This window comes from Natrinema halophilum (assembly GCF_013402815.2).
GTDB classification, from domain to species: domain Archaea; phylum Halobacteriota; class Halobacteria; order Halobacteriales; family Natrialbaceae; genus Natrinema; species Natrinema halophilum.
The window spans coordinates 4280807-4336727 of record NZ_CP058601.1 but is presented as its reverse complement, the minus strand read 5'-3'; the positions used below and the strand labels follow the sequence as shown (position 1 = coordinate 4336727).

Below are 55921 nucleotides of genomic sequence, written 5' to 3'. Positions count from 1 at the left end.
GCGTCGTTCCGCCGAGACTGAGAAGTATGAGTTGAGGGAGGGGACGATGTCGCGCTCGATGCCGAGGTAGTCTGCGTACTGGTGCAGTTGCTCACCGCGGTACTCGAGGGTGGAGACATCGCTCACCTCGGCCCGGTAGAAGGCTTCTTCTAGTACGTCGGCCTCATCGGCTAAGATCATACTTCTCGGTGGCGTACTCGATGACGTCGGCCGGACTGTCCCAGTCCTGAATGAGGAGATGGTGGAGGTGGTTGGAAAGGGCGTCGAAGTCGATGTCGGGTCTATCGAGTCTGTGGCTAGCGTAGTCGTTGAAGAACGCCTCTATCTTGCCGTCGTACTCGTAGAAGTCGTCAACCTCGGTCACACCGTCCACGTCCTCAACAGCCGGGACTCCATCGTCGCAGAGCTTGATTCCGATGTTGGCGATCATGGACTTGTAGAGCCGGAGTTCCTCCGTCTGCGTGTCCTGCTCGCCGAAGTAGGTCTCGATGAGGGTATCGAGAGCGCGGTTGGTGTCGCTGACGTGGCTGTTGAGCATGGTAGACGACCGCCCCCGAAACTTCACGCCGGCGTAGGAGCGGATGAGTTCGACGAATGGGGTGAGGAACTCCTTGTACCCCCGGATGGTGTGGATTTCCTCTACGATAGCGTCGAGGAGGTCTGCCGGGACGGGCTTTGAGGTGGTCAGGTGACCGTCGTCGAAGATGCGGAGCATCACGTCCTCCTCGTCGCCGGCGTCGGCATGGGGATGATCGACGTAGAACTTGACCTTCCTGATTTGTCCCGCGTCGTCGGCGGCGCGGACGAGTTCGGTGTCGAAGATGTCCTCGTCGTGCTGACCGGTATAGTCGGCGGTGTCTACGCCGGCGATCTCGATGGTGTACCCCAGACCGGAGATTTCTCCCTCCATCTCCTGTAGGAGGAAGAGCAGTTCCGTCTCGTTCAGGTCAAGGAGGCTTGTCTCGCCGACGCCCGTCGACGGCCCCGACCGTCCCATCTCGGTGACGGTCTTCGCAATATCAGTCTTCAGTCCGTCGGCGATTTTCGAGTAGTTGGAGACAGCGACGAGGCCGGTCTCCGTGTACACCCTCGCCTCGACTCGGTACCGAGCCGGAGCCTTAATCTTGTAGTTTTCGCCGTACTGCTCGACTGTCTGGCCGGACTCCTTGTTGATGATCTGAATCGGGATCTTCTCGTCCGGGTTGATGTCCTCTAGCCTCGCAGTCGTTCGGTACTGCATGTCCACGGAGTCTGAGTCGCTGTCGCTATCGGTCAGGACGATGGGTTCGACGAGCGAGTCGAAGTCGGAGTCGATTCGATCTCCGCGGTAGTGTTCGGCCCGCCGTGAAAGTTCGTCGTGGGAAATCGACTCCTCCGCGACGAACAGCTGCATATTGAACTTGTCGCCCTCGGTGCCGTAGCTGTCGAAAAGCGTGGAGACGAATCGGTGGTATTCGGACGTATCGAGCTTCTCCTCGGCTTCCTCAAAGAAGTCCCTCTTCCCGATACGTTTCAGGTCTTGCTCGGAGAGATCTAGTTCGCTGAGACGTCTGTTGATCTCGGGAGTCTCGGGAGAGATGTTCGGGGTGGGGATGCGTCTGATCTTCTCGTCGATGGAGTATCCATCCCTGAACAGGAAGCGATCAGTCGTCATACCGGTTCTCCGCGTAGAGCGGGGACTTCTCCACCTGTCCGTCGATCATGTTCTGCATGTAGCTGAGGTGGCGGGAGGTCTCCTTGATGAGATCGTGGGGCTGGGTCACGGAGTCGATTGCCTCCTGCACGTCGCGTTGCTTGACGGTCTTCCTATCGTCGTCCTCGGCCTCTTTGGCCGCCTCCAGCCAGATGCGTTCGGCGATGAAATCGAGGTGGTGGTGGAGTTCGTCCACGGCGTCCGATCCCGCCCGCATGTCGGACTGTTCCTTCACGAAATTCTTGAGAGAGTGGGGTTTGACCGGGGACGCTGGGCTATTAGAGTCCTCCTCATCACCTGTCATGAGTGCATCCATACAGTCATATCAATTAGTCTTTTTCACCGATTCGTGGTGGCCAGCAGTCAACCGTCCAGTTGACCGTTAGACGGGGATACTCCACTGCCCCGGAAACGCCGATATATTCAGAATATTATAACTCCTGAGGAGTAAGATAATCCCACCAAGATTGGTGGGAAAGTAACCCTGCCAGATTCAAATCTTCTGTGAATAGATAGGCCGTATTCACACCAACTGTTATCTAATCACTGCTAATTATCAGGATTGAGAATTAGTCATGATCGGTATGAGAAAGATCATCTACACTGAGTTTACCTTCAAGAAATTGCTCTCCACGGTCGGACAAACTATAGAATGGGTGAGATCCCGATTCCTCATCCACATTAACGAGTCCATGCTCGACGAGAGCACTAAGTCGCTTACTGGTATATCCACGGCTGAGGCCAGTATTGCGGGCAATATTATTTGGTGTTAATTCGAGAGACTTTGGTGGACCCAGTAGCTGAAGGATCGCTTGATCTGCTGCTTTCATCCAGTCCACCCGCCGGTACATTCGTTTCTATAATTGCACATATCCCGTATTACCTGTTCGGTCGGGGATAAAATAACACGTTTCCATGCTCTATAGATGACGAAGTCGTGAGGTAGTATTAAGTAGCCCCTGTGTCTGTGTGAGCGCAACGGAAGCCAGACGAACCCGCTGCTGCTCAGTTGGGTTCTCAAGAGAAAGCGGAGCCGGTGTAGATGGCACCGGCCGCCTGGCTTCCGTATCAATGGTACGGAAGCATGCAATCGCACGAAGCTACGGGGGATAAAGTCCCCGATAGAACGGATAGCATAGTTCACGGCCCAAAGCCCATGGTCCCTTCGGATACCGATTTTGGAAGTATCGGAAGGACGCTGAAACCCGGCGCAACATTCACGAGAGCGTGTCAGTCACCGGAATACACCCTTTTTGGAAGTATCGGAATTCGGCTTCCAACCACTAAGAAGGGAGAGAACAGCCGTTACAATCGACTGACGGACAGCGACCGCACGCGCTCCTTGTTCCACCAGGCAGCGCGCGCGGTGAGTCCGCGGTCCCACAACAGTGAGACCATGATCAAAAAGAGACGCTACAACGGTAAATGTGCCGAATATTGTAACTGGAATTATGCTCTCGAGGTGGGACGATGAGCCTCGAGCTTGCTCGAATCGGTGAATGCGACACTCCGCTGTGTGAGGATGACGCCGAGACGATCACACCAGAGGGGTACGTCTGCTCGAGTTGCGCGTCGGAGATCGCGGCCGAATACGATCAGGCGAGCGAGCGTAATCACACAGAACAGAGGGCAAGCCGATGAAATGCCCAGATTGCGGCAGCGGCCGTGTCCACCCGTCCGGCGGGTGTCCGTTCTGCCCGGAATGTGGTTGGTCGAAATGCGGAGGGGGTCGGGCATGAGCGACGATCTCCAGGCGATCGCACCATCAGACGCTGTCGAATTGCACCTCGACGCGATGAAGGACGGCTCCGCTGAATGGACGCAGACGAGCCACAAGAGCGATCTTCGGGCGTTCGTCGAGTGGTGCCGGCAAGAGGGTGGCATCGACAACATGAACGAACTGAATGGACGTCATCTCTACCAGTTCCGCGTCTGGAGACGCGAGGGCGGCTACTCGAACGGGCAAGACGAAGAGATCGCCAAAAAGACACTGCACTCGAATCTCACCACCGTTCGCGCATTCCTTCAATTCTGTAGCGACATCGAAGCCGTGCCGGAGGATCTGTACCTCAAAGTACCGTTGCCGGATCTATCGCTCGGTGACGAAGTGAGCGATAGCAAGATCGTGCCTGAACGAGTTCCACCGATTCTCGAGTATTTGTCGCGCTATGAGTACGCAAGTCGGGATCACGTCATCTGGACGTTGATCTGGGAATCCGGAGCTCGCCTCGGTGGAATCCGTGCCATCGATCTACAGGATTGCGAACTCGAGGGGCGAACGCCGGGAATCGACTTCGTTCACCGGCCAGAGAGCAAGACACCACTGAAGAACAACGAGCAGGGTGAGCGCTACAACCGGATCACCGAAGAAACCGCGCGGATGGTCCAAGATTTTATCGATGGACCGCGATCGGACGTGAGGGATGGGCATGGGCGGGACCCCCTCATTACAACGAAGCAAGGGCGGGTGAGCCGCAGCTGCGTTCGAGATACGGTCTACAGGTGGACGCGACCGTGCCATCGTGGCGAGGAGTGTCCTCACGATCGTGATACCGACACCTGTGAAGCGATCGACCATACGCACATGAGCAAGTGCCCCTCGAGCCGGTCACCCCACGACGTCCGAAAGGCGAGGGTGACGAAGTACAGAAATGACGGGGTACCACGAGGTGTCGTTTCCGATCGCCTCGACGCCTCGGAAGAGATTCTCGACAAGCATTACGACCGTGCTAGCCGGCGCGAGCGAGCAGCGCGACGCTGGAAAATAATCAATAAGTGATTCCTATGAAAACTGGAAGCAAGCAGACAGATACGACTCGTACACTCAACCCCTGCAGCGCCCATGTTTTGAGGTGTGTCATCGCCCGACAGCGACGGTGCAATCCATTTATCGAGCGCAGCGCCGTTGCTTTCGTTCGATGGTTGAAATCGGGAGTGGCTTCCACCGGGATTTGCGTACAGTCAAACTGGCCAGAACGAAGAAAATCAATCGCTGATTGACGTAGAATTCGTGTGGAACCGGATGGGAATGCTGACTATCGCGGATATATCCAACAGAGAATTGACTTCGTTGATGCAGGAACTCGGTGCACAGGAGAAATTCAGGAATTCAGTCACGTAACCAGGACTGTCCCCACCATGCCCTGGCCAACGTGAGGAATGCAGACGTAGACGTACTCACCCGGCACCTCGAAGGTGTGCTCGTAGGTCTCTCCCAGCGGGACGACCGTCCCTTGTGGTGACTCGCCTGGGTCGTAGCTGGCGAACGGTTCTGCGTCATCCGGTAGCCTCACCTTGTCACTATCGTCCGATCGGCAGCAGACGTTGTGCCCGCTCGTCGGAAAGCCCCACGTTACGGTTTCACCAACCGATACGGTCAGGTCCTCGGGCTCAAAGACGAGCTGTCCATCTGGCCCTGCAACCACGTCGGCGTTTGGGAACGAGGACTGCCACGAGCAACCGGCGATGCCTCCAACGAGACTGGTTGCTCCGACTGCGAGCGCTTCACGGCGGCCGAGAGTTCCATGGCCCAATTGGGTCACGATTCGGACCCCCCTGCCCATTCTGAAAGCCGAAGATAGGGATTTGAAGGCTTGTATTCGAGCCCTTGCTCCCACCGAATCTGAAGATGAATCGTCTTGATCCGGCCTGGATTAGCGGGTTGAGACACGTTTACGGAGTCGGGTCGACCGCCGTTTCTGTGCTATCGGTAGGGATGCCCGTACTCTGGAGAGTAAACCCGACCCCGAGGTAGCCGACGGCGTGCCCGATGTCGATAACGAAGTGGGGTGCGGCGTTCGTTATCAGGAGGAGGAATCCCGTGGCCGGTATCAACAGGAGAACGCCGGTGATCCGCGAGTGGATGCCTGCCTGAAGGCTAGCGATGCCGAACGAAGCGAACGCCAGGAGCATCGACGCGATGACCACCATTGGAAGCGCTGCAAGTACCTCGGGCAGGGTTATCCCTATAACTTGAGTAGCGATGCCTCGTAGAATAATCACGGGCCACCCCACGACAGGAATCACAGCCACGACCACAGCGGCTCGTGCTAATTGAGATGTCCGGTTGGCGAGGGCGGGATACAACCCGAGCAGACCAACCCCGCCGAAGAAGAATCCGGCGGGACCGATGAGACCTTGCACCGGCGGGAATGATGTCCCGACGAACGTCCTGAGGGCCGTGTTCGCTGCGAAGACGACTAGTAGACCACCGCCAAGGAGGAACAACGTCGAACTCTTTCCATCGAGCGATTTAAATGCTCCCTCGGGTTCGGTCATTGCGCGTCACCTCTGAGACTCGCTTCAGTTTCGAGGAGGAGTTCTCTGGACGATACGGTCCGCCGTTCGGCGACATCGTGTGTCATGAACGCAGGACGACCGAGGAAACGGGGGACGATAAATATAATTTGTATGACATTATAATTGGATGGCTGACATGAACTGGTTCTCGGCCGGCGCTGTTTACCTGGACCAGACGCGAAACCTAGAACTATCGGGCTACATCGACGACGTTGGCCGTCTCGTCGAACGTCAGTTGGACCTCGTCGTCTTCGAGAGAAGCGGTGATGATCACCTCAGCCGGGTCCGTCGAAACGAGTTCCATCTCGTGGGCATGTACGAGATCAAACCCTTGTCTCAGGCTCTCAGGATCGTTCGTATGGAACCTCGTCGAAATGTCGTGATTGTCGTAGAAGGCGATCACCGCCGGATGGAACAACGCGAGTTCTTTGGGTGACGCATTGCCGTGGTCCTTGCAGACCCGACACCGGAATCGAGCCCAGGCAGCGAATTTCGATCCGCAGTTCTCACAGACTTCTGCTCGATCGTGGTCCGGACAGCACTCGAGCCAACTCTCGACCGGTCCAGAGCAAGTCGGGCAGACCCCGTCGAACATGGACTGTAACGTCCGTAACGACGTGATGAGACTTGCAGCGCGTATCTCCTCGGCGGTTCGGTCGGCCAGACCCGCCGGCTCGAATTTCACCGCGTTCAGAAATCCATCGACGTTCGTGCGGCCGGGCGTCGGACCGTCACATTCGGTGCAGGACTGGAAGAGAAGCCCCTCCTCGTAGTGGATCGCCGTCGGCGCGCCACAGAGCGGACACGACTTGTCGATCTCTGTCGCCTCGTACGTCGAGTCCTGTATGCCCGCGCCGGAGACAATGGCCTGGACGAGCTTCAGGCCCGGCACCCGAAGTTCGTAGCCCCCGCGCTTTGCTCGCTGCTGAATGAACTGGCCCGTGAGTTGATCGAGATGATAGTTGAAGTTCCCCGGGTTGTCGTATTCGACTCGCTCGAACAGCGTGGAGAACGGCACCGCGTTGTCGTTGGCGTGTGGATCGTACTCCTCCCAGAGTGCGAGCAGGATTGCCAATCGTGTGTTGTCGCCGAGGAGGGCGAAGGCCTCGGTGGTTTGAGCGTTCGCTACCTCAACGGCTGCGTCTAGCGGGAACGCCTCGGACTCGGTGTCCGTCATTGATCGTTAACTCACGATCACGTCGTTAGACGGGATTTCACGTTCGGTACGGGTTCGCCCTGTTCGGAGGATGTACCCGATGGCCAGGTAAGCCAGGGCCTGTCCGGAGCTGATGGCGAAGGCCAGCTCCTGAGGGAAGAATCCCACCCTCGACGTGGTAAGCATGGTGGCGAATATGGCGAGTGGGACAAGTAACAGCAGGCCGAGCATCCGCGAATGGACGTCGGACCGCACGACCGCCACTGCGAACGTGAGGTATCCCGAAATCATCCCGATGGCAGCCATTGCGAGGAAGACAACGGCCCATGCGGGCGGGTCGGGCGAGATCAGCCCCGCAATCTCACCCAGGTTTGCAACGACGAATACGGAAAACGCCACTGCCCCGAGGACAGCACAGATCGCACCCACACGCGCTAGTTTCGGACTTCGATCACGGAGTGCTGGATACAAGCCGAGCAGTCCGAGGAATCCGAGGGCGAACCCACCCGGGCCGAACACGTTTTCGGCGCTCTCGTACTCGATTCCGGTAAACGCGTGAATTCCATTGAACGTGGCGTACCCAACTAACAGTGTGCCGGCGAAGAGGAACACCATCGGGCACCACCGTTCGAGCACTTTCCACTGTCGTCTAATATCTCGACCCATACGACCTGCACAAAGACAATCAAATTAGTTGTTTTGGCGATAGGCCATAGCCTCGAATTGCGAGACACAGGCATTGTATCCTACACAGCAGATACGGCAAGTACAGACTGGCTCGCTAGTTATCAGGAACGGAGAACGTGAGATGGCCGCCTCGCGTCTCAAAGGCCGATTCGTTCGTCAGGTGAACGCAAGCCTGCATCGCCATCGCTGTCTTGCGGTTTTCGTGTCTTCACATCAACGACCTGACCATGGGCACGTCTACCGCAACTCGCCTAATCCGAGCATCGCCACGCAGCCATGCGATTCCCTGGAGATATCGGGCTTCTTATGACTGATGGACCAATCGACGACCTCCCAATCATACCTGGCCCGACACGAGATCAACTATCCGACCGGCAGTTGGTTGACTACGAGGACCATCGCACACGGCTGGTGAAGTGGATGCTGCACCTGGAAAAGAACCCAGACGCTGGCGAGGGCTACACATTCCAGACCGTCCGTCGTCGGTGCTACAACACGGACATCTTCTACCGGAGGGTCTTATTTCAGTTAAACTGGCCGATTTGTACTACGAGGAGCGGGAAAGTGGACCAACGTCCCCTGTTTTTCCATGGCGCCGTTGCTGGCCTCAAATATTTCGAACCTCAATTAGACGGCCTTAGCAAAAATGTTCACACGGTGGGACTCAATTTTCGAGGACACGGGAGGGATTGCTGGACTGATCGGCGGCTACGACAGCGGCTCGATCGCGGAGCCAGGCGTCATCGAGCGCCCGTACAACCCGACGAGAATGGCGGCGATCAGCCACCATGCCCCAGCGCCGATGACGAGTGCGACCGGCAGTATTCCCTCCAGCACACCACCGGAGCCCTCTAGAACGCTCCCGACGTTGATCGCGGCGTGCATAACCACTGCCGGGATCACTGCGCCGTCCGTGACATTGGCGAGCGAACCGAGGACGGTAGACACGCCGAGGACAAACGTCGTATAATACACGAGGAACAGCGGGTCGAGGGTGAAATTCGGATGCCCGAGAAACAGGGGAAGGTGCCAGGTCCACCACAGAACCCCGACCGCAAGGCTCGCTGTCAGGACCGACATCCGCTCTTGGAACTGCGGTTGGAGGAATCCACGCCACCCGAACTCCTCGACGCCACCAAAGAGAAAGATATTGAGCAGGAAGAATCCGAATAGCAGGTGAAGCGGGGCCGGCGGCGAGTAGCGCACCGATCCGCCGCTGAGAGCGGCGATCGCCGGCTGGATTTCCCCGATGAGTACTGGAAGGAACACCGCACCGAAGTACAACCACAGAGGGAACCGCCACTGGAACACCCGGCCGAGCCACTCCCGAAGCGGGACATCGCTCGCCCAGACGACGAGTACCGCACCGATCGGGAGGCCCCACTGTCGGGGGAACGAGTTGATGTAGACCGGCAATGAGTCCCACCAGCCGAACGCATAGTACACCACGTCCCATACCCACGTCCAACCGAACACGACGAGGAGGAAGGCCGGAATCCGGTGTCGTTCAATGTGTGTTCGGAACATGGCGAGATCTGGAACGCGCTACCCTCACCGGAGAATTTTATTGGTCTGATACATAATTCCTGGCAGATTCTACACGGTGATGATCACTCGGGAGCGTTCGGAAGCTTTCATTCATTTCCCTCAGAAACGTTTACAGTCATTCTAGAGAGACGTCTAAGGGCCAGTGGTCTTTCTCCGATAGTCTAAACAATCGTATATAGCTACTACAGTCAAACCCTGTTCTAGACTCTCTCTCGTCGACCATAACTCCGATTTAGCCCTCTAGAAGCTTTACTGTCTGTTCAGTCAGTTGTTTTGCAAAACGTGATCGACAACAATATCTGGCCGTAATGGCGGGGTTAGCTGGGACTTCACTCGCTAATTGCACGGCTTTTGCGGATGAGACGGTTCTCGAAGCACCAATTGAACAGCAAAACGGTCAATCAGAGTATTATCGGTACGAGTACGAAAACGACGAAGTTCTGCGGGTGTCATTCAACACACAATCGGACACGCTGCATAGCAGAAGTATCCGAGCGTACATCGAACAGCCGAGCGACACCATTCTTGACAGCTATCGTTTCCGGTTCAAGCCAGACTCAACTAGTAATGCGTCTACCCCTATCTATCTTCAGCCTCCGCCAGTCATCGTGTTCAGATACGCTGATTCCATGCGAAGGCGAATGATTTGAGCCACTGATCAGCAGTTTCTGCATGAGCGTTGCTAAAGCAGTTTGAGAAAGAGGAGGTTCTACGCTTTATCTCACGAAAGACACGTTCGACACTGTTCCGATTTCCATGTCGTTCGCATCTGAAATCGAGGCCATGCCGTTGACAAGCATAGTTCAGCGCCTTATCGCCATCGACGAGAAACACGGCGTCATTGACGTCGTGTTTCTCGCACAATTCCGTGAAGAAGGAACGGACGATGACTTTGGTTCTAGTCGGTTCAAGCTTAGTATGGAGTAATTCGGTTGACTCCGGATCGACAGCAGCGTACAGCCAATACAGGTCATCGCCGAGTCGGATCACCGTCTCGTCAACCGCGACGTGATCCGGACTGCGACAGGAAGTGGGCTGTAAGTCAGCCTTGTGAACCCAGTCATGAACAGTCGATCGGGCCCAAGGACACTCGAAGAATACCTATATTTCCGAGCAGATTGAGAGTCGATGTACTCTGAGCGGCTATGGGGTCGACAAACGAATCAGAGACTCGAAGAAAGAGTCTGTCGATGCGCGAATCTCAGGCACTCTCGCGACGTGCGAGCGAGGGACCGATATAATTCCGTCCTCACGGTCGTCAAGAGAGGATCACTATTTTGAGCACGGCGAAAGTGGCCCACCGATCAGTCGCTTCGCCCGATATCGAGACTGAGGAACCGTTGGGAGGTGTCGGGCACGAGCCAACTCGGGACGACCCGAGTGAGAACGACCATCCCCGATAGTTCGACGAGCGTTTGGGTCACGACGACCGCCGGTGCGAGCGCGTACTCCGACGGCAACGCGAGTGCCAAGGGAAGGATTACCAGCGAGTTTCGCGTGACGGACGTGAACACGAGCGCACGGCTCTCTCCGACCTCCATGCCGAGCAAGCCAGCCGTGAGCCGCCCGAGCAGTGGCATGATCAGCAGAAAGGCAACGTAGATCGGGACGACAGCAGCAATTTGATCGATCGAATCCTGAACGCGAGGCAACTGGGAAGCGACGACGACGAACAGCGTCACACCCATCATCGGCACCGGTAACCATCCCATCGTGTTCTGCCACTCCTTACCGCGATTGGAGTGTTCAGCCCAATATTCGGTGACCCACGCGAGCGTCAGCGGCAGTGCGATAATCACGACGAATGCCTCGATGAACGGTCCAGCCTCGATGAACCCGGCTACCTGCTGACCCAGAAATAACCACAGGTACAGCGGAAGTACCAGCAACTGGATGAGCATCAGCGCCGGCGTCACGGCAGTAATTTGCTCTGAGTCACCGCCGGCAAGTTCCGTGAACGTGATGACGTAGTCGACACACGGCGTCAACAACACCATAAACACCCCAACGAGAATCACTGGCTCCTGCGGTAGAAACCGCGTGAGGCCGAACACGACGACCGGGACGACGACGAAATTCATTCCGAGGGCAGCCAGTATAAACCGGCCGTTCCGGAACGCACGCCGAATCCGAACGAACGGAATTTCCAGGAACGTGACGTACAATAGTACCGCCAGAACGGGATTGATGAGTGTTTCGAGAATCGTACTCGCGCTCGGTCGTCCGAGGCCAGTACCGATTGCGAGAAGCACGGCGAGGGCGTACAACGCGACCTGGTTGTGCTGAACCCGCTGTTTTGAGAGTCGTGTCATAAAGTAAGGGGTCGTCAGTGCGGTGACGTCAATCCTCCTTGGAAGCGGACCTTGGTGCGGGTGTAGAACGGCTCTTCGTAGTTGTCCCTCCCCAATCCAATTGGCGCTGGAAGTACAGCGCAACGTTGACCAACGCAAGCAACACCGGCACCTCGATCAGCGGGCCAACTACGGTCGTGAAGGCAATACCCGACCCGACACCGAAGACTGCGACCGCGACGGCGATTGCCAACTCGAAGTTGTTCGAAGCGGCAGTGAAGCCGATGGCGGTCGTTGTCGAGTAGTCTGCGCCGATCCCCCTCCCCATACCGAAGCTCACCAGGAACATCACTACGAAGTAGATCGTCAACGGTACGGCAATCAGGAGCACGTCTCCAGGTGACGCGACGATGTTCTCACCCTGTGTGGCGAACATTACGATCACAGTGAACAACAGTGCGACGAGTGTCAACGGATCGATTTTCGGAACGAGCACGTCATCGTACCAATCCTCACTCTTCACCCGGGTTCCGACGTAGCGAGTCAGGAACCCCCCGGCGAACGGAATTCCGAGGAAGATCACAATCGCCTGGAAAACCTGCATCGACGTGATGTTGAACGTCTCGATTCCGGCGACGAGGCTCTCCATCCCGAGCAGCGGTGGGAGGAATAGCCCGAAGAACCAGACGTACACACCGTAGGTCAGAATCTGGAAGAGGCTGTTGAACGCGACCAGCCCGGTGACGTACTCGGTCGAGCCCTCTGCGAGTTCGTTCCAGACGAGCACCATCGCAATGCACCGGGCCATCCCGATGAACACGAGGCCGAGGAAGTACTCGGGACGAGCGGGCAATCCGGGAACGAGCCCGCTGAAAAAGACCACTGCCAGTCCAAACATTAGGGTCGGCCCGATGAGCCAGTTCTGGACGAGACTCAATCCGAGGACGCGCCAGTTGCGAAACACGGTCGGGAGCTGGGAGTAGTCTGCCTTCGCAAGCGGCGGGTACATCATCAGAATCAGTCCGACCTCGACGAGGTGAAGATCCTGAATCGGCTGTGTCACCGACGGGGCGACGAACCCAAGTCCAACACCGACGGCCATCGCACCGAAGATCCAGACGGTGAGATACTTGTCGAGAAAATTCATCGACCGAGGGTCACCACAGCTTTTGCAATCACAGTTCGGTCCGTGTTCGTGGGCGACACTGTTACTCATCAGTGGTCATTCCGGTTTCCGACCAGTGATGCTCGCAGAAACGAGGAATTCGCTCACGTCGTATTCGTCGTCCCACTCGCGGATGAACTGGTCGCTATCATCTTTCGGAGAGATGTCGATTTGCTCGAACCCGGCGTCAGTAAGCATCTCATTCAGTCGGTCGATAGTTGATGCGCCTGCGACACAGGAGGCAACAGAGTCCGGATCGGCACGGATGTCCCGTGATACGTCGGCGGTCATGACGACATCCGAGATAGCGAGTCGTCCGCCCGGTCGAAGGATGCGGAAGGCCTCTCGGAAAACCTGTGGTTTGTTCGGGGAGAGGTTCACCACGCAATTCGAGATGATGACGTCGATACTGTCGTCGGCGACTGGCAGGTGCTCGATCTCCCCCAGCCGAAATTCGACGTTCTCACTTTCGTTCTTAGTAGCGTTCGCGCGGGCTTTCTCGACCATTTCCGGCGTCATATCGACCCCGATTACCTGACCTGCTTCACCGACTTCCTGCGCTGTGAGAAAGCAGTCGAAGCCAGCCCCAGATCCGAGATCCACGACAGTCTCACCCTCGGTGAGCGACGCGAGCGCTTGTGGGTTACCACAGCCGAGCCCGAGATTCGCCTCGCCGTCGATGCTCTCGACGTCAGCTGTCGAGTAGCCGAGTTGCGTTGCCGTCTCGGCAGTATCTCCCGTACCAGAAGCATCCTCGGTGCAACACCCGTCCGAGGTGCTGCAACCACGTTCCTTTGCCTCGGTTTCCGTCGCAATCCTGGCGTATCGATCACGAACAACACGCCGTTGTGTCGCCGGATCAAGGGGCTCGTCGGACTTCGCCTGCGCTGAATCAGACATCTTCGTTCACCTCCTGTTCGACCTCGTCGAAGAGGTCTCGAATTCGCTGTCGGATCTCCTCACGGATTTCACGAACCTCGTCGAGATCCTTTCCATCGGGGTCATCAAGTGCCCAGTCTCGAACATCGACCGTCGGGTCGTCTGTCTCAAGGTCGAGCGTCGAGCAACCCATCGTCGCCACGTAATCACAAGAGTTCAGTTCAGCTGTCGTGATCTCACGTGGCGTTCGGTCAGACAGGTCGAACCCGTCTCCTTCCATCACTTCAACGGCGATGTCGTGGACGTGATCTGCCGGGTGCGTTCCACCAGTTAGAATCTCTACCTCGTCATCAAGACCTCTGTCTCGCCGTTCTTGCTCGGCAAACGCGGTTGCCATCTGACTGCGGCCAGCGTTCTGTACGCACGTAAACGCCACGCGAACGGCAGGCGAATTCATTTGGATGCCTCCCGGGTTTGATCGAGCGCCGTAAGGAGTCCAGTTGCTCGGTCGGTCGCTTCGTAGTAGCGCCAGGTGCCATCTTTGCGTCGGGTCACGAGGCCAGCGTCGGAGAGGTCGGAGAGCGCGTGGCTCACCGCACTGTCACTAACATCGACGACGGGCGTAATTTCGCAGACGCACAGTTCCCGCCCAGCAGCGGCGAGAAGTCGAACGATTGTGTATCGAGTATCGTTACTGAGGGTCTTGAGTGCCGCTTGGTCCCGTGCAGTATCTGATGGGAGGTCCGTAACGTGCCGTTCGAGCGTCTCGATGTGGGCGTCGATATCGTCGGCACAGCATTCGCCTTCTTGATCCGTTATCAGCCGCTCAAGTCGTTCTGACTGCTGACTCATAGATGAATGTATGAACAACTCTTCAGATAAGCCTTCTGGAAATCTCGTCCCCAAAATCAGGACAGAGGTGTACAGAGAAGGTGGTTTGACAGAGTAACGGTACTCCGGTGACCACTCACAAGCGTCGCTGCAGGGCAGTTCGTTCTCGTCGATGTTCGCCGACAGACACCCACAGGTACAGAAGTAGCTAGGTGAGCCACAGTTGGCTGTGCAGTCGCGCACGCAGATGGGCACGTGATCGAAAATACGTAAGCCACAATGCACACACGTCTCGTCGAAGCAGGAAGCACGCCCGAAAGGAACGGAAGCCTCGGCCTCAAGGAGTCACCGAAACCGGCGAGTAGGCCCGGGTAGTTCATCCCCTCATCGCTGATGAGGATCGGAGATTCTTCTAACAGTTCGTCGCGGTCGTATCCGACACGTTCTGCGAACTCGTCGGAAATTCAACCGAGAATGCGCTGGAGTTCCTGCTCGTGTTCATACCGACTGATTAGCTCCACGTGGCGTATTCGGTAAAGTGGTTAGAAGTTGCGTTCAGCCGTTGACCATTGATTCGTCTCGTCGAGGTGGGCCGTTCGTGCTGGTAGGCGAACCGATCGTTCTCAGACCGTTGCCGTACGCTGGGATCTATCTGTCTGCCTGATCCGGGTCGACGTCTGATGTCTTGGGCAGGGAGAACTTGACCGGCGGGGATTAACGCTGTCGCTTCTCATTCGCAGGAGGTACGCGCGCTTAACTCGACTGGAGTTGAGAAGGATAGTAGCGACGAAACATGGGAGTTGACCAAAGCTACGAAATCGAGCAGGAAGTGGTCGATGCGATCAGTTCGCTCGGGAACGCCCATCGGCTGGAAATACTACTGGCATTGGATAAGGTGGATCAAGAGCATCAAAAGCCGTGGCACACAATGAGCTTTACTGAACTGTACAACGCAGTAAACGTCGATAGTTCGTCCCAGTTTTCGTATCACCTCGATCGTCTCGACGGCCAGTTCGTTCGCGAAACGCCCGACGGATACCGGCTCACGTATAGCGGTCACAAAATCGTTCGTGCGATCCTCTCTGATCTGTACGAGAGCACGTCGACGTTCGATGATAGAGACGTCGCCGGCGTTTGTTTGTCCTGTGAAGAAGCGTCACTTCTAGCGACGCTCGACGCCGAACAATTTCGTATTCGCTGCACGTCGTGTGAGGCGATTCTCGTAACCGATTTCTTTCCACAGAGTCAAACTCGAGGTCGAACGTCGGCAGAAATCATCGAAAGTTTCGGGTATCGAATCTGGAGTATGTACGTTCAACTCCGAGGGGGCATTTGTCCGGAGTGCTTCGGTCCTATCGATACAGATGTTGACGTGTACGAGTACGATGGAAAATCGATCTATCTCCACGTCAACTCGTGTCGGGAATGTCGGCACAGAATTTCGCTACCGATCGAAGTCGCGGTCGCGTTTCACCCAGCAGTCCGCTATCTGTTTTGGAAACACGATATTTCCCTACTGGACGTGCCACTGTGGGAATTTTTCGAGTATCTCACAGCGGGTGTCATCGTGACTGATATCGTCTCCGATGACCCGTTTGTCGCTTCGTTCGAAATTACACTGGCCGATGAAAGTCTTTCTTTCACGATGGATGATACGACGACGGTCTCACTCGGACAGCCCGATGACACTATATCCACTACCTAGATGACCACTCGTGTGGAATCCCATCCTTATTCTGCGGGTAGAAGCTACGAGGATGCGAGAGCGCTCTCAAACATCTTTGAGTAAATCTATTGTCAATATGTAAACTAAACAACAATACTTATGCTATTTCGATGAAAACAATCACCAATGACGTTTGTCAGGGTAACCGGACGCGGCACTGTGATGTTTTCGAGGTGGCACGATGGGCGCGATTGAAATCGACGGGTTGACGAAACAATTCGGTGACGTCGTTGCAGTCGATGATCTCGACCTCCGGATCGAGGAGGGCGAAATCTTCGGGTTTCTCGGGCCGAACGGTGCTGGCAAGTCCACAACGATCGATATCTTATTGGACTTTATCAGGCCGACCGAGGGGATAGTGACCGTTCTCGGTCACAATGCACAGACAGAAGGAAAAGCCGTCCGGCAACGAACGGGTGTTCTCCCGGACGCTTACCACGTATACGATCGGCTCACCGGTCTCCAACACCTCGAGTTCGCACTGGAGATGAAGGGTGTGGACGAAGATCCGATAGCGCTTCTCGAGCGGGTGCGAATTGCCGATGCCGCATACCGAAAAGCAGGTGGCTACTCGAAGGGGATGCGTCAGCGACTCGTTCTTGCGATGGCACTCATCGGTGATCCGGACCTCCTCATCCTCGACGAACCATCGACAGGATTGGATCCAAACGGGGCCCGTGAGATGCGCGAGATAATTCGAGCGGAGAACGATCGCGGGACGACGGTCTTTTTCTCCAGTCACGTCATGGAGCAAGTTGAGGCGGTCTGCGATCGCGTGGCGATCATAAATCGGGGGGAACTCGTCGCCGTCGATACGATCGACGGCCTCCGTGACGCCACGGAAACGGGGGAAACCCTGTATGTCTCCGTCGCTGACCTCACCGACGAGATCGTGGCGCACGTATCTGAACTCGACGGTGTCGGACGTGCAACAGCCGCTGATGGACGGCTTCGGGTTATCGTTGATGGCGTCTCGAAGTTCGACGTGTTGCGTGCAATCGACGCCGACGTGGTGCCCATCCAAGATTTCTCGGTCGTTGAATCCTCGCTCGAGGATCTGTTCGTCCGCTATACTGCCGACGAACCAGGGGCTGAAATATGACCTGGATGACTGTTGCAAAAAAGGACTTCCGAGACGCCGTGCAGTCGCGGGCATTGTGGGCGCTCGTTACGGTATTCGTCCTGCTATCGGTGATATCGTCGTACGCGTACGTCGAGGTCCCCGAGATGTTCGGCGAACCAGCGGGAGCGACGTTCGGCGGCCTGCTCTTTTTTAGCGTCGGTCTCATCGGGTTGTTCGTCCCGCTTGCAGCCATCGTCGTCTGTTACAAGTCGCTCGCTGGAGAACGTGAGATTGGGAGTATCAAACTTCTGCTCTCGTTACCGACTACCCGATTGCACGTTTTCGTTGGCAAAGTCGTTGGCCGAGCAGCAGTGCTCTCGTTCGGTCTGAGTGTCGGGATCGTACTCGGACTCGGATTCGGATCGATGTTGCTCGGCGAGATCAATGCGCTGGCTATGCTGGTGTTCGTCCTCGTTACATTGTCGTTCGCGGCCGTGTATGCGGGTATCATGGTGGGACTTTCGGCGACGACAGGTTCCACGTCACGGGCGACGACGCTCGCGCTCGGCTTTTTCGTAATCTTCGAGTTATTCTGGGATGTTGTCCCGATGGGGATACTCTACATCGTCGAAGGCTTTACGCTCCCGACCGAAATACCCGATTGGATGTTTCTCGTTACCCAGCTCTCGCCGTCCGCAGCGTACTTTACGTCGATCGTTGCACTCTTGCCTGATCTCGCGGACACAGTCGGTGCTGCTCCGGCCCAGACCGGCGGCGGTGTCGAAATAACGCCCGCTGACGCCGACCCGTTCTACGTGACTCCAGCAGTCGGTCTCATTGTACTCCTCTTCTGGCTCGTCGTCCCGTTTGTTGTCGGATACTACCGATTCAACAGTGCGGATATCTGACACCATAGGGCATCGGTTGGGACCGCGTCGTAATCAGGCCGATTCACTGTTGCACGCGCTGTTGCACCATCGATTTCGAGCCGAGAAGTTGCTTGTGCGCAATCAATATGCCGTGACGGCATAGCGATGGGTTTGGAATGAACGCAGGTACCCGACCGACGCTGTGTCTGTGGTGGAAGCGCTAGCTGGGTATAGCATCCGCCTCACGCGTGATAGAGAGTCGAGAACCCCGGGAATGGACTTACCGACAGCCAGCCCGAGGCACACCGGATAGCCCACGAACGAGGTTATTTCGACAGTCCGCAGTAGGCATTATTCGAGGAGGGTGCCCAGAACCGATATGTCTCCACCCACGGTGTCTGAACGACTGCGTCGGGCACAAATTCAACTCATCGAGAAGACAGGGCGGTCTCCAAACTACCCTGGTGATCCCCGGTAACCGCACCCGAGATACGTGTGATGGCGGCGGCGACTGTCGCGAGGAGCACACACCGCTGTCCCCTCGAGGAGAGGACCGTACATTATTGCGATTCCTCGCGCTCGAGTTTCGCACGACGCTCTTCGAACTCCGCTTCGGAGAGATCACCGCGGGCGTACGCGACGCGGAGTTCCTCGAGTGCTCGATCGCTGGTCGGCGATGGCCCGGCACCGCCGGCGAGGCCGCGATAGAGAAGGTACCCGATGCCGAGGAGGACGAGAAGCCAGACGAGCAGCATCCCGATAGCCCAGATCAGTGATAATCCACCGGTCATGCTACCGCTCCACCACCAGCCCATCAGTCCCATCATCGGTATTGCGACGATCAGCATCACCAGCGGGAAGAGGACGATCACGGCCAGAACGATCAGGACGAGTCGAGGCCACCCGTCTGTGGTGCGTTCCGTGGACATAGCGCATCACTATTGTCTGGTAGCGTCTACGCACAAAAAGGCAATCTCCGGACGGACTCGCGCGAGATTCGACGGAGGACCGGTCGGATCAGGGACCAGTATGGATCGACGGCAAGCCCGAACGAGTCGACGGTGTGAGTCCGCATGCTGACGACGGGCGGTTCGTCCGCGGCCGCTGGCCGCACGAGTCCCGCGTCGCAACTGTGGGGACCCCGAACCGCCCGACGAACTGCCGCCGATCGTCCCGGGTCCTGCTCACTCGGAGGGCGTAGCTTCATCCGCGCACGATGTCGACGAGCCGCTGGGTGGGCCCGGTCGACTGCTGAGTTGGGTCTTCGATTGCTTCCTCGAAGCCGTCGCTTTTCTCCCGTTGCATCGCACACGCACCGCACGTTTCCTGGGTGAAGAGGAGTATCTGGGCCACGATCGAGTCCACGGTGTTGGGTCGTATCTACATTCGTACCCAAAACCATAACCTGCGGAGGGCCCGAAGCTTCGATTCAAACGCTGCTCTTCGGCAGTGACGAGTGACCACACGAAACGGAATCGGCTCTCCGAGTCCACGGGCTGGCCCATCGCTGCGTGCTCGACGTGGTATGGAGACTGCACGAGGGCGTTCCGATGAACGTCGTCCGCCTCGTCGGTGAGGTCGCTTCGAGCGTCTACAGTTCGTGTCCCGCCTATTGCGCCACCCTCTGTGGCACCGAATCTATCCTCTCGTGAGTACCGTGTGGCGGCGACTGTCCTGACGAGCAGAAAACGGTAATAGCAGTGTCGAGTTGCCGGCGGAGCCGTCGCGAATCAGTCCGCGGATGCGGCATCGATTTCGTCTGCGACGGCCGAAAGCGCGCGATCGAACCGGTCGCGGACTTCGGTTGCGATCGAGTCGAGTTCGGCGTTGTCCGCGACGCCGACGAGCCGATTCGGGTCGACTGCGCTGACCACGACGGTGCCGTCGTCAGTTTCGTAAACGATGACGTTACAGGGGAGAAGAGCACCGAGTTCGATCTCTTCCGAGAGTCCCTCGTGTGCAAGACCCGGGTTACACGCGCCGAGAATTCTGTACTTGCGAAACTCCTCGCCGAGTTTCTTCTCGAGCGTCGCCTGCACGTCGATATCGCAGAGGACGCCGAACCCCTCCTCGTCGAGCGCAGCGACTGTCGCGTCGACGACGTCTTCGAAGCTACCGGACACGGACTGTTGTATTGTATAATCCATGCAATCCACTATTTCGCGGAGAGGCTTAACGCTGGGGTTCGACGACGCATTCGCCGCGAGGTGACAGCGATCGTCGACCAGCGATCAACGCAGCCGGCCGAGCAGTTTGTAGTCTCGATCGGGGGTGTACCGCCTGAATAGGAGACTGTTCGTAAGCACCGAGACCGAGGAGAACGCCATCGCACCGGCTGCCAGCACGGGCTGGAGCAGACCGAGCGACGCGAGTGGGATCATCGCCGTATTGTATCCGAGCGCCCACACGAGGTTCTGCTTGATTTTGGCGAGCGTCGCGTCCGAGATGCGGATGGCCTTGACCACGTCCAGCGGGTCATCACGCATCAGGGTGACGTCTGCCGCCTCGATGGCGACGTCCGTCCCCGATCCGATGGCCGTGCCAACGTACGCGACGGCGAGCGCGGGTGCGTCGTTGACGCCGTCGCCGACCATCATCGCCTGACGGCCGTCGTTCTGGATCGCTTCGACGGCGTCCGATTTGTCTTCGGGCAGGACCTCGGCGCGGACGTTCTCGGGGTCGATACCGACCTGTTCAGCGACGGAGCGAGCGGTCCGCTCGTTGTCGCCCGTTATCATCATCACGTCGACCCCGCGCGTCTGTAGATCCCTCACCGCATCTTTGGCGCTCTCTTTGACCGTGTCGGCGTCGGCGACGACGCCGATGAGTTCCCCCTCGGTGGAGTCGGCCGGCACGCGAGCGACGAGCATGGCGGTTTTGCCTTCGTTCTCGAGGCGTTCCATCGTTTCTGCGGCGGGCGAGGGATCGATGTCGTTGTCACGGAGCAACTTGCGGTTCCCGACGAGCACCTCGCTCCCCTCGACCGTGGCGCGGATACCGTGTCCGGGGACGTTTTCGAAGTCACCGGGGTCCGTCACGTCGATGCCGCGGTCTTTTGCGCCGTCGACGATGGCTCGCGCGAGCGGGTGTTCGCTACCGCTTTCGGCCGTCGCAGCCAGCCGAAGGACGTCGTCTTCGCTGAGGCGGTCACGGATGGTCACTGCGCCGCCGTCGGGTCGCTCGTCCGACGGGGACCCGGTCGCTTCGCTCGCGGAACCGCCGTCGGCGACCGGCTGTCCGTCGTCGAACACGACGACGTCGGTCAACTCCATCTCGCCTTTCGTGAGCGTTCCCGTTTTATCGAAGACGACCGTATCGACATCCTTCGCGCGTTCGAGCACGTCGCCGCCCTTGAACAGTACGCCGTTCTGTGCGCCGATGGTAGTCCCGACCATGGTCGCGGCCGGCGTCGCCAATCCCAGTGCGCAGGGGCACGCGATCAGCACCGACGACGCGAAGACGATGACGGCAAATTCGAACACCGAAACCGCGCCGCCGGCGACACCGGGACCACCCGCGACGAGCCCCCAGAGCGGGAGCCAGTCGACGAATCCAGCGAGTGCCTGGGGGAACAGGAACCAGGCGGTCCCCCAGAGAAGGGCGTTCGCGATGACGGCCGGGACGAAGTACGCCGAAATGCGATCCGCGAGATTCTGGATGTCCGGTTGACGGGACTGGGCCTCCTTGACCGTCTGGACGATCTGCTGGAGGGCAGTGTCCTCTCCGACTTTCGTCGCTTCGACGACGAGGACGCCGTTCTCGTTTATCGTCGAGCCGACTACCTCGTCGCCTTCTCCTTTCTCGACGGGGACGGACTCGCCGGTGACCATCGACTCGTCGACTGCGCTTTGGCCCTCCACGACGACCCCGTCGGTCGGAATCTTTTCGCCGGGGCGAACCTTCATCCGGTCGCCGGTTCGGACGTCCTCGAGCGGAACGGTCTCTTCGTTGCCGTCCTCGTCGACGACGGTGGCCGTCTCGGCTTCCATTTCGAGGAGCTTCCGGAGCGCCTCGCCGGCCTGTCCTTTCGAGCGGGCCTCGAGGTAGTTTCCGAGCGTGATGAACACGAGGATCAGCGCCGCCGTGTCGAAGTACATGCCGCCGGCGATCAGCCCCGAGAGCACCGTAACGGAATAGACGTACGCGGTGGTCGATCCAAGCGCAATGAGGACGTCCATGTTGGCGCGGCCGTTCGTGACGAGCGCCTTGTAGGAGTTCTTGTAGAACGGCCACCCGAGGACGAACTGGACGGGCGTCGCAAGCAGGAACTCGACCCACCCGAACTCGACGCCGAACACCGTCTCCGGGACGATGCCGCCGCCAAGCAGCAACTTCTCGACGAGGAAGAACAGGAGCGGTGCCGAGAGCGCCGCACCGAACAGGGTCAGTCGCAGTTGTCGCTGGATCTCTTCTTGGCGGGCGGCCTCGCGAGCGTCGTCCTCCGACGCCCCCTCTGAATCGCCGGCCTCACGGACGGGCGCATAGCCCGCATCCTCGATGGCGTCGTAGAAGTCCGTGACCGTTGCTTCGGCCGGATTGTACGAAACCTGTGCTTCGTCAGTCGCAAAGTTGACGTCGGCCCGGACGACGCCCGACGTTTCTTCGAGCGCCTCCTGGACCGTTTCGGAACAGTTCGCACACGACATATCGGTGATGCCTATCGTCACCGAGTCCGTGACCGGCGAGTATCCGGCGTCTTCGATTGCGCCGTATATCTGGTCCAACGAGACCTCGTCCGGGTCGTACTCCACGCTCCCCTCGTCGGTCGCGAAGTTGATGTTCGCCTCCGAGACCCCCTCGAGGGACTCGACGCCGTCGGCGATAGTCTGCGAGCAGTTCGCGCAACTCATCCCCTGGATGTCGACGTGACTTCGGCGCTGACTCATTACGTGTATATACGGACCGCTTATTCAATCGGTTTGCCCTTTCGATTACTTCCCATAGGTGCAAGTAGACTTTCGATTCAAAAGTGAATCGCCAGTGGCACCCTTACTCATGCACCCACTTCTCGGAGTCGTCCGTTAGTCATCCAGGTGTACCCGCTTGCTTCCACACTCGGGACACACGAGGTCATCACCGTCCGTATCGACGTATTTCCGCTCGACTTCGTAGTCGCAATCTTCGCACTCGTACCGAACGGTTTCTTTGAGCATTTCGAATTTTTGTAGGGTGAGTGTTATTGTATCCGGTAGTTCTCCGACACTTCAGCGACAATTCGTGCATTGGTTTCCGGATGAATTCGTCTTTTTCGCATTCGTCCGATACAGCTCACCGTGTATTGTCTCGACAACGGTCGGTCTCCTCGACCGGTCGTCAGCCGGTATCGACTCTTCGCCCGTGTCGACGAGGACGTCCTCGATCCAGAAGGCGGACACAACGGATAGATCTCCAGTTCTGCCCGGCAAGGCGAACGTTGGTCCCTCTCGACGACCTGACTCGCTCGAGACGCGCCTGTGGCCGGCCGGAACGAGACGGAGCTGGTGCGATCCCGAAGACCGAAGCAGTCAGTAGATAAGTTCGCCGGAGATGAATTTCCGCGTTCGGTCTTCGGACGGATTCTCGAAGATCTGCTCCGTCGGCCCGACTTCGGTGAGACGGTGGTCGAGTAACACTGCAACGCGATCGGCTACGCGCTCTGCCTGGTGCATATCGTGGGTCGCGATGACGATTCCGATTCCCCGCTCGCGCGCCTCGCCTATCGCGTCCTCGATGACCGCCGTGTTTCTCGGGTCCAGGTCAGACGTCGGCTCATCGAGGAGGAGCACGTCCGGTTCGTACGCCAGGGCTCGAGCGAACGACACGCGCTGGGCTTCCCCGCCCGACAGCGACGACGTCTGCTGCTCGAGGTCGTTCGCAAGCCCAACGACTTCGAGTGACTCCCGAACGGCGTCGGCCGTGCCATTGGAGCGAACGGCGGATCGGAGACTGTCGCGGAGTCGCGTCGACCACGATCGACGCACTCGGAGCCCGTATTCCACGTTTCGTTCGACCGATGCGTCGAACAGGCTCGCATCCTGAAACACCATTCCGATTCGCCGCCGCATCGAGAGTCGCTCGGCGTCGTCGACGGCCCACGCGTCTGTTCCGTCGAGTTCGACGGTCCCCTCCTCGGGTTCGAGAGAAAGGGCTAAAATGCGAAGTAACGTCGTTTTCCCGACGCCCGAGGGGCCGATAACGGCGACTACCTCGCCGGGGTCGACCGAGAGCGACACGTCCCGCAGCACCTGTTCGGTTCCGTACGAAAGCGAGACGTCCGCAGCTCGGATCACTGCCGAACGGGTCATCACCGTTGCACCCCTTGGTCGCCGAGGCGAACGACCACCGCGTTGACGAGCAAGACGAGGATAAACAGTATCCCGCCGAGAACCATCGCCGTCTCGTATCGGCCCTGACGGGCCTCGAGCGAGATGGCGGTCGTCAGCGTTCGGGTTTTCGAGACGCCATCCGCCCCGGCGATGTTCCCGCCGACGATGAGAACGGAGCCGACTTCGCTGATCGCACGTCCGAATCCGGCAAGCACCGCCGTCGCGATCCCGTAGCGAGCTTCCTTGATTGTCACGAGCGCGACGTCAACGCGAGTCCCCCCGAGAGCGTGGGCGGCGTCGCGAACGTTCTGATCGACGCCGGCAATCGCTGCGAGGCTGATGGCGGTTATCGGCGGCGTCGCGAGGACGAACTGCGACATGATCATCGCCCGCTTCGTGAACACGAGTTCGAACTCGCCGAGCGGACCCTGATTCGAGACGAGAAACAGGACCAGTAACCCGACGACCACGCTCGGGAAGCCCATTCCCGTGTTGATGACCGACGTGAGAAACCGCTTTCCCGGGAACCTGGAAAATCCCACGATCAGCGCGATTGGCAGGCTCACGGCGGCGCTCAACAGGACGGCGATAACGCTGACGTACAACGAGACGACGATGATGCTCCGAACGTACACCGTATCGAAAGGGATGTCCACGAGGAACGGCGTCGCGACGGGTGTGAGCGTACCGACAAGCACGGTTACCTGTCTGAGTTAGTCCCACTCCAGCCTTCCGGAACGTACTGCTGGAAGTTCGGTTCCTCGGAGAGGGCACGGGGGAAGAACAACTGCTCCCCGTTCGCTTCGTAATTTTCGATGAGGTCCTGTGCCTGCGGACTCGTGAGATACCCGATGTAGGCCATCGCCAGGTCGTAATTGACGTTCTCGTGAACTGCCGGATTGACCGCGATGACCCCGTACGGATTGGCGAGGAGTTCCGGACCGCCCTCGATCGGTCCCTGAACGAGGATCGTGAGGTCGATCTCGGATCGCTGCGAGAGGAAGGTTCCCCGGTCCGAGAGAGTGTACGCGCTCTGTTGGTTGGCAATATTCAACACCTCGCCCATTCCCTGACCGGTTTCCTGATACCAGTCACCGCCCGGTTCGACGCCGGCCTGGTCCCAGACGATGAGTTCCTTGGTGTGCGTTCCGGAGTTGTCCCCTCGAGAGACGAACGCCGCCTGTGAATCCGCGATCGTTGCGAACGCGTCGGCCGCCGAACTCGTGCCCTGGATGCCGGCTGGATCGGACTCCGGTCCGACGATGACGAAGTCGTTGAACATGAGGTCGCGACGGTTCACGCCGTATCCCTCGCGCATGAATTCGTCCTCCAGCGATCGGGCGTGTACCATCACGACGTCCGAATCACCGTTCCGTGCCGTCTCGAGGGCTGCCCCGGTCCCCTTTGCGACGGAGTCGACCGTTACACCGTACATGTCCTGAAATGGCACGTTGAGTTCGCCAAGTAAGCCTGTATCGTACGTACTCGTCGTCGTCGTCAACGTCAGCGTCTCGCCGGCGACGGTCGGATTCCCATCGTCCGTTTTCCCGGTCAACCCCGAGCAGCCCGCGAGTCCGGCGAGCGCACCTGTCCCCACAGCTGCGACGAACCGTCGTCGTTGTATCGCCATGGGAACATCGATGGAAAGGCTCCACAAATACCTTTGCATGCAGGTCGAACCGAATCTTCGAGTGAGGACTCGGCAATCGATCCGCGTTCTGTGGTTGTCGCGCTCGGTGGATTCGATGCAAACGAACTTACCATCCGAACACGAATCCGAATTCGAGCGGTTCCTCACTCGAGGTGCCGGACCCGCCGTGTGATCCACCGATGACCATGGAAAAGGAGTTCGATCCCTACCTGCGAATCGACGACGTGACCGTCGATCGCACCGACGTCGAGATGCTGCGCGCCATCGACGACTGTGGTTCGCTGTCCGGCGCGGCCGACGCACTCGAGCGGTCGTATCCGCGCCTCCAACAACGGGTCGTCGCGCTCGAGGACTCGGTCGGGCCTCTGGTACAGCGCACTCGCGGTGGGGCCGATGGGGGCGGCAGTTCGTTGACGGAGGCGGCCCGGAGTCTCCTCGAGCGATTCGACCGGCTGGTCGCGGCCTACGAGGGCGTCGCTCGCGTCGACGAGTCGGTGCTTTCGGGAACAGTGGTCGAACGCGACGGAGAACTCGCAACCGTCGAGACGGGTGCGGGGACGGTCCTCGCGGTCGTTCCCGCGGACACCCCATCCGTTGCCGTGTCGATTCGATCTGACGCGGTCAGCCTTCACGCTCCGAGCGACGCACCGCCGGCCGACGGAACCAGCGTCCGCAACCGCTTTCCGGGAACTGTCTCGTGGCTCGAGACCGGCAACGCCGTCGCTCGAGTAGGAATCGAACTCGAAAACGAACCGACAGCCGGCGACGAGCTCCCCGAGCTCGTGGCGCTCGTCACGCGTCGGAGCGTCGAGGCACTCGGACTGGAGTCCGGTCGGTCAGTCGTCGCCTCTGTGAAGGCGACGGCTGCACGAGGGGTCGCGACCGAGGAGTCGAGGCGACGAGGCGAGGGCGGCTGACCGTCCGGAGTAACAGTCGACACAGCACTCCGTGACGCTCGCTGTCCGTTTGCGCGACTCGAAAGCCGATGGATCAGGCTGGGCCCGGTTTGCGGGGCCCCTTGATCTAGTCTCGAAGCACACTGTTGTCGCGTTCACCGTCTCTACCCCTGCTCGCAGCACCGTGCGGAATTGGATCAGGGTCAGTTCGCCATCCCGAGAGCCACAGTACTATCTCACAGCAACCCCTATCGGTACGCATGTACGATTCCATACTGGTCGCGACCGACGGAAGCGAGACCGCGTCGACCGCCGTCGACCACGCAGTCGAACTCGCCGAGCGATTCGACGCATCGCTGTACGGAATCGCCGTCGTCGACGACCGAACTGCATACGACACGGGTATAATCGACCCTGAAGAGGCCGAACAACACCTTCGAGAGCGGGCTGCGGGCTGGCTCGAGGAACTCGAAGCGCGGGCGGCGAATGCCGGCGTGGCCGTCGAGACAACGGTTCGAACCGGTGTTCCCCACGAAGAGATCCTCCAGTACGCGACAGCGACGGATATCGATGTGGTCGTGGTCGGAGCGCGCGGCCGGTCTTCCTTCAAAGGTGCATTGCTCGGAAGCACCGTGGACAGAGTCGTCAGGGTCGCAGATCGGACGGTACTGGTCGTCGGGAACTCGAGTGCGTCTTCTACCGGGTCGGCCTGAGTACGAACGACAGGGTGAGCCCGGCAGGAACCGACAGTATGGATGCCACCCCGAGTGATGGAGGGAGAACACTTACCTTCGCGGTTGTGTGACGTAGCCGTATGTCACTGCTCGTTCCGTTCGACGGATCGGAGTTAGCGACGAAAGCGCTCGAGCGCGCGTCGACGTTCGGCGACCTGCTCGACGAGGAGGTCATCGTGGTGACGGTCATTCCGGACGATGCCGGATATGCTCGGGATCGAGGGTGGATTACGGAGGGCGAACCGTTCGATCCGGAAGCGATCGCCGAAGGGATGAACCGTCGCGCCACCGAGGTTGCACCGGCAGCGACCGTTCGAATCGAACGGGTGAGTTCCGACGAGCCAACTGCGACGTCGACGACGAACGTCGTTCGCGAAATTCGGCGGATCGCCGGCGAAATCGAGGCCTCGGTCGTCTTCATCGGCTCCGAGAACGCCGGCTCGGTCATCGCACCCCAGTCCAGCGTCGGGAGCCCCGTCGCAAACGATCAGCGCTACGACGTCTACGTGGTTCGCGAACCCGACAGCGACGCCGATCCGGACGACATGGCCGATATCGATTCGACCCAGAACGGCCTTTGACGGCGAATGCAACCGGCTGGACAGCAACGGGGGAGACGATTGCCGAATACGATCTGTGAAAGCGCCCACCCTGAATTTCACGGATCGCACACCGCAGTCGGGGGTCACAAATCGCACGCTGGACGGCGATTCGGAGGAACGTTTATTCCGCTGTCCGACTACGATTCGCACGAAATATGGACGATCGGAACGGGTGGAACCGAGACGCCGCCGCGTTGACGGGGGCCACCCACAGCCCGCCGCAGTCGTTCGTCGAACAGGCGAACGTCTCGGACCCGGGCATCTACGAGGCGTTCGCAGAGAACTGGCCGGCGTGCTGGGAGCGAGCGGCAGACCTCCTTTCGTGGGACGACGAATACGAGACCGTTCTCGATGAAACGGATGCGCCCTTTTATCGGTGGTTTCCGGACGGTCGGCTCAACGCCGCCTACAACTGCCTCGACCGACACCTCGAGGCGGGGCGAAAGAACCACGCGGCGATCCGCTGGGAGGGAAAGCAAGGGGAGCGACGGACCTACACCTATCGGGATCTGTACGTCGAGGTCAACGAATTCGCGGCGGCCCTGCGGAACCTCGGCGTCGAAGAGGATGACGTCGTCACGATCTACCTGCCGATGATCCCGGAACTGCCGATCGCGATGCTGGCCTGCGCTCGGATCGGCGCACCACACAGCGTCGTCTTTGCGGGGCTCTCGGCGGATGCACTCGCGACGCGAATGGCGGCTGCTGACAGCGAGTACCTCGTCACCTGTGACGGATACTACCGCCGCGGAGATGCCTTCAACCAGAAGAGTAAGGCCGACAACGCCCGTATCGGATGCGAGCAAGACGTCCGAACAGTCGTCGTCGACCGGCTCGGAGACGATTTACCACACGTACTCGGCGACGACGAGTGGGACTATCACGAGCTCCGTGAGGAGTTCGCTGGCGAAACTGTCGAGCCGGTCTCCCGGAAGGCGACGGACATGCTGTTTCTCATGTACACGTCGGGGACGACCGGCGAGCCGAAGGGCGTCGTCCACGCAACCGGGGGTTATCTCGCCCACGTGGCGTGGACGAGTCACGCCGTTCTCGACGTAAAACCTGCCGACACCTACTGGTGTGCGGCCGACATCGGCTGGATCACCGGCCACTCGTACATCGTGTACGGCCCGCTCGCGCTGGGGACGACGACGGTGATGTACGAGGGAACTCCCGATTATCCGGATCGCGATCGGCTCTGGAAGATCGTCGACCGCAACGCCGTCGACGTCTTTTACACGGCGCCGACGGCCATTCGTGCGTTCATGAAATGGGGTGCCGAGTATCCGGGCGGATACGACCTCTCGAGCCTGCGCTTGCTCGGTACCGTCGGTGAGCCGATCAGCCCCCGCCCGTGGAACTGGTACCGCGAACACGTCGGCGGCGGCGACTGTCCAGTGGTCGACACCTGGTGGCAGACCGAAACCGGTGCCGTGGCGATTTCGACGCTGCCGGGAATCGACGAGATGAAACCCGGCTCCGCCGGTCCGGCGCTCCCGGGAATCGACGTCGAGATCGTCGACCAGAGCGGAGACGAGGTCACGCCGGGTGAGGCCGGCTACCTCACGATTACCCGTCCGTGGCCGGGGATGGCCAGAACGCTGTACGACAACGACGAGCGATTCGTCGCCGAGTACTGGCAGCGGTTCTCCGACCCCGATGCCGACGAGTGGCGCTACTTCAGCGGTGACACGGCCCGCATCGACGATGACGGCTACATCTCCGTCCTCGGCCGGGTCGACGACGTGATCTCCGTCTCCGGCCACCGACTGGGCACCATGGAAATCGAAAGCGCAATCGCCGACGTCGATGGCGTCGCCGAGGCCGCTGTCGTCGGCCGCTCGAGCGAGACTGGTGACACCGAAATCTACGCGTACGTGAGCACGGAGCGCGGCCGCGATCCGAACACAGCCGTCCGACAGGCGATTTTCGAAAATATCGAGTCTTCGATCGGGCCGATCGCCAGACCGACGGCCGTGGTCTTCACGCCGGAACTCCCCAAGACGCGATCGGGCAAGATCATGCGCCGTCTGCTCGAGGACGTCGCCAACGGCGAAGAACTGGGCGATACGAGCGCGCTGCGCAATCCCGAGATCGTCGGCGAGATACAGGCCGAAATCGAAGACGACGGCAGCGAACGAACGCCATGATTTCGCTTTTCCTACTATCGCGAAACGGACGTTAGGGGTGGAGATGCGGCCAACCTACTTATTCGCCATAGAACGCGGCCACAGACGATACAGTTATGTTCGCGTCTCCAGAACGAGCGAACCATGAGTCTCGAGGAGCCCGAGGCGTCGGTGCTGACGCGACAGGAGTTCGAAACGTTCCTCGATGCCGCCGGGACCTACCGCGAGGCGCTGGTGCTTCGTCTCTGTGGTGACGTGGGGCTCCGACCGGCAGAGCTGACGCGACTCACGATCGACGACATCGAACAGGTGCGGATCGATCCGCCCCGATATCTGGTGCGGGTGCCGGACGATGATGCCGGGCGCGACCGAACCGCGTACCTTCCGACTCGCGTCGAACGCGAGCTGCGGCGGTACGCCCGCAGTAACGACCTCACGCGCGACGATCGGATTTTCACCGTTACGGCCCGCCGGCTCCAGATGCTCGTCTCGGACGTCGCCGAACGCGCGAGCGAACTGATCGGAGATCCGAACCTTGCGGACGTCTCTACGAGCGACCTCCGACAGTATTTCGCCCACACGGCCCTGATCGAACACGACGTCAACCCCCGTGTTGTCAAGACGGCGGGCGGCTGGCAGAGTTTCGAAGCTCTCGAGCCCTATCTGCCGGAACCGTCGGACGCCGAGATAGTCGACGCGTTCGACGCCGTCGAGCGGCCGTCCGGCCCCCGATCTGGTATCCCACAGTCCGGTCCCGCGGTGAGTGACGACAGCGTCGTCCGACTGTTGCTCGCCGCGAGCGACCGGTACGGGCTGGTTCGTCTCGACGAGGACGGCTACGTCGAACGCTGGAACCGTAGCGCGGCCGCAATGTTCGGCTACAGAGCCGGAGAGATCGTCGGGACGCACGTTTCGGCTTTTTATCCCGACGACGCCGTCGAGAAGAGTGAACCCGAACGGACCCTCTCGACGGCTCTCGAGGAGTCAGGCATGGAAACCGACGGCTGGCGCGTCCACAAGGACGGTTCGCTGTTTCGCGCGACCGAAGTCGTCTCGCCGCTTCGAGACGACCGGGGACGCCACAGGGGCTTTGCCGTCTTCGTGCGCGACGTCACGGCCGCCCACGACGAACTCGAGGCTGCGCGCGAGCGCCGTGCCGAACTCGCAGAACTGTACGCGGTCGCTCGGTGCCATCGAGACGTCACCCACGCGCTGCTCGAGTCGACCGATCACGAGGAAGTCGAGACGACGACGTGTGCGGCGCTCGCCGACGGTCGTGCCTACGACTTCGCCTGGATCGACCGGGCGACAGTGGCGGACCACCGTCGAGAATGGCGCGCGTCAGGCGGGATCGAGCCGGACGTGGTCGAGCAGGTCGTACCCGACAAATGGCGCGAGGACGAATCGTCCGTCGGCGATGACCTGCGGCCGTCTGATCCCGTCGGCACAGAAGACCGATCGGTCATCGTTGCGGACGACGTCACGGCGACGATCGACGGCGAGTCGTTCGAGGGAGCCGTCGCACGGGTATCCCTGGCCTACGGCGATACCGTTTACGGGACGCTTTCGGTCGCGACCGAGCGTCAGGCTGCGTTCGAAGACGACGAGCGAGGCTGGCTCGAGACGATCGGCCACCAGATCGGCTACGCGATCGCCGCCATTCGTCGGCGAAACCTTCTGTTATCGGATCGGGTGACCGAACTCGAGGTTACGTGTCGCGACGACCGATCGTTCCTCGTCGACGCCTCGGGGCAATTCGACTGCCGATTCGAGCTCGATTCGCTGGTCCCGATCGGGGAATCGACGCGGCTCTATTACGTTCGCCTCGAGGGGGCATCGCCGGCGGACGTCTTCGTACTCGCCGAGGCCGATCCGGGGATCGAGGACTGCCGTCTCGTCGAGACGCACGAGGACGGCTGGCGCGTCGAGTTCATCGTCGATGGCTCCTGTCCGGTCGTCACCTTGAGCGAGTACGGCGTTACCGTTCACGGAGCGGTTTTCGAGGGTGGGGCGGCGACGATCACCGGTGACTGCGCGGCCGACGCAGATCTCCGAACGATCGTCGATGGCCTCCGCGCAGCGTTTCCCGACTCGAAACTGGTCGGGAAACGCGAAGTCGAACGAACCGTCCAGACGGCTCGCGAGTTCCGGGAGGGCCTCGAAGATCGGCTGACGGATCGTCAGGAGGCGGCGCTCCGGGCGGCCTACTTCGGAGGGTACTACGATTGGCCCCGTGAAAGCACCGCCGAGGAAGTTGCCGACGCGATGGGCGTTTCCTCGCCGACGTTGCACAACCACCTGCGGAAAGGCCAGCACGAATTGCTTCGGACGTTCTTCGACGAACCGGACAGGTAACTCGCGACCACAGGCAGGAATTGAACAGGTAACTCGCGACCACAGGCAGGAATTGAACAGGTAACTCGCGACCACAGGCAGGAATTGAACAGGTAACTCGCGACCACAGGCAGGAATTGAACAGGTAACTCGCGACCACTGGGTGACGGCGGGCAATCAGGAGCCGATCGGTGCCTTCGGATGAACGATTCGATCCTAAATCTCTAGACAGCCATTCTGTTCCCCGTGAGAATTCCGATCCGACACGGACCGATCAGTACCGAACGATGATGGGCGATTGTGTTCTGTATTTTCCCGGTGAAACGAACCTCGTTCAGGTCGGATCGTAGTCAGTAACTCCAACGCGGATCCACAAATAGCGGGTCGATTTTGCACAGCTAGAGGCCGCCTTTACTATGATCGTTGTTGATTGAGGGAGTGTACCATGTCACAGGATGATGCCAGTCTCGAGGCGCGACTCGAAGAACAGGAGGCCTTCGAGCCTCCGGAGTCGTTCGTCGAGCAAGCAAACATCACGGATCCGGGGATCTACGACGAGTTCGAGGAGAACTGGCCGGCGAGTTGGGAACGTGCTGCCGACCTTCTCTCGTGGGAGGAAGCGTACGATACCGTCCTCGAGGACGGAGATGCCCCCTTCTACGAGTGGTTTACCGGCGGCAAACTCAACGCGTCGTACAACTGTCTCGATCGTCACGTAGAAGACGGAGCCGGCGACAGCACGGCGATCGAGTGGGAGGGCGAACTCGGGGAAACGCGCACCTACAGCTACGCGGAATTGCTGGACGAAGTCGAAGATTTCGCCGCGACGCTGCGTGACCTGGGCGTCGAAGAGGACGACGTCGTCACGCTGTACATGCCGATGATACCGGAGCTGCCGATCGCGATGCTCGCCTGCGCTCGCATCGGGGCGCCTCACAGCGTCGTCTTCGCCGGCTTCTCGGCCGATGCGCTCGCGACCCGCATGAACTCGGCCGAAAGCGAGTATCTGGTCACCTGTGACGGGTACTATCGACGGGGCGACGCGCTGGATCATCTCTCGAAGACGAACGAGGGCCTCGAGGGAGTCGATCACGGAGTATCGGACGTCGTCGTCGTCGATCGGCTGGGCGACGACGGAGAGCACGACCTCACGGACAACCAGCACGATTACGACGACCTGGTGGCCGACCACGAGGGCTCGTCGGTCGAGCCCGTTTCGCGGGACGCCGAGGATATGCTGTTCCTGATGTACACGTCGGGGACGACCGGTCAACCGAAGGGTGTAAAGCACACGACCGGTGGGTATCTGGCGTACACCGCGTGGACGAGCCACGCCGTCCTCGACATCGAGGCCGAGGACACCTACTGGTGTTCGGCCGACATCGGCTGGATCACCGGCCACTCGTACATCGTGTACGGACCGATGGCGCTCGGAACGACGACCGTGATGTACGAAGGGACGCCCGACTATCCCGACAAAGACCGACTGTGGGAAATCGTCGAGAAAAACGAGGTCGACATCTTCTACACGGCACCGACGGCCATCCGCGCGTTCATGAAGTGGGGATCGGAGTACCCCGACAAGCACGACCTCTCGAGTCTGCGCTTGCTCGGCACCGTCGGCGAACCGATCAATCCGCGCGCGTGGAAGTGGTACTACAAACACATCGGCGACGAAGAGTGCCCGATCGTCGACACCTGGTGGCAGACCGAGACCGGTGGCATGATGATCACGACGCTGCCGGGGATCAATATCATGAAGCCCGGTTCAGCCGGTCCACCGCTGCCGGGGATCGACGCCCGGGTCGTCGACGCACAGGGTGAGGAAGTCGACGCCGGCCAGGCAGGGTACGTCACGGTCGACAATCCCTGGCCCGGCATGCTCCGGACGCTGTACAACAACGACGAGCGGTTCATAGACGAGTACTGGCAGGAGTACTCCGACGAGGAGGCCGACGAGTGGGTCTACTTCCCCGAAGACGGTGCGAAGATCGACGACGACGGCTACATCACCATCCTCGGACGGGTCGACGACGTGATAAACGTCTCCGGCCACCGCCTCGGAACGATGGAGATCGAATCGGCGGTCGTTGGCGTCGAAGGTATTGCCGAAGCCGCGGTCGTCGGTGGCGAACACGAGGTGAAAGGCGAAGCCGTCTACGTCTATGCTATTTCCGAAGACGGCTACGAGCCGAACGACGATCTCGAAGAGCGTGTCATCGACGGCGTCCTCGACTCCATCGGGCCGATCGCCAAACCCGAGGAAGTGATATTCACGCCCGAGCTCCCCAAGACCCGCTCGGGCAAGATCATGCGCCGCCTGCTCGAGGATATCGCGAGCGGGAACGACCTCGGTAACACGTCGACGCTGCGCAACCCCGACGTCGTCGACGATATTGCAGAGCAGGTATCGAGCGACTGACAAACATCCGATTTTCGAGGACACACGCACCATAACACGCAATTTACGATCATATGCCAGACAATAACAACCATGATTCGACTGCCGAACGAGCCGCAACTGACGGTGGCGTTGCCGGAAAACCCGGCCAGGCCCACCGAAACACCGACTATCTCAACGCGGAGGTAAACCTGCTGAAGCCGAGTACGCTGTTCATGCGCGACCATCTCCGCGTGGTCTGGACCGGCTTCGCGATCTGGTTCGTCATCGTCTTCGGTCCGGTGACGCTGACGCGATTCGCACCCGGCGTCATGACGAGCCAGGTTCCGGGATTCGGCTTTCCGCTGCACTATTTCCTCGTCGCAATCGGTGCGCCGACCGGCGCACTGATCCTCTCGTTTTGGTACGCACGGAAGCGAGATGCGCTCGACCGGAAGTACGGTATCGAGCACTCGACCACCGAGGAAACCGGCCGCGGTGGCGAAGCTGCGGTGACCGACGGCGGGCACCAGACTGGAGGAGGTGACGACGAATGACCGGGGCTGCAAGCGTCGTCTTGCAGAGCGGGCTCCTCCCGGAGGGACTGAACGTTTCGTTCAAGATCGGCCCAGCCATCCTGGTCCTTTCGATGTTGCTCCTGTTCCTCGCGATCGGTTTCGTCTTCCGCGTTGCCGATACCGAGGACATGTGGGTCGCCGGCCGATCCATCGGAAACGTCGAGAACGGAATGGCGATCGGCGCAAACTGGATGTCCGCCGCATCCTACCTCGGGATGGCGGCGCTGATCGCACTGTCTGGCTTCTATGGCCTGGCGTTCGTCGTCGGTTGGACGACGGGCTATTTCATTTTGTTAATCTTTCTGGCCGCACAGCTACGCCGGTTCGGGAAGTACACCGCACCGGATTTCGTCGGCGACCGCTTCAATTCTGACGCTGCACGTGCGATCGCCGCGGTTACCACCTTCCTCATCGGGTTCGTCTACTCGATCGGACAGGCTCGAGGCATGGGTCTGGTCGGCCTCTACATCTTCGGCGACATCGGGCTACCCGGGTTATCCGGCTACCAGTCGATGGTCGTGTTCATGATGGCAATCACGGTCGGGTACCTCACTATCTCGGGGATGCTGGGCGCGACGAAGAACATGGCCGTCCAGTACGTCATCCTCATCACCGCGTTCATCGTCGGCCTCTACGTCGTCGGCTTCACGCAGGGGTACTCGACGGTGCTTCCGCAACTCGAGTACGGAGCGCTGATCAGCCAACTCGGCAACGAGTTCAGCGAACCCTTCACGAGCGGGAGCTACTATCTGTGGATCGCGACGTGTTTCTCGTTGATCGTCGGCACGTGCGGACTCCCGCACGTGCTGGTTCGGTTCTACACGGTCGAGAGCGAGCGGACCGCCCGTTGGTCGACGGTCTGGGGGCTGTTCTTCATCTGCCTGCTGTACTGGAGCGCCCCCGCGTTCGCCGCGTTCGGCACCGATCTCTTTTCGGAGAACGTCGGTGCGGTCTACGGCGATCCCGGGATGAGCAGCGCCGCCGGTGACGTCATCGTCGTCCTCGCGGCGCAGTTGGCGGAACTTCCACAGTGGTTCGTCGGCCTCGTCGCCGCTGGCGGTATCGCCGCGGCGATCGCGACGGTCGCCGGGCTGTTCATCGCCGGTTCGTCGGCGATATCTCACGACATCTACACGAATATCATCAACCCCGACGCGACCCAGCGCCAGCAGGTGCTGGTCGGGCGTCTGAGCATCGTCGCACTGGGCGTGCTGACGACGGTGGCCGCGCTCAACCCGGCGGCACCCATCGCTGCGCTGGTGTCCTATGCGTTCTCGCTTGCCGGTTCCGTGCTCTTCCCGATGTTCTTCCTCGGAATGTGGTGGGAAAACACCAATCGGCAGGGCGCGCTCGCCGGCATGCTCACCGGACTGACCATCTGGACGATTCCGATGATAAACGAAGTGATGCCGACGTACACTGGTGCCGAAGGCCCGTACGTTCCGGTGCTCGCCCAATGGGTACCCGCGATCGGCTCCGCACTAATCGCGGTCCCGGTCGTGTTCGCCGTCACTATCGTCGTGTCGATGGCGACCGACGAGCCGGATATGGAGACGAAAAAGATCGTCCGCCAGTGTCACAGCCCCGAACCCATGACTCGCCAGCAAACCGCCGAAGACGTCGTCACCGACGGGGGCGAGACCCCTTCGGGAGACTAACAATGTACGACCAGATACTCGTTCCCACGGACGGCAGCGATACGGCCGAAGCGGCCGTCGAACACGCGCTCGATCTCGCCGAGCAGTACGGGGCGACCGTACACGCCCTGTACGTCGTCGACACCGATTCGATGAGCCTCAGCCTCGGCGGCGAACAACTCGACCGCATCGAACAGGGCCGGTACGGCGAGATGGAGGAGGTCCGCGAGCGGGCCGATCGAGCGACCGGCTACGTCGCCGACCGCGCTCGAGACCGCGGCCTCGAGACCGTCGAGCACGTTTCGGCGGGGAAACCGCACTCGCTGATCGCGAATTACATCGACGATCAGGACGTCGACCTCGTCGTCATGGGGTCGCACGGTCGCTCGGGGATCAGACGAGCATTGCTCGGCAGCGTCACCGAACGGACGCTTCGATCGACGCACGTTCCGGTCCTCGTCGTCGACGTCGAGGATACCGACTAGCGGATTGCGGAGACGACGGCATTTTTCCGGTTGTGAAACCGTCCACACCGGCCCGGTCGACGGACGACCGAGCGCTACCGATCCTGTTGACCGGTCGCGAGTTTGAAACTCCAGATCAGGCCGAAATAGGCCGCGATTCCCGCGAGCATGAACATGTAGTACGCCCACGTCGGCCCGTCGAGGACCCGGAAGACGAGATCGACCGCTGTCACCCAGACGACAGCGAACGCCAGATCGGTCAGAATCCCCCACCGTTCCTCGCGGGCGGTCTCGAGCCACTCGCGAAGCCCCGTCATCGAACCGTCACCCGGCTCCCGGAGTCGACCATGGTGAGACTGTTCCGCAGGGTTTCGAAAAAGCTTGTCGGAGGGATCGTTCGAGTCCGTCCTCGTCCGCTTACTCGTCCCAGTATTCCGTCTCGTCGTCGATCCGGTAGTATCCCTCGAACGTCCGTTCGTCGCGACCACCCGGGGGTGAGCCGACGTAGACGCCGAACTTGTTCATCTCGGGATAGATGGTGACGTCCGGCTCGTTCATCGTCGACATCATCAGATACCGGAGCGGCTCGTCGCCGTCGTTGATGATCCGATGACCGCCGCTTTCGTCTGCCGGCAGGGTCACGAAGTCGCCGGCCGTCAGCGACTCGAGGCCGTCAGCAGTTTTCAGCTGTCCGTCACCTTCCAGTACGTAGATCGCCTCCTCGTTTGCCGTGTGATAGTGGTACGGCCACGACCGCATTCCCGCCGGGAGTTCGTACAGGCTGCAACCGAGGTCCGAGGCATCGACGGCGCTCGAAAGTTCCTTTCGCCGGAAGACAGTTTCCTCGCGGTCGTACGCTTTCCAGTCGACGGTCGACTCGTTTACCTTTTCCATACCGCCTCTCACTCGCGCCGGTTGTTTATTGTTCGGTGTCGGATACCGCGTCGACGGACGTATCTGCCTCGCCAGCGCGTTCCAGTCGGTCGGCCGCGGTCTCTCGACCGTCCGTCGCCGGCACCACCTCCGTCCCGTCACACGCCGCGAGTCCCTGTGCTGGCATATTATTGTACACGGTCTCGTATCCGTCGGCGTCCACGAGATAGGTTTCGTGCCAGATGCCGACGGCGGGGTCCTCTTTGGTTCCGTTCTCGTAGTACTTCTGCCAGGCGGGGACGTGTAACCGGTCGCCGTCGTGGGCATACGCCCGGAGGGCATCGAACGATTCCCAGTACTGGACGAAGGCGACGTTCCTGATGCCGGGGCCCACCACCGTTCGACTCTCGAGGAGGCCGGATTCCGTATCACCGAGCAACTCACGAACCAGCCGAGGAGCGAGCAACAGCAGCGGGAGCCATCGATGAACCTTCCAGAACGCGTTAATTCGCATTCCGATGTGGAAGACGACGAACTCCTCGTCGCGTTCGGCGGTGACTCTCCGTTCGATCACGTCCTCAGTAGCGTCGTCCCGTTCCGTCATCACACTCATACTCGTGGCGTTCCTGCTTGCCGATTGCCCCAACATGTTGGTGTCGACTCCCGCCGTCCGATATCCGGTCGTCGCAGACCGGTACGAGCCGACCGTAGACCGACTGCCGACCGTCATCGAGGATCGACGATGATCCGCGCGCAGTTTCGTATCCGTCTGCCGGACGGCGTGTGGGTGAGGGAGGTTTCGGAGGCGTTTCCCGATGCGAGCTTCAAACTCCTGGCCGGCTATCGGTTGGAGGGGAAAGCGATCGAACTCGGCGAAATCGTCGCCGACGAAGCCGACGCCTGCGTCGACGCGATGCGCGCTCATCCGGCGATCGCCCGTTTCGAATTGCTCGAATCGGCCGGCAGACGCGCGCTCGGCAAGTACGAGGTGTCAGATACGAACCTGTACGAGTTCGTCGATACCTCGTCGCTCCCCATCGAGTTCCCAATCGTCGCCCGGAACGGCTGGTTTACATTCGACCTGACCGGAACGCGCGAGGAACTCGAGCGCCTCCAGACGGTACTGGAGACGGCGGACGTCGCGTACGAACTGCAGTCGGTGATCACCACGACGGAGACGGAATCGCTGTTGACCGATCGCCAGCGGGAGGTCCTCGAAGCCGCCATACGCGAGGGCTACTTCGAAGTTCCGCGGGAGTGTACGCTCGCGGACCTCGCCGACACAGTCGACGTCGACAAGTCGACCGCGAGTACGATTCTCCGTCGCGGGCAGGCGACGGTGCTCAAATGGTTTCTGTCAGGCCCGGAAGCGAAGGGGAGACGCGTGCGATAACGCGGTAGGTCGCTGCGAGTGGCTGTGCTCCCGACGGGTGCGTTCCGAGAACAACACGCCGAAAACGAAACCACCTAACCTCGTCAGAGAGTGGAACAGGGCATGCACGAGGATAGCGAGGTCGCCGTTCTCCGACTCGGCCACCGCCCCGGTCGGGACGATCGGATGACGACCCACGTCGGGTTGACCGCTCGAGCGCTGGGTGCCGACCGCGTTCTCTTTCCCGACAACGCCGGCCAGTCGCTCGAGACGGTCGCGGACATCACCGACCGGTTCGGCGGCCCCTTCGCGGCCGAGCTCACCGACTCCCCGCTCGGCGACATCCGCGATTGGGAGGGCCGAGTCGTCCACCTCACGATGTACGGCGAGCGCGTCCAGGACGTCGAAGCGGACATCCGGGCGGCCCACGAATCCGCGGGCGACGCACTCTTGCTCGTCGTCGGCTCGGAAAAAGTGTCGTTCGACGTCTACGAAGAAGCCGACTGGAACGTCGGCGTCACCAACCAGCCCCACTCAGAAGTGGCCGGTCTCGCCGTTTTCCTCGACCGGCTATTCGAGGGTCGGGAACTCGAGCAAGAATGGGTTGACGCTGATCGGCGCGTGACCCCGATGGAAACGGGCAAGCGCGTCGAGTCGGTAGACGACGAAGAATAGCGCCCACGGAGTACTCGTGGGCGGTCGGCTCAGCCAGTCGGCTGAAAGAGCCGGAGCGGACGGATCAGGGCAGCGGTCGAAAGAGGCGGCCCGGACGAATCAACCGACGACAGATCATCCGATCGATCGCTGCCGTCTCTCGTTCGTCTTCGTCGAATACGTATCCGTTTCCACCCCGTTCTATCGAACCAGACGGCCGGAGAATCTCGTGGAGACGGACAAAATCCGATTCGAGGAGTCGGCCTTGTTGAAACCCTCAATCGCAGCTTACGCTGGGTTTTCGTTCTGAGGGTGAAATGCTGTCAGCCGCAGAAGCGCGAAAGCGAGAAGCAATACCAGGCCACTCCCGATGAGCGTGACCACGAGGTCATTGGCGACAGGAGCTGTGACGAGTGAGGTGACCGCGCGTGGAATGACGATCCCTGCGAATCCAACAGCTACAGATCCGAGTGCTACTGCCGTTGCACGTGCCTGGCGCGGGACCAGCGTCATCACTCCCACCACAACGAGAAAGAAACCGACAGTTGCTGCAGGTAGCGGGTCTAAGATGACTCCCAACATGTATGCCGCGAGTGTGAGTCCGCTTGCGATAGCAAGGAGTGCATCGAACCCCAGTTCTCGGTATATTTCTCCCATAGGAGATGATGTCCGGAGATCAGTTAAAAGTGTAACTGTCGTTCAAATCGAACTGAGAGCTAGAAGTTGGAGAATACTCGCCAGTTCCGGAGACAGCATCCCTGGCGGAGCGTGAACGGCTTCCGTGATTAGCGTAATGAGAACTGAACACCCGCACGGCGAGCCAACGCTATCGTACGTGCAACGAACCCGAGGAACGGTGATTTCGAAGGGCCATCCATCATCACTCGCTACTCAAACGTCACGTTTCTCAGTGTGACTTTCAATAACGCTGATGAGTACGGGTCGGTCACAGCTCTCCCCAGCGGTAAGCGGACGGTCGGCCTCGCGGAAAATTTCGAGTACTCACCCGGTGAGTTGGACCTCCGCTCCCGTCGACTCCACTTCGTCGACGGTGGTCCACCGCCACTCTCCGTTCGCCATTCGTCGACGCCGTCACGACAGAGCCAGCAGCCGATCGAGGCGGGCACCCAACCGCCTCCCCAGCCGCCGTCCCGCACCTGAACGATGCCCCTGGTAACGACGATCGAACAGAAGGCGACTTCGGCGATTCCCGGATCGATGGTGACATCGATACCGGTTGGACCGGAGACGACATCGACGGCGGACTGGACGAAAACGAACAGCAGCAAGTTCGTCGCAGTTTCGGTGCGCTCGAGTCCGATCCGGGAGAGAATACCGGCGAGAACGACCACGGCAGCGACGTCACTCACCTCGATCCGTTCGCGAATTCGTTACCAGAGACAGTGTCCGTATTTTTACAAGGAGATGCATCGGTACGAACCATGGTGATCGTGTCGACGTGCTCGAGCCTGATCACCTGCTTTCGTCCGCCGAATGTAAGAAGAGATACTTTTATATCATGACCTTCGGTACCACAGTTCATGAATCTGGAAGCGGTCGAACTCTCTGCGCGAGACGGAAACGTCGCGAAGCTCTTCGATCAGACGGCAGCCCACCACGGTGGCGCGCAAGCGATGGAACACCACGGCCGGCGGTGGACGCACGAGGAGGTACGCGACTGGACCGCTGCGTTCGCCGGCGGCCTGCACGATCTCGGCCTCGAGCCGGGCGATCGGATGCTCCTTTTTCTGCCGAACTGTCCGCAGTACCTGATCGCTTCGATCGGCGCGTTCAAAGCAGGGGTCGTGATCTCTCCAGTCAATCCACAGTACAAGCGTCGCGAAGTGGCGTATCAGCTCGAGGATACGGACGCGAGCGCGATCGTCACCCATCCGGCGCTTCGTCCGATCGTCGATCAGGCGACCGAAGACGCCGGAATGGAACCCGACGTGATCACCATACGGAGTGAGGATTGGGATCGCGACCCGGACGATCAGGCGTTCGAGGAACTTCGCGGCGAATCGACGCTGGTCGAGCGCGACGGCAACGACGTGGCCCTGCTGCCGTACACCTCCGGAACGACCGGCGATCCGAAAGGCGTCCAGCTTACCCACGACAACACGCGAGCGCAGTTGCTGTGGCCCCTGACCGCATCTAACGTCGACGTCGAACCCGACGACGTTCGCAGCCTCACCTGGCTCCCGCTGTATCACATCACCGGCTTTACCCACACCGCCCTCCAGCCGCTCGTCGGTGGCGGGCGGCTCTACTTTCGCAGCGCGCTCGAGTGGGACGCCGCGGAGTGTATGCAACTCATCGAGGACGAAGAGATCACCCACTTCGTCGGCGTAACGACGATGTACGCGGACATGGTCGACGCCGACGACTTCGGCGAATACGACCTCAGCAGCCTCGAGTCTGCCTCCGAAGGCGGCGCGAAGCTTTCGACCGCGGTTCAGGAACGGTTCGAAGAAACCGCTGGCGTCGACATCTCGGAGGGGTACGGGCTAACCGAAACCCACGGTGCAACCCACACCCAGATGGGGTCGACGTTCGGCCTGGAACACGGCACGATCGGCCAGCCGCTCCGGATGACCGACTGCAAAATCGTCGACGATTCGGGTGAGGAAGTCCCATCGGGCGACGAAGGAGAACTCCTCGTTCGTGGGCCACAGGTGATGAAAGGCTACCACGAGCTGCCCGAAGCGACCGACGCCGCCTTCACCGAAACCGGCTACTTCCGAACTGGCGACATCGCCCGACGCAACGGAAATAATTACTACGAGATCGTCGACCGAAAGAAGCACGTCATCGTCACCGCCGGCTACAACGTCTACCCCAGCGAACTCGAGAACCTCCTGCTCGATCACGACGCCGTCGCGGACGCCGCCGTCGTCGGGGTTCCCGACGAGCGCCGAAACGAGGTACCAAAGGCCTTCGTCGTCCCTGCATCCGATATCGAGCCCGGCGCGGACGTTACGGCCGAAGATATCAAAGAATTCTGTCTCGATGAAGTCGCTGGCTACAAACACCCACGCGAGATCGAATTCATCGACGAGCTCCCACGGACGACGTCCGGAAAGGTACAGAAGTACAAACTCGAAGACGCGGGCTGACTTCTTCTACGACCGAAGTCGTGTGCGTTCGCGCTGTTTTCGCCGTGAACGCGCTTCGGATCGGTAGCTCACGATCGTCACGGGGCCGGCACCGCTCTCGACGCGTTCGTACCAGATATGGGACCTCTGCGTGCGAACGATGGCCGAACCGAGGGTGGGTCACATGCCCGATTCGGCGCAGTGACCGACCGAGCGGCCCGTTGAATGGTCGCTCCGGATTCTTTCGTCCGTCCCGGAAATCGGACAGAGTCGGTTCGCCGTATCCGTCCGACAGATTTCGGGTTCGGGATCGGCTGTCGAACCGTCAGTCGATAGCCCAAATCGAGTCCTCACCGTCGCCATTCGAGACGACGGCCGAATTCACGCCCGCACCGCGAGCCACTGTCGGCGAGTAGTTGATAAGACTTAATGGCTTCATGCCGTTATACGTTGGTAATGGCTTTTGAGGACCTGCTCGAGGACCCGGTGATCCAGAAATATTTGCACGAGCTGGTCGGTCCAAAGGGGATGCCCGTCGCGGCGGCACCCCCTGACGGAGAGGTGACCGACGAGGAACTCGCGGAGGAACTCGATCTCGAGTTAAACGACGTGCGCCGAGCGCTGTTTATTCTGTACGAGAACGATCTCGCCAGCTATCGCCGGTTGCGCGACGAAGACTCCGGGTGGCTGACTTACCTCTGGACGTTCGAGTACGACAACATTCCTGAGAATCTCGAAGAGGAGATGTATCGGCTCCACGAGGCCCTCGAGGACCGACGCGAGTACGAGCGAAACCACGAGTTCTACCTCTGTGAGATCTGCTCTATCCGATTCGAGTTCGGCGAGGCAATGGACTTCGGCTTCGAGTGTCCGGAGTGTGGCTCGCCGCTCGAATCGATGGACAATAATCGACTGGTCACCGCGATGGACGACCGCCTCGACGCACTCGAGGACGAACTCAACATCGACGCGGACGCCTGATGGTCGTACTCGCAACCAAGATATACGTCGAGGGGGGCGCCCGCGAACGAGCGCTGGACTCGCTTCGTTCGCTGGTCGACAACGAGATCGGGGACCTCGACGTGGCGTTCGAACTTGGCGTTCGCCACGACGACTTCCCGTCGGTGACCATCGAGGGTGAAGACGCTATCGTCGCCCGTAACGTCCTCCGAGAGGAATTCGGCGAGATCGTCCCCGATCTCGAGGTGGGGGAAACCTACGTCGGGACGCTGGAATCCTGGGACGAAGCGGGAATCGTCCTCGACGCCGGACAGGCGGTTCGGATACAGACCGACGAACTCGGACTCGGGCCCGGATCACCGGCGCAGATCCGCGACAGATACGGGCTCGTCCAGCACATGCCGATGCAGTTCGTATACGGCAGCGAGGATGACGCGGACGGCGAACCACACCGGCTCGCCGACGCCGAATGTGATCGCCTCTACGAGTGGACTCGAGGCACCGGCCGTCTCAACGTCAATAGCGCGACTCGAGCGGAAGTGCGAGCGACGCTCAACCGGGCGGGTCACGCACAGGATTACGTCACCGTCGAACGGCTCGGATTACTCGAACAAAGCGTACTCTGCACCGAGAACACCGATCCACCGGGATTGCTGGCGAGCATCGGCGAGTACCTCCCGGCGGAACTTCGTTGTGTCGTGCCATAGCATGAATCGGCGACTCGTATATGCAGTGATCGCGGTTGCCTTGCTTACGATGGGAGCGGGTTGTGCAGCGATTTTCAACGGCGTTTCGGATGAACAGCTCGATCGAGAGCAAAATTACAGCGACCTCCGTGGAAGCGACGCAGACGTCAGGATCGACATCGAAGACGGGAACCTGATACGAAGCGGCGAGTTCCGAGCAGTCTATAACCTCAGCGCCACGAACGAACTGTCTCTTTACAGATCGACGATCTATCGCGAAGAGCCCTTACAGATACACAGCGTCCGCTACTGGTATCCAAACGGCACCGAGCTGACTGGCTCCGAACTCGATATCGAACAGGGACGATCAGCAACGACCGTCGAGGTTCCGGACGAAAACGGCACGCTCGCGTTCTCCGGCGAGGCTGGCCGCAAGACGATCAGATTACCGACCTACGTTAGTGGGTCCTACCAGGTGACGATTCCGGACAAACATCGAACGACGAATTTCCTGTTCGGAGACGTCACTCCGGGCGGATACGAGCGCGAAATCGTCGGAGGGCAGGAGCGACTCACCTGGGACGAAATCGAAGCAGACAGGACGATCTCGCTTCGATACTATCTGGTCCGAGATATCCCGCTGTTCCTCGGTCTCATTGGAGTGGCTGTTCTGTTCGGCGGTATCGGGATTGGCTACTATTACCGTCAGGTCAAACAGTTACAGGAACAACGCGAGAAGTACGGTGTCGACGTCAACGACGATTCAGACAGCGGACCACCCCCGGGGCTCCGGTAAGGCAATCACCGTCGAACGGTCTTCGATCGAGTTCGACCGGTCATCGTTCATCCATCAGCGATGAATCGCTTGCTCGTTGAGCCAAACTGTCTTCGTGCCATCGATCTGGACTCTACCCTTGACGTGGGTCGTGTTCATATGCGATGGCTCGAGCGACTCAGGCCGAACGGTTCGAGGGCCGTCGACGTCGTCCACAAGCCAGCCGTAGTAGTAGCCATCGTCGTCCGTGACATCGAGAACGAGTAGTTCCGGGTTATCGACCCGGACAGACGTTCGGAAGGTCGATCCAAAGACGCGCGGGAGATCGACGACGCTGATTCTCTCGTCGGTAACGGTTATCGTCCCCGCGTTCCACGGATCGTCGGCATCCGCGAGCGTCGAGTCGTCTGCGATGCCGAGAACGGAGACTACAGATCCGGCGCTGATGCAGTATCGAGAGCTATCGAGGCTAAATGTAAGTACCGTGTCAACCTCGTCGTCAGTACCGATCCTGTCGTTGGAAGCCGATCCCATTCGATGCGATGACTGTCGACGCGGAAAGTAAACGTTCCGGATCGGACCCTCCCGACCGTTCAGTACTACGTCCTGTCGATGGCGGAGAACCGCACGGTTCGTTTGGAATCGGTCCCTCATCGGTGCCGTGAGATCTGCGTCGATCGAGCGATACGTCGTCCGCAGATCGGAATCCGTCTACTCACCGCGGGCTTCGCCTCGGCGCCGGCAGACCAGGGGCCCATCTTCTTGTCAGCGGATCGCATACACGCGTGCATGGAGGAGATTACACTCGGCGTTCCGAAACCGATCCTGGAGCGACTACCGGCCGACGACGAGAACGCAGCGGCGGACATGCAAGAGGCAGTCGCAGGATGGGAACGGCAACTGAACGGGATACTCGAGGAAGCCGACGACGAGCGAGAAGCCGTCAGCCGCGTTCTCGAGGTAATCGATCGATTCGAGGAGCGCTACGAGACGTACGACGACATGGTCCCCGAGTTGCGAGCCTGGGGGCAGTCCCCCATCTACGCGATTGCGTGGCGAACTCTCTACGCGGACGTAATCGCCCAGCTTCACGACCATGACGACCTCGGCGATCAACTCGATCGCGAACGAAACGCGAGGTTGGTAGAAGACGGTATTCGACTGCGCGACCTGTGACGGTCGCTTCCCGCTCGACGGCTGGTGATTACACCAGCTTATACCAACTGTGTAATACGTAGACAAACGTCCACACGGGGGCCTACCGGTCCGTTTTCGCCCCTCTCGGAAATAAGTCGGGACAAATACACAAACTCTTGAACAGTAACGATTTTGTAGTCACACTCGAGAGAAGCACCCGTGGCGACGACAACCGACGAAACTGCTTCGGACATTGCTGGTGGGATCGATCTGACGACGCGCGTTCGTCGTCGGATTCTCCCCGCGCTTCATCGGATCAAAGAGCCACTCGGTGGCTACGCTATCTGTAGACAGCATCCGGACGAGTACGTCGGAACCGTCAGGCGGCCCCTCAGTGGAGTTCGGTCCACGCTCGACGGGATGGATTTCGATCCAGAACCGATCGCCTCCCTGAAAGTCCACGACGACGGCAGGCTCTCGGCTGGAAGCTGGGTTCGACGCGAATCGTCGTTGGCGACGTGGCAGCTACATGTCGCGCTATTTCGGACCGGCGGAAGTACCGGTGCCGTCGACGTATTTGCTCACCGAGAGTACTCCTGGCTTCGACATCCGTACAAGCACTACACCCGCGAGGGCTGGGACGTTCACAGCGGCGTCGAACGAATGCGATCGCTACTGTCGGACCACGACGTCTCCTTTCGGATCGAATAGCAGCCTGCGAACGGGCCTGGAGAGCACACACGCCCTGCTCACACCGACCCCCTCGTCCCAAGCCTTCAAATTCTCGGCCTGGCTAACGGTCGTATGGAGTTCGCTGTGTCCCGCGACGGGACGACGCTCATTACTCTTCATGGAGGATCCGATACGACCGCTCGTGACGACGCGACGGCGGAACTCGACGACGCTCTCGGAGCCCTCGCAACCGATGGGAAGATAACCGAGTGGGCCGTTCGCGACGCAGAGGTGTACGAACACCCGACCGCACCGTTCGATCCGTATACGATCACGCTCACGTTTTCGGTGACAGTGACCGTGGAGGCCGACGAGGCGGACGTCGCAGCGGACCGTGGCACACGTCGGATCGACGACGCGCTCGAGCGGGCCGAACTCGACTCCGTCTCCTATACGTCCTCACCGGAAACGACGGCGGCCTGAACACGGACGGCGACCGTCAGTCGACCGTCGGGAGAAGCCCCGAATCATCACTCACGCATCCGCAAGGCCGGAATCGACGGAGGACACAGGTATCGCGACGTTCGTTCGTCGGATCGCGGTCGAAGCAGGAGTACCCCCTCGCCAGCACCGATGGGTTTGCGCCCGGACTTATGGCATCCGCGCACGTCTCTCGAGTATGGAAATCGATCTCCGGTTCTTCGCTACCTTCCGGGAAGCCGTTGGGGAAAAGGAACGAACGCGCACGGTCGACGACGACGCGACCGTCGGCGAGGTCCTCGCCGCACTCGAAGCCGAGTACGACGACCTCGAAGGGCGATTGCTCGAGAGCGGGACGATTCGGCCCCAGTTGAGCGTGTTGAAAAACGGGCGCAACGTGGTTCATATGGCTGGCGTCGAAACGACGCTGAGAGACGGTGACGTGGTCTCGGTGTTCCCGCCGGTCGCCGGCGGATAACGTGTAACCGAAAATCGAAGTTCGCCGCCATGACAGCCTTTTTCCCGCGGAGTATAGGCAGTAATGTCTGATCGAGGAAATTGCTGAATTGGTAGTTCATCTCGGGTTCGACAGGGTCGTCGACCGCGATGAAACTCGGACGACGAGTCAGCAAATATGCCTGTTCATCGGCATCGTATTCGTGTTGCTCGCGAGTGCCCTGGCTATCACAACCGGCCCGTTGTACGGACTCGCTGCAGGAATTATCGCCGTGGCACTCCTCCGTTATGGTGTGTGATCGCACCGCAAAGGCGAGAACGAATTAATTTTGAACTCCAGCAGCCGTGGGCGATTCGTACGCGCGTTGTAGCGCCCGTTTCGAAGACGTCTGACACCGACCGCTGCCCGACAGTATATCCGTCCAGCCGTCGAACGAAGTGTATGGCAACGCGTCTGGAGCGCTCCTTTCGCGGTATCTCCGAACGGCTCGCGGTCCGCTATTTGACGAACCTTGGCGGACGACGGATCGACGAGCACACCGTCGAGGGCGACGACTGGACGGCGACGCTCTCCTCGGAAACGGTCGAAATCGGGCCGTCCTTGTCGCTGACCGAAGTGACAGTCATCTTCGAGGGCGAAGAAGACACCCTCGAGTCGCTCGTCGAACGGTTCGCACAGAAGGCGATGCGCGCGGGTGGATGAATGTCGGGCGAACCGATCGCCGGGCAGGTACTCTTGCTAACGGCCGCGAAAGCCAGCGTGCCGGGATCCGCGCTTCCCTCTCTGATCGACCGCGTACAGACGCTGCTGGAGCCGGAACTCGACCGGTACCGACGGGACTACGAACGCCTATTCTCGGACGAAACCCTCGAGATTTTTCTCGTCGACCGCGGCCACTGGAACGAGATCGGAAACGCACTCGACGTGACCGATCGCGAACTGGCAGCCGTCCGTCGCACCCACGAAGAACAGTTGTTATCGATCGGTCGGCGGACGGATCGCGAATCCGAGTTCGAAACGGCACTCGAGATTCGCGACCCAGTGGTTATCGGACGCGTCGGGACGGCATCCGAACCGGATGAGTGAAGCCGGATGAATCGACGGTATGCAGCAGTGGCGCTCGTCCGATATCCCGTCGACGATACGCCTCGGATTCGATGGCAACCATAAAGATAGTGTTCCCCCATTGGCAAAGCACTGAGACGATGGCCATCGATCAGGAGACCGAGATGACCGACGGTGAGATCGACGACTTTCTCAGTCGTCGCGAGACGGGGGTGCTATCGCTTGCACGTACCAACGAACCCTATGCAATCCCTATTTCGTACGGTTACGACCACGATGAGCGTGAGTTCTATATGCGCCTGGTGTCGACGCCCGAAAGCGAAAAGCGTCAGTTTCTAGAATCCTCTCCCCAGGCTCGACTCGTCGTCTACGACGAGTCTGGGTCGACGTACCGGAGCATCATCGCCACGGGAAAACTAGAGAACATCGATCCGCCCGACCTCACACCGGGGGAAATCGCCCAGTACGGGGATGCGAAACGGCCGTTATTCGAAATCTGGGCCGAGGGAAAGAAATCGCTGAATATCGAACTCTATCGCCTCGAGCCGACGACACTCAACGGGCGACGAACCGACGTCGATCGCGAGGCATAATACGCCGTTTCGCTGGGAAACGAGAATCGAAGCGTACACGAGCGAACGTCAGTTTTCACTCTGTTGCTCCGCACCGAAGTCCGATGGCGTCACCGACGTCGCACAGACAGGACAGCCGTGTGTAAGCGTGGCTTCCCGCATCGATTCGTTGACTTCGATCTCCTGCCCGCACTCGGGGCACGTAAACTGATATCGACTCATAGCGGAGCGGTGATGTGAAACCTCGGTTGTGTACGTATTGCTGTGGGTCCAATATATATATCGTTGCGGTTCGATACCGTTTGCCTGTAGGTCCCGATACGTTCATGAGTCTCGAGTTTCGAACCGACTCGTGTGGCGCTTCCACGGCGTAAACCTGTGAGTCTTTCACGATGGGGCACTCGGCGTTCCGACGGTTTTCCGGCGCGCATCGGATCGACACGTCCGTCGAACGGTCGTCCGGCTTCGGCCGAATTCGATTCGGACACGTCTTCGACAGAGGCCACAGTGACAGCCGTTCCCTCGTGTTTGCACGTCGAAACACTGCGCGTCAGAGGTCGTCGGCGAATCGCCGGTCGATCCACCAGCCGTACGGATTGGACTGTCTTCCGTCTCCGTCCGTTACTGTTCGAGACGAGTCGAGATCTCGGTAACTTGCACGGGTAGGGAGAGAGAGAGAGACGGCCTCTAGCTCGCTTCCCGTGTCGATACTGTTTCGGCCGACCGATAGTTCCTTTTTTCACGTGGGATACAGTTAAGCGGCATGCCGATGAACAGTTCACATACGGGTGAGCTGATAGATGCCCTCGACCGGCGATCCACGACCCCCGCTCCCCGAGTGGATCACGGACGCCTACGCCATCCTTTCGGATTACACAACGGATACGGATTCCGAGAAGAGAGAGTACACCGTTCCCTCTATCGAACGTGAACGCGCGATCGAAATCCTCCGTTCGGCGGACGAACTGGCGCTCGAGCCGGAGGACGCCGATCATGCGATTACACGCTTGATCGAGCGGGGGTATTTTTACGAGGTCGACAACGAGTTGCGTGTCACCCTTCCGTCCGGAATGCAGTGACGACTGACGGACGAAGGTCAGTCGACGAACCGTTCGAAACACGTGCGTGACTCCGCTATCGAATCGTCGAGTTCGCTCGGTTATTCGTAATCGAGAATAGCGTCCAACAGCTTCGACTGTGCTGCTGCGAGGTGCTCGGTCAGGGTCGTGCTGGTGATTCCGAGCTCCTCGGCAACTTCGCCGGCGTTTGCTCGCTTTGGGTGTTCGAAGTACCCCATCCGATGGGCAGTCTCGAGGACCTCGAACTGACGGTCGGTCAGCGTACTACGGTCGACGAAAACGAGGTTTCGTTCGTCGTGGTCTTGCTGGGACTGGAGCAACCGCTGGACGTCGAGGCTCGCATATCGGTCCCGTAATTCGCCGATGACTGCCTGTAGCCCATGCATGTCCGGCGCATGAAATGTCAGATACAACATCGAACCCTGGGTGCGGACGTCGACGACAGGACAATCGTGCTTCTCGACGGATTCACAGGGACATCCACGGCCGAGTTTGCGCTCGAACCGATAGACCGAACTCGAACTATACGAGAAAATCCGTGACAGATCAGCATCGGTGTCGAACTCGTCGGGATGGCGTTCTGCTTCGAGCATGAACTCCTCGGTTACGCGCTCGGGCGCTGACGGGTTGTTACTCTTGGAGACGGAGTGAATCCGCCCGTCTGTCTCGGCCGAGGCCTGAGCGACGACACAGTCTGGCGGATCCTCGATCTTCACCTCCGCTCGGATTCCCGAAGCCATTGCAATCAGTTGGGTGGGCCGACTCCCTAAACCCTGCGCACCTGTGTGAGGAACGATCGGCCGTGACCGCTCGAATTTGTCCCTCGTCGGGCATCGTCTTTTGAGATAGTCCTCCCAGTTGCTCACCTGGCGATCGCATTCGAGAACGGCGCCGTCGGTGGCACGACCACTCCCCATATAAAGCCCCCTGTATTTAGTGGGTCTCAATTGGAGGGGCTCCGGTCGGAACTAGAAAGCGTAACAGATGGCTCCCCCGAACCCCGACGCACGCGAGACCCGGACGCGAGGATGGCAGCACACGGAACAGGTCGATCCCCAGGCAGTGCTTACGGCACTCGACGATGCTGCCTGTCGATCCATTCTCGAGGCAACGAACGAGGAGTCGCTCACGGCGACGGAACTTTCCGAGCGATGTGACATCCCAATGTCGACGGCGTACCGGAAGGTGGAACTGTTGACCGAAGCCGACCTGGTGGAAGAACAGGTCCGAATCAACACCTCCGGCAAGCACGCCACCGAGTACCACAAGAGCTTCGACGACGTGCTCGTCTCCGTCACCGGCGGAGAGATAGAAATCGAAATGACGAAGCCGAAGTCCAAATCCAAATCGGCATCGTCCGCCGCCATCGCGAGCGATTGATTCATCTATCGACTCCGGTACTTGCAGCCCATCGAATCGTTTGATTCGACTGTAGCAGCAGACTCGTCTCGAGGCGGTCCCCGGAGATGCGTGGAACTCGTTTTGCCGTCCGTTTCTCCACGTCGGTAGCGACCACCTGCAGCGGACGGAAACGAAAACGGGGACGGCGTTTGCGTTTTCGTTCGCATCGGTCCCGTCTTGTGGATGCGATTGACGACTGGTTCGAGGCCGCCACCGTCAAATCCACCGACGGGACGTTCCGCTTCGGTCGCTCGAGTCGCCCTCCAGTGCCCGATACCGGTCGGTCACGTCCTCGAGCGAGACTTCGCCGTCCGGTACGCGATACGCCGCCACGACGGACCGATCAGCGTCCGGCGCGTTCGTCGTTTTGTCGACTGCGTACCCGATGTACGTACACGCATCTCGCGTAAATTCGACCACCGAATACCCCCAGTGGTGGCTGTCGAAGAATTCGATGTGCGGATTCATCGCCGGGACCAGCCACGACAACAGCGGTTCCGTAAGCGTTCGCCGCCAGCCGCGAGTCAGATGCAGGGCCTCCGCGACGTTGAGTGAGGTGACTGCGGGCGTCATGAACTCGACGCCGATCCGTTCGCCTTGCGCGACGCCCTCCCCGCCCGTAACCCGACCCGGGTACGACGATTTCGAATATGCGGCGATATAACAGTGCATGTCGCCGGTCAGGGTCACGAAGTTGTCGACGTCGGCCTCTGCGATCGACTCGCTGATTTGCATCCGCTCTCTCGTATACCCGTCCCAGCCGCCCTGGACGGGGTAGAGCGAGAGCGGGCCGGACCCGACGCGAAGGGGGACGGTCAGGACCTCGTCGGCCCATACCGTCCACGTCGCATCCGAGCCGGTGATCGTGTCGATGAGCCACTCGCGTTGGGCTCCGCCGAGCATCGTCCGTCCGGGCGGTTCGCGGTGCGGGCCGACGTTGTCGGGCGTCGGTATCGCTTCGCGAGGAGGATCACGGAACAGTCGCTCGTCGGTCATCGCGAGCGTCACGAGATCGCCGAATTCGAACTCTCGCCAGAGCTGGAACCGGTCCTGAAGACTGTCGCCGCGCGGATCGTAGTGGACGCGAGCGGGCATGTACTCCCACCACGCGTGCATCGCGTCCGCAATGAGATCGGTCATAAACGCTGGGTCGTCGCCTCGCGGGTGGTCGCCCGCGGGCGCATCCGCCCGTTTGTCCCAGTACAGATCGTTGACCATCTCGTGATCGTCCCATCCGGCGATCACGGTGTGCGCTTCCAGCGCTTCCGTGAGGAATCGGTCGCTTCGATACGTCCGGTACAGGTACCGGTAGTCCTCGAGACCCCACACGCGACCGTTGCCGCTCGGGAGTTCCTTTTCGCGCCCGGGGTAGTCGTACGAGCCGAGGCCCTTGAAGTCGCCGTCGTCCGACTCGTAGATGAAGTCGCCGACGTGGACGAGAAAATCGACGTCCTCACGGGCGACATAGTGATACGCCGGATAGTACCCGTTGAGGTAGTTCTGACACGCGAGCACTGCAAGACGCAGGCTTTCGGGGGACGCATCCGACCCGGGAAGCGTCTGGCACCGACCGATCCGTGATGCCGTCTCCCGGTAGTAAAATCGGTAGTGATACTCGCGGTCCGAGTCCAGATGCCCGTCGAGGTCGACTTTGACCGTGTAGTCGTGGGACCGAATCTGCTCGGCATCGGTGACTACCCCCTCGTAGACAACGTCGTCGAAGTCCGGGTCGTTCGCAACGCGCACGGCCAGGGGCTCATCCGGGTCGAAGACCGCCGGCTCGAGTCGCGTCCAGAGGATTACCCCGGACGAGGTCGGCCCACCGCTGGCCACCGACTGGGGAAACACTGCATTCGGATCCGCGTCGCGGTCGTGTTCGAACCGGCTGGTGTCGATTTCTGGGTCGACATCGGTCGCCACCGCAAGGTCGTGCGAGTCCAGTTCGGACAGCAGTTCGGCGTGATCGTCTCCACCCCGCAACGGCTCGTCTCGCCCACCCAGATCGATGTCGTCCGCCATATGGACTCTGTTGGATAATGGGAGGTTGTAGGTTTATGGGTCGGGGGCAACGGCGACGTCGCAACCCTCGGCCCGGAGCGAAGCGCCCCCTCAGAGCAGCGAATCGCCGTGACCGTTCCGCCCGGAACGGACCCGCCGGCACCGAGCGGACCCACGCCGCGACGACGACGATCACGAGCGTGACGATCGGACCCTGGCTCATCCCGCCCGCGACTCGACTTCGGGCGGCCCGCTGTCACGTCGCGATTCGAGAAACGTATCCTCGTCGGCGGTGAGATCACGTCCGCGGAATTCATCGAGTCCCGCCTGATAGCGCTCGCGTTCGTTCCAGCCCCCGTCCTCGGTCGGCCGCGGGAACTCGAGCACGAGTTCGGCGATGCCCGTCGTCGCGCCGGTGTAGGCGAAGCCGGACCGGTAGAGCGCCTCGTAGGCGTAGGGGTTGTTGACAGCGATCCGGAGCCGGTCATAGCCGCGCTCTACGGCCCGATCGCGGACCAGGCGGACGAGCGCGGGGCCGATCCCCTCGCCGCGACGGTCACCGGCGACAGTCACGTAGCGCAGCCACAACGTGGCGTCGTCCGTGCGGTCGGGATTGAAGGCGATCGCCGCGACGATCGACCCGTCGTCGGCTCGAGCCACCGCTTTGCCGGTGTTCGTCATCACGAACTTGCCGGCGTAGCTGAACCGCTCGTGGTCGAGGCGGAGTT

General features: G+C 60.0%; 60 protein-coding genes and 1 pseudogene (2 of these 61 cut by a window edge). 29 read left to right on the top strand and 32 right to left on the bottom strand.

Annotation, left to right across the window (positions count from 1 at the left end):
- The 4 genes from HYG82_RS41670 to HYG82_RS44745 form a co-directional block, all read right to left on the bottom strand.
- A protein-coding gene (locus HYG82_RS41670; RefSeq protein WP_179264233.1) for a hypothetical protein crosses the window boundary here: on the bottom strand, positions 1-180 show its beginning. The gene continues 1029 nt to the left of window position 1, outside the view; 180 of the gene's 1209 nt are visible here — the first part of the coding sequence; its start codon is at positions 178-180; its stop codon lies beyond the left edge, outside the window.
- Complete coding sequence (locus tag HYG82_RS41665) at positions 164-1654, bottom strand: hypothetical protein (RefSeq protein WP_179264231.1); 1491 nt, start codon at positions 1652-1654, stop codon at positions 164-166. Before HYG82_RS41665 ends, HYG82_RS41670 begins: the two co-directional genes overlap by 17 nt.
- The gene (locus HYG82_RS41660; RefSeq protein ID WP_179264229.1) at positions 1644-1997 is read right to left on the bottom strand and encodes a histone-like protein; all 354 of its coding nucleotides are present in this window, start codon (positions 1995-1997) and stop codon (positions 1644-1646) included. The genes HYG82_RS41665 and HYG82_RS41660 overlap by 11 nt, the downstream gene beginning before the upstream one ends.
- Positions 1998-2262: 265 nt before the next feature.
- Positions 2263-2523 carry a winged helix-turn-helix domain-containing protein gene (locus HYG82_RS44745; RefSeq protein ID WP_179264227.1) on the bottom strand — a complete coding sequence of 87 codons (261 nt, stop codon included), beginning with the start codon at positions 2521-2523 and terminating at the stop codon, positions 2263-2265.
- Between the two features lie 640 nt (positions 2524-3163).
- Here HYG82_RS44745 and HYG82_RS41655 point away from each other — a divergent pair.
- Together HYG82_RS41655 and HYG82_RS41650 are read left to right on the top strand one after the other, a co-directional pair.
- Positions 3164-3334 (top strand): hypothetical protein, encoded by a 171-nt coding sequence (locus HYG82_RS41655; protein WP_179264226.1) that lies wholly within the window; start codon positions 3164-3166, stop codon positions 3332-3334.
- A 94-nt stretch (positions 3335-3428) separates the two neighbouring features.
- Positions 3429-4472: a tyrosine-type recombinase/integrase gene (locus HYG82_RS41650; RefSeq protein ID WP_179264224.1), complete on the top strand. Its 1044-nt coding sequence runs from the start codon at positions 3429-3431 to the stop codon at positions 4470-4472.
- A 334-nt stretch (positions 4473-4806) separates the two neighbouring features.
- On the opposite strand, the gene HYG82_RS41645 is transcribed toward HYG82_RS41650, so the two are convergent.
- From HYG82_RS41645 to HYG82_RS41595, 11 genes and pseudogenes are all read right to left on the bottom strand, one after another.
- On the bottom strand, positions 4807-5235 hold the full coding sequence (locus tag HYG82_RS41645; RefSeq protein ID WP_218834197.1) for a plastocyanin/azurin family copper-binding protein: 429 nt from the start codon (positions 5233-5235) through the stop codon (positions 4807-4809).
- 130 nt (positions 5236-5365) lie between these two features.
- Positions 5366-5971: a hypothetical protein gene (locus HYG82_RS41640; RefSeq protein ID WP_179264220.1), complete on the bottom strand. Its 606-nt coding sequence runs from the start codon at positions 5969-5971 to the stop codon at positions 5366-5368.
- 211 nt (positions 5972-6182) lie between these two features.
- Entirely contained in the window at positions 6183-7169 is a 987-nt protein-coding gene (locus tag HYG82_RS41635) for a helix-turn-helix transcriptional regulator (protein ID WP_179264218.1), read from the bottom strand.
- 6 nt (positions 7170-7175) lie between these two features.
- Entirely contained in the window at positions 7176-7814 is a 639-nt protein-coding gene (locus HYG82_RS41630; RefSeq protein WP_179264216.1) for a hypothetical protein, read from the bottom strand.
- 729 nt (positions 7815-8543) lie between these two features.
- Positions 8544-9362, bottom strand: coding sequence for a CPBP family intramembrane glutamic endopeptidase (locus tag HYG82_RS41625; RefSeq protein ID WP_179264214.1), 819 nt, complete (start codon positions 9360-9362; stop codon positions 8544-8546).
- A gap of 633 nt (positions 9363-9995) precedes the next feature.
- A pseudogene (locus tag HYG82_RS41620) lies at positions 9996-10463 on the bottom strand (IS6 family transposase); the annotation flags it as partial.
- 224 nt (positions 10464-10687) lie between these two features.
- Positions 10688-11695, bottom strand: coding sequence for an arsenic resistance protein (locus HYG82_RS41615; protein ID WP_179264212.1), 1008 nt, complete (start codon positions 11693-11695; stop codon positions 10688-10690).
- A gap of 28 nt (positions 11696-11723) precedes the next feature.
- Positions 11724-12890: an ACR3 family arsenite efflux transporter gene (gene arsB / locus HYG82_RS41610; RefSeq protein ID WP_179264210.1), complete on the bottom strand. Its 1167-nt coding sequence runs from the start codon at positions 12888-12890 to the stop codon at positions 11724-11726.
- 6 nt (positions 12891-12896) lie between these two features.
- A complete protein-coding gene (gene arsM / locus HYG82_RS41605; protein WP_179264208.1) occupies positions 12897-13739 on the bottom strand; it encodes an arsenite methyltransferase in 843 nt (280 codons plus the stop codon).
- On the bottom strand, positions 13732-14175 hold the full coding sequence (locus HYG82_RS41600) for a low molecular weight phosphatase family protein (protein WP_179264206.1): 444 nt from the start codon (positions 14173-14175) through the stop codon (positions 13732-13734). Before HYG82_RS41600 ends, arsM begins: the two co-directional genes overlap by 8 nt.
- Entirely contained in the window at positions 14172-14570 is a 399-nt protein-coding gene (locus HYG82_RS41595; RefSeq protein WP_179264204.1) for an ArsR/SmtB family transcription factor, read from the bottom strand. The genes HYG82_RS41600 and HYG82_RS41595 overlap by 4 nt, the downstream gene beginning before the upstream one ends.
- Positions 14571-15342: 772 nt before the next feature.
- On the opposite strand from HYG82_RS41595, the gene HYG82_RS41590 reads away from it, so the two are divergent.
- The 3 genes from HYG82_RS41590 (at position 15343) to HYG82_RS41580 (ending at position 18246) form a co-directional block, all read left to right on the top strand.
- On the top strand, positions 15343-16254 hold the full coding sequence (locus HYG82_RS41590; RefSeq protein ID WP_179264202.1) for an ArsR/SmtB family transcription factor: 912 nt from the start codon (positions 15343-15345) through the stop codon (positions 16252-16254).
- Positions 16255-16456: 202 nt separating this feature from the next.
- Positions 16457-17377 (top strand): ABC transporter ATP-binding protein, encoded by a 921-nt coding sequence (locus HYG82_RS41585; protein ID WP_179264199.1) that lies wholly within the window; start codon positions 16457-16459, stop codon positions 17375-17377.
- Positions 17374-18246, top strand: coding sequence for an ABC transporter permease subunit (locus HYG82_RS41580; protein WP_179264198.1), 873 nt, complete (start codon positions 17374-17376; stop codon positions 18244-18246). The genes HYG82_RS41585 and HYG82_RS41580 overlap by 4 nt, the downstream gene beginning before the upstream one ends.
- A gap of 521 nt (positions 18247-18767) precedes the next feature.
- On the opposite strand, the gene HYG82_RS41575 is transcribed toward HYG82_RS41580, so the two are convergent.
- The 7 genes from HYG82_RS41575 to HYG82_RS41545 all read right to left on the bottom strand — a co-directional run bounded on the left by HYG82_RS41575 (position 18768) and on the right by HYG82_RS41545 (position 26142).
- Positions 18768-19136, bottom strand: a complete 369-nt coding sequence (locus HYG82_RS41575; RefSeq protein ID WP_179264196.1) for an SHOCT domain-containing protein — start codon at positions 19134-19136, stop codon at positions 18768-18770.
- 274 nt (positions 19137-19410) lie between these two features.
- Entirely contained in the window at positions 19411-19560 is a 150-nt protein-coding gene (locus tag HYG82_RS41570) for a hypothetical protein (RefSeq protein ID WP_179264194.1), read from the bottom strand.
- Between the two features lie 377 nt (positions 19561-19937).
- Positions 19938-20354: a DUF302 domain-containing protein gene (locus HYG82_RS41565; protein WP_179264192.1), complete on the bottom strand. Its 417-nt coding sequence runs from the start codon at positions 20352-20354 to the stop codon at positions 19938-19940.
- Positions 20355-20438: 84 nt separating this feature from the next.
- Positions 20439-23093 (bottom strand): heavy metal translocating P-type ATPase, encoded by a 2655-nt coding sequence (locus HYG82_RS41560; protein WP_179264190.1) that lies wholly within the window; start codon positions 23091-23093, stop codon positions 20439-20441.
- Positions 23094-23711: 618 nt separating this feature from the next.
- Positions 23712-24476 carry an ABC transporter ATP-binding protein gene (locus tag HYG82_RS41555; RefSeq protein WP_179264686.1) on the bottom strand — a complete coding sequence of 255 codons (765 nt, stop codon included), beginning with the start codon at positions 24474-24476 and terminating at the stop codon, positions 23712-23714.
- A 14-nt stretch (positions 24477-24490) separates the two neighbouring features.
- On the bottom strand, positions 24491-25210 hold the full coding sequence (locus HYG82_RS41550; protein WP_179264188.1) for an ABC transporter permease: 720 nt from the start codon (positions 25208-25210) through the stop codon (positions 24491-24493).
- A gap of 2 nt (positions 25211-25212) precedes the next feature.
- A complete protein-coding gene (locus HYG82_RS41545) occupies positions 25213-26142 on the bottom strand; it encodes an ABC transporter substrate-binding protein (RefSeq protein WP_179264187.1) in 930 nt (309 codons plus the stop codon).
- Positions 26143-26348: 206 nt separating this feature from the next.
- On the opposite strand from HYG82_RS41545, the gene HYG82_RS41540 reads away from it, so the two are divergent.
- The 9 genes from HYG82_RS41540 to HYG82_RS41500 all read left to right on the top strand — a co-directional run bounded on the left by HYG82_RS41540 (position 26349) and on the right by HYG82_RS41500 (position 37938).
- Entirely contained in the window at positions 26349-27080 is a 732-nt protein-coding gene (locus tag HYG82_RS41540; protein WP_179264684.1) for a TOBE domain-containing protein, read from the top strand.
- Between the two features lie 239 nt (positions 27081-27319).
- Positions 27320-27772 carry a universal stress protein gene (locus tag HYG82_RS41535; RefSeq protein WP_179264185.1) on the top strand — a complete coding sequence of 151 codons (453 nt, stop codon included), beginning with the start codon at positions 27320-27322 and terminating at the stop codon, positions 27770-27772.
- A gap of 101 nt (positions 27773-27873) precedes the next feature.
- Positions 27874-28374 carry a universal stress protein gene (locus tag HYG82_RS41530; protein ID WP_179264183.1) on the top strand — a complete coding sequence of 167 codons (501 nt, stop codon included), beginning with the start codon at positions 27874-27876 and terminating at the stop codon, positions 28372-28374.
- A 176-nt stretch (positions 28375-28550) separates the two neighbouring features.
- A complete protein-coding gene (acs, locus tag HYG82_RS41525; RefSeq protein WP_179264181.1) occupies positions 28551-30545 on the top strand; it encodes an acetate--CoA ligase in 1995 nt (664 codons plus the stop codon).
- A gap of 123 nt (positions 30546-30668) precedes the next feature.
- Positions 30669-32879, top strand: a complete 2211-nt coding sequence (locus HYG82_RS41520) for a bacterio-opsin activator domain-containing protein (protein WP_179264179.1) — start codon at positions 30669-30671, stop codon at positions 32877-32879.
- A 424-nt stretch (positions 32880-33303) separates the two neighbouring features.
- On the top strand, positions 33304-35280 hold the full coding sequence (gene acs, locus HYG82_RS41515; RefSeq protein ID WP_179264177.1) for an acetate--CoA ligase: 1977 nt from the start codon (positions 33304-33306) through the stop codon (positions 35278-35280).
- A gap of 53 nt (positions 35281-35333) precedes the next feature.
- Positions 35334-35795, top strand: coding sequence for a DUF4212 domain-containing protein (locus HYG82_RS41510; RefSeq protein WP_179264175.1), 462 nt, complete (start codon positions 35334-35336; stop codon positions 35793-35795).
- Positions 35792-37474 (top strand): VC_2705 family sodium/solute symporter, encoded by a 1683-nt coding sequence (locus tag HYG82_RS41505; RefSeq protein WP_179264173.1) that lies wholly within the window; start codon positions 35792-35794, stop codon positions 37472-37474. The genes HYG82_RS41510 and HYG82_RS41505 overlap by 4 nt, the downstream gene beginning before the upstream one ends.
- A 2-nt stretch (positions 37475-37476) precedes the next feature.
- Positions 37477-37938 carry a universal stress protein gene (locus HYG82_RS41500; protein WP_179264171.1) on the top strand — a complete coding sequence of 154 codons (462 nt, stop codon included), beginning with the start codon at positions 37477-37479 and terminating at the stop codon, positions 37936-37938.
- 74 nt (positions 37939-38012) lie between these two features.
- Here HYG82_RS41500 and HYG82_RS41495 read toward each other — a convergent pair whose 3' ends face one another.
- From HYG82_RS41495 to HYG82_RS41485, 3 genes are all read right to left on the bottom strand, one after another.
- The gene (locus HYG82_RS41495) at positions 38013-38234 is read right to left on the bottom strand and encodes a DUF8119 family protein (RefSeq protein WP_179264169.1); all 222 of its coding nucleotides are present in this window, start codon (positions 38232-38234) and stop codon (positions 38013-38015) included.
- 100 nt (positions 38235-38334) lie between these two features.
- Positions 38335-38811, bottom strand: coding sequence for a cupin domain-containing protein (locus tag HYG82_RS41490; protein ID WP_179264167.1), 477 nt, complete (start codon positions 38809-38811; stop codon positions 38335-38337).
- 25 nt (positions 38812-38836) lie between these two features.
- Positions 38837-39394 (bottom strand): DUF4188 domain-containing protein, encoded by a 558-nt coding sequence (locus tag HYG82_RS41485; RefSeq protein WP_179264165.1) that lies wholly within the window; start codon positions 39392-39394, stop codon positions 38837-38839.
- A gap of 138 nt (positions 39395-39532) precedes the next feature.
- Here HYG82_RS41485 and HYG82_RS41480 point away from each other — a divergent pair, with 138 nt between their 5' ends.
- Complete coding sequence (locus HYG82_RS41480) at positions 39533-40183, top strand: helix-turn-helix domain-containing protein (protein ID WP_179264163.1); 651 nt, start codon at positions 39533-39535, stop codon at positions 40181-40183.
- Between the two features lie 102 nt (positions 40184-40285).
- Positions 40286-40837 (top strand): tRNA (cytidine(56)-2'-O)-methyltransferase, encoded by a 552-nt coding sequence (locus tag HYG82_RS41475; protein ID WP_179264161.1) that lies wholly within the window; start codon positions 40286-40288, stop codon positions 40835-40837.
- Positions 40838-41104: 267 nt separating this feature from the next.
- Here HYG82_RS41475 and HYG82_RS41470 read toward each other — a convergent pair whose 3' ends face one another.
- Positions 41105-41473, bottom strand: a complete 369-nt coding sequence (locus HYG82_RS41470; protein WP_179264159.1) for a hypothetical protein — start codon at positions 41471-41473, stop codon at positions 41105-41107.
- Positions 41474-41703: 230 nt separating this feature from the next.
- On the bottom strand, positions 41704-42186 hold the full coding sequence (locus tag HYG82_RS41465; protein WP_179264157.1) for a hypothetical protein: 483 nt from the start codon (positions 42184-42186) through the stop codon (positions 41704-41706).
- 171 nt (positions 42187-42357) lie between these two features.
- Here HYG82_RS41465 and HYG82_RS41460 point away from each other — a divergent pair, with 171 nt between their 5' ends.
- From HYG82_RS41460 to HYG82_RS41445, 4 genes are all read left to right on the top strand, one after another.
- Positions 42358-43932, top strand: coding sequence for a class I adenylate-forming enzyme family protein (locus HYG82_RS41460; RefSeq protein WP_179264155.1), 1575 nt, complete (start codon positions 42358-42360; stop codon positions 43930-43932).
- Between the two features lie 435 nt (positions 43933-44367).
- Positions 44368-44892 (top strand): transcription factor E, encoded by a 525-nt coding sequence (tfe, locus tag HYG82_RS41455; RefSeq protein ID WP_179264153.1) that lies wholly within the window; start codon positions 44368-44370, stop codon positions 44890-44892.
- Positions 44892-45578, top strand: coding sequence for a DUF2110 family protein (locus tag HYG82_RS41450; RefSeq protein WP_179264151.1), 687 nt, complete (start codon positions 44892-44894; stop codon positions 45576-45578). The genes tfe and HYG82_RS41450 overlap by 1 nt, the downstream gene beginning before the upstream one ends.
- A 1-nt stretch (position 45579) precedes the next feature.
- Positions 45580-46353 (top strand): DUF5803 family protein, encoded by a 774-nt coding sequence (locus tag HYG82_RS41445; RefSeq protein ID WP_179264149.1) that lies wholly within the window; start codon positions 45580-45582, stop codon positions 46351-46353.
- Between the two features lie 54 nt (positions 46354-46407).
- Here the strand turns inward: HYG82_RS41445 and HYG82_RS41440 are convergent, their stop codons facing one another.
- Complete coding sequence (locus HYG82_RS41440) at positions 46408-46866, bottom strand: chemotaxis protein CheW (RefSeq protein WP_179264147.1); 459 nt, start codon at positions 46864-46866, stop codon at positions 46408-46410.
- A 255-nt stretch (positions 46867-47121) separates the two neighbouring features.
- Here HYG82_RS41440 and HYG82_RS41435 point away from each other — a divergent pair, with 255 nt between their 5' ends.
- The 7 genes from HYG82_RS41435 to HYG82_RS41405 all read left to right on the top strand — a co-directional run bounded on the left by HYG82_RS41435 (position 47122) and on the right by HYG82_RS41405 (position 50736).
- Positions 47122-47508 carry a DUF7971 family protein gene (locus tag HYG82_RS41435; protein ID WP_179264145.1) on the top strand — a complete coding sequence of 129 codons (387 nt, stop codon included), beginning with the start codon at positions 47122-47124 and terminating at the stop codon, positions 47506-47508.
- A 180-nt stretch (positions 47509-47688) separates the two neighbouring features.
- Complete coding sequence (locus tag HYG82_RS41430) at positions 47689-48180, top strand: hypothetical protein (RefSeq protein ID WP_179264143.1); 492 nt, start codon at positions 47689-47691, stop codon at positions 48178-48180.
- Positions 48181-48273: 93 nt separating this feature from the next.
- A complete protein-coding gene (locus tag HYG82_RS41425) occupies positions 48274-48624 on the top strand; it encodes a hypothetical protein (protein ID WP_179264141.1) in 351 nt (116 codons plus the stop codon).
- Positions 48625-48820: 196 nt separating this feature from the next.
- A complete protein-coding gene (locus HYG82_RS41420; protein ID WP_179264139.1) occupies positions 48821-49099 on the top strand; it encodes a ubiquitin-like small modifier protein 1 in 279 nt (92 codons plus the stop codon).
- A 420-nt stretch (positions 49100-49519) separates the two neighbouring features.
- Positions 49520-49780, top strand: coding sequence for a MoaD-like domain-containing protein (locus tag HYG82_RS41415; RefSeq protein WP_179264137.1), 261 nt, complete (start codon positions 49520-49522; stop codon positions 49778-49780).
- On the top strand, positions 49781-50164 hold the full coding sequence (locus HYG82_RS41410) for a DUF8048 family protein (protein ID WP_179264135.1): 384 nt from the start codon (positions 49781-49783) through the stop codon (positions 50162-50164). It begins immediately after the preceding gene.
- A 119-nt stretch (positions 50165-50283) separates the two neighbouring features.
- Entirely contained in the window at positions 50284-50736 is a 453-nt protein-coding gene (locus HYG82_RS41405; protein ID WP_179264133.1) for a pyridoxamine 5'-phosphate oxidase family protein, read from the top strand.
- A gap of 48 nt (positions 50737-50784) precedes the next feature.
- Here the strand turns inward: HYG82_RS41405 and HYG82_RS41400 are convergent, their stop codons facing one another.
- Complete coding sequence (locus HYG82_RS41400; protein WP_179264131.1) at positions 50785-50937, bottom strand: DUF7560 family zinc ribbon protein; 153 nt, start codon at positions 50935-50937, stop codon at positions 50785-50787.
- 578 nt (positions 50938-51515) lie between these two features.
- On the opposite strand from HYG82_RS41400, the gene HYG82_RS41395 reads away from it, so the two are divergent.
- Positions 51516-51794 (top strand): hypothetical protein, encoded by a 279-nt coding sequence (locus tag HYG82_RS41395; protein WP_179264129.1) that lies wholly within the window; start codon positions 51516-51518, stop codon positions 51792-51794.
- Between the two features lie 80 nt (positions 51795-51874).
- Here the strand turns inward: HYG82_RS41395 and HYG82_RS41390 are convergent, their stop codons facing one another.
- The gene (locus HYG82_RS41390) at positions 51875-52534 is read right to left on the bottom strand and encodes a helix-turn-helix domain-containing protein (RefSeq protein WP_179264127.1); all 660 of its coding nucleotides are present in this window, start codon (positions 52532-52534) and stop codon (positions 51875-51877) included.
- 244 nt (positions 52535-52778) lie between these two features.
- Between HYG82_RS41390 and HYG82_RS41385 the strand changes: the two genes are divergently transcribed.
- Positions 52779-53174, top strand: a complete 396-nt coding sequence (locus HYG82_RS41385; protein ID WP_179264125.1) for a winged helix-turn-helix domain-containing protein — start codon at positions 52779-52781, stop codon at positions 53172-53174.
- A gap of 237 nt (positions 53175-53411) precedes the next feature.
- Here the strand turns inward: HYG82_RS41385 and HYG82_RS41380 are convergent, their stop codons facing one another.
- On the bottom strand, positions 53412-55214 hold the full coding sequence (locus tag HYG82_RS41380) for an alkaline phosphatase D family protein (RefSeq protein ID WP_179264123.1): 1803 nt from the start codon (positions 55212-55214) through the stop codon (positions 53412-53414).
- A 198-nt stretch (positions 55215-55412) separates the two neighbouring features.
- Positions 55413-55921 carry the 3' portion of a GNAT family N-acetyltransferase gene (locus HYG82_RS41375; protein ID WP_179264121.1) on the bottom strand. The gene runs 40 nt beyond the window's last position, so only the last 509 of its 549 coding nucleotides appear in the window; its start codon lies off the right edge, out of view — the gene reads right to left on this strand; its stop codon occupies positions 55413-55415.

What these genes read in the sequence shown, in the direction of transcription:
- HYG82_RS41380 (WP_179264123.1), bottom strand. Translation starts at nt 55,214, where the DNA reads ATGGCGGACGACATCGATCTGGGTGGGCGAGACGAGCCGTTGCGGGGT.
- HYG82_RS41470 (WP_179264159.1), bottom strand. Translation starts at nt 41,473, where the DNA reads ATGGGAGAAATATACCGAGAACTGGGGTTCGATGCACTCCTTGCTATC.
- HYG82_RS41595 (WP_179264204.1), bottom strand. Translation starts at nt 14,570, where the DNA reads ATGAGTCAGCAGTCAGAACGACTTGAGCGGCTGATAACGGATCAAGAA.
- HYG82_RS41395 (WP_179264129.1), top strand. Translation starts at nt 51,516, where the DNA reads ATGCCCTCGACCGGCGATCCACGACCCCCGCTCCCCGAGTGGATCACG.
- HYG82_RS41580 (WP_179264198.1), top strand. Translation starts at nt 17,374, where the DNA reads ATGACCTGGATGACTGTTGCAAAAAAGGACTTCCGAGACGCCGTGCAG.
- tfe (WP_179264153.1), top strand. Translation starts at nt 44,368, where the DNA reads ATGGCTTTTGAGGACCTGCTCGAGGACCCGGTGATCCAGAAATATTTG.
- HYG82_RS41655 (WP_179264226.1), top strand. Translation starts at nt 3,164, where the DNA reads ATGAGCCTCGAGCTTGCTCGAATCGGTGAATGCGACACTCCGCTGTGT.
- HYG82_RS41475 (WP_179264161.1), top strand. Translation starts at nt 40,286, where the DNA reads ATGCACGAGGATAGCGAGGTCGCCGTTCTCCGACTCGGCCACCGCCCC.
- HYG82_RS41420 (WP_179264139.1), top strand. Translation starts at nt 48,821, where the DNA reads ATGGAAATCGATCTCCGGTTCTTCGCTACCTTCCGGGAAGCCGTTGGG.
- HYG82_RS41660 (WP_179264229.1), bottom strand. Translation starts at nt 1,997, where the DNA reads ATGACAGGTGATGAGGAGGACTCTAATAGCCCAGCGTCCCCGGTCAAA.
- HYG82_RS41560 (WP_179264190.1), bottom strand. Translation starts at nt 23,093, where the DNA reads ATGAGTCAGCGCCGAAGTCACGTCGACATCCAGGGGATGAGTTGCGCG.
- HYG82_RS41635 (WP_179264218.1), bottom strand. Translation starts at nt 7,169, where the DNA reads ATGACGGACACCGAGTCCGAGGCGTTCCCGCTAGACGCAGCCGTTGAG.
- HYG82_RS41625 (WP_179264214.1), bottom strand. Translation starts at nt 9,362, where the DNA reads ATGTTCCGAACACACATTGAACGACACCGGATTCCGGCCTTCCTCCTC.
- HYG82_RS41535 (WP_179264185.1), top strand. Translation starts at nt 27,320, where the DNA reads ATGTACGATTCCATACTGGTCGCGACCGACGGAAGCGAGACCGCGTCG.
- HYG82_RS41485 (WP_179264165.1), bottom strand. Translation starts at nt 39,394, where the DNA reads ATGACGGAACGGGACGACGCTACTGAGGACGTGATCGAACGGAGAGTC.
- HYG82_RS41440 (WP_179264147.1), bottom strand. Translation starts at nt 46,866, where the DNA reads ATGGGATCGGCTTCCAACGACAGGATCGGTACTGACGACGAGGTTGAC.
- acs (WP_179264181.1), top strand. Translation starts at nt 28,551, where the DNA reads ATGGACGATCGGAACGGGTGGAACCGAGACGCCGCCGCGTTGACGGGG.
- HYG82_RS41425 (WP_179264141.1), top strand. Translation starts at nt 48,274, where the DNA reads ATGGAGTTCGCTGTGTCCCGCGACGGGACGACGCTCATTACTCTTCAT.
- HYG82_RS41505 (WP_179264173.1), top strand. Translation starts at nt 35,792, where the DNA reads ATGACCGGGGCTGCAAGCGTCGTCTTGCAGAGCGGGCTCCTCCCGGAG.
- arsM (WP_179264208.1), bottom strand. Translation starts at nt 13,739, where the DNA reads ATGTCTGATTCAGCGCAGGCGAAGTCCGACGAGCCCCTTGATCCGGCG.
- HYG82_RS41510 (WP_179264175.1), top strand. Translation starts at nt 35,334, where the DNA reads ATGCCAGACAATAACAACCATGATTCGACTGCCGAACGAGCCGCAACT.
- HYG82_RS41540 (WP_179264684.1), top strand. Translation starts at nt 26,349, where the DNA reads ATGGAAAAGGAGTTCGATCCCTACCTGCGAATCGACGACGTGACCGTC.
- HYG82_RS41545 (WP_179264187.1), bottom strand. Translation starts at nt 26,142, where the DNA reads ATGGCGATACAACGACGACGGTTCGTCGCAGCTGTGGGGACAGGTGCG.
- acs (WP_179264177.1), top strand. Translation starts at nt 33,304, where the DNA reads ATGTCACAGGATGATGCCAGTCTCGAGGCGCGACTCGAAGAACAGGAG.
- arsB (WP_179264210.1), bottom strand. Translation starts at nt 12,890, where the DNA reads ATGAGTAACAGTGTCGCCCACGAACACGGACCGAACTGTGATTGCAAA.
- HYG82_RS41490 (WP_179264167.1), bottom strand. Translation starts at nt 38,811, where the DNA reads ATGGAAAAGGTAAACGAGTCGACCGTCGACTGGAAAGCGTACGACCGC.
- HYG82_RS41415 (WP_179264137.1), top strand. Translation starts at nt 49,520, where the DNA reads ATGGCAACGCGTCTGGAGCGCTCCTTTCGCGGTATCTCCGAACGGCTC.
- HYG82_RS41575 (WP_179264196.1), bottom strand. Translation starts at nt 19,136, where the DNA reads ATGTCCACGGAACGCACCACAGACGGGTGGCCTCGACTCGTCCTGATC.
- HYG82_RS41405 (WP_179264133.1), top strand. Translation starts at nt 50,284, where the DNA reads ATGGCCATCGATCAGGAGACCGAGATGACCGACGGTGAGATCGACGAC.
- HYG82_RS41530 (WP_179264183.1), top strand. Translation starts at nt 27,874, where the DNA reads ATGTCACTGCTCGTTCCGTTCGACGGATCGGAGTTAGCGACGAAAGCG.
- HYG82_RS44745 (WP_179264227.1), bottom strand. Translation starts at nt 2,523, where the DNA reads ATGAAAGCAGCAGATCAAGCGATCCTTCAGCTACTGGGTCCACCAAAG.
- HYG82_RS41590 (WP_179264202.1), top strand. Translation starts at nt 15,343, where the DNA reads ATGGGAGTTGACCAAAGCTACGAAATCGAGCAGGAAGTGGTCGATGCG.
- HYG82_RS41630 (WP_179264216.1), bottom strand. Translation starts at nt 7,814, where the DNA reads ATGGGTCGAGATATTAGACGACAGTGGAAAGTGCTCGAACGGTGGTGC.
- HYG82_RS41600 (WP_179264206.1), bottom strand. Translation starts at nt 14,175, where the DNA reads ATGAATTCGCCTGCCGTTCGCGTGGCGTTTACGTGCGTACAGAACGCT.
- HYG82_RS41565 (WP_179264192.1), bottom strand. Translation starts at nt 20,354, where the DNA reads ATGGATTATACAATACAACAGTCCGTGTCCGGTAGCTTCGAAGACGTC.
- HYG82_RS41445 (WP_179264149.1), top strand. Translation starts at nt 45,580, where the DNA reads ATGAATCGGCGACTCGTATATGCAGTGATCGCGGTTGCCTTGCTTACG.
- HYG82_RS41665 (WP_179264231.1), bottom strand. Translation starts at nt 1,654, where the DNA reads ATGACGACTGATCGCTTCCTGTTCAGGGATGGATACTCCATCGACGAG.
- HYG82_RS41585 (WP_179264199.1), top strand. Translation starts at nt 16,457, where the DNA reads ATGGGCGCGATTGAAATCGACGGGTTGACGAAACAATTCGGTGACGTC.
- HYG82_RS41520 (WP_179264179.1), top strand. Translation starts at nt 30,669, where the DNA reads ATGAGTCTCGAGGAGCCCGAGGCGTCGGTGCTGACGCGACAGGAGTTC.
- HYG82_RS41650 (WP_179264224.1), top strand. Translation starts at nt 3,429, where the DNA reads ATGAGCGACGATCTCCAGGCGATCGCACCATCAGACGCTGTCGAATTG.
- HYG82_RS41435 (WP_179264145.1), top strand. Translation starts at nt 47,122, where the DNA reads ATGGAGGAGATTACACTCGGCGTTCCGAAACCGATCCTGGAGCGACTA.
- HYG82_RS41400 (WP_179264131.1), bottom strand. Translation starts at nt 50,937, where the DNA reads ATGAGTCGATATCAGTTTACGTGCCCCGAGTGCGGGCAGGAGATCGAA.
- HYG82_RS41615 (WP_179264212.1), bottom strand. Translation starts at nt 11,695, where the DNA reads ATGACACGACTCTCAAAACAGCGGGTTCAGCACAACCAGGTCGCGTTG.
- HYG82_RS41385 (WP_179264125.1), top strand. Translation starts at nt 52,779, where the DNA reads ATGGCTCCCCCGAACCCCGACGCACGCGAGACCCGGACGCGAGGATGG.
- HYG82_RS41640 (WP_179264220.1), bottom strand. Translation starts at nt 5,971, where the DNA reads ATGACCGAACCCGAGGGAGCATTTAAATCGCTCGATGGAAAGAGTTCG.
- HYG82_RS41460 (WP_179264155.1), top strand. Translation starts at nt 42,358, where the DNA reads ATGAATCTGGAAGCGGTCGAACTCTCTGCGCGAGACGGAAACGTCGCG.
- HYG82_RS41480 (WP_179264163.1), top strand. Translation starts at nt 39,533, where the DNA reads ATGATCCGCGCGCAGTTTCGTATCCGTCTGCCGGACGGCGTGTGGGTG.
- HYG82_RS41495 (WP_179264169.1), bottom strand. Translation starts at nt 38,234, where the DNA reads ATGACGGGGCTTCGCGAGTGGCTCGAGACCGCCCGCGAGGAACGGTGG.
- HYG82_RS41450 (WP_179264151.1), top strand. Translation starts at nt 44,892, where the DNA reads ATGGTCGTACTCGCAACCAAGATATACGTCGAGGGGGGCGCCCGCGAA.
- HYG82_RS41390 (WP_179264127.1), bottom strand. Translation starts at nt 52,534, where the DNA reads ATGGCTTCGGGAATCCGAGCGGAGGTGAAGATCGAGGATCCGCCAGAC.
- HYG82_RS41410 (WP_179264135.1), top strand. Translation starts at nt 49,781, where the DNA reads ATGTCGGGCGAACCGATCGCCGGGCAGGTACTCTTGCTAACGGCCGCG.
- HYG82_RS41500 (WP_179264171.1), top strand. Translation starts at nt 37,477, where the DNA reads ATGTACGACCAGATACTCGTTCCCACGGACGGCAGCGATACGGCCGAA.